The 44,564-nt window shown below is 49.8% G+C and carries 38 protein-coding genes, 5 tRNA genes and 1 pseudogene; 20 read left to right on the top strand and 24 right to left on the bottom strand.

The features are described from left to right. Positions 1–90 precede the first annotated feature (90 nt). From ACW73I_RS18725 to hslV, 15 genes are all read right to left on the bottom strand, one after another. Positions 91–309 carry a hypothetical protein gene (locus ACW73I_RS18725; protein WP_458030959.1) on the bottom strand — a complete coding sequence of 73 codons (219 nt, stop codon included), beginning with the start codon at positions 307–309 and terminating at the stop codon, positions 91–93. Between the two features lie 348 nt (positions 310–657). Continuing rightward, on the bottom strand, positions 658–1,431 hold the full coding sequence (locus tag ACW73I_RS18730; protein ID WP_458030960.1) for a TIGR01458 family HAD-type hydrolase: 774 nt from the start codon (positions 1,429–1,431) through the stop codon (positions 658–660). Between the two features lie 213 nt (positions 1,432–1,644). Further along, positions 1,645–2,661 (bottom strand): choice-of-anchor A family protein, encoded by a 1,017-nt coding sequence (locus ACW73I_RS18735; protein ID WP_458030961.1) that lies wholly within the window; start codon positions 2,659–2,661, stop codon positions 1,645–1,647. A gap of 247 nt (positions 2,662–2,908) precedes the next feature. Next, on the bottom strand, positions 2,909–5,518 hold the full coding sequence (gene alaS / locus ACW73I_RS18740) for an alanine--tRNA ligase (RefSeq protein ID WP_458030996.1): 2,610 nt from the start codon (positions 5,516–5,518) through the stop codon (positions 2,909–2,911). A gap of 43 nt (positions 5,519–5,561) precedes the next feature. Beyond that, on the bottom strand, positions 5,562–6,041 hold the full coding sequence (locus tag ACW73I_RS18745) for a regulatory protein RecX (RefSeq protein ID WP_458030962.1): 480 nt from the start codon (positions 6,039–6,041) through the stop codon (positions 5,562–5,564). After that, complete coding sequence (gene recA, locus ACW73I_RS18750; protein ID WP_458030963.1) at positions 6,016–7,065, bottom strand: recombinase RecA; 1,050 nt, start codon at positions 7,063–7,065, stop codon at positions 6,016–6,018. Before recA ends, ACW73I_RS18745 begins: the two co-directional genes overlap by 26 nt. A 147-nt stretch (positions 7,066–7,212) precedes the next feature. Then, a complete protein-coding gene (rimI, locus tag ACW73I_RS18755; protein WP_458030964.1) occupies positions 7,213–7,767 on the bottom strand; it encodes a ribosomal protein S18-alanine N-acetyltransferase in 555 nt (184 codons plus the stop codon). A gap of 6 nt (positions 7,768–7,773) precedes the next feature. Beyond that, positions 7,774–8,619 (bottom strand): uracil-DNA glycosylase, encoded by an 846-nt coding sequence (locus ACW73I_RS18760; protein ID WP_458030965.1) that lies wholly within the window; start codon positions 8,617–8,619, stop codon positions 7,774–7,776. A gap of 12 nt (positions 8,620–8,631) precedes the next feature. Further along, positions 8,632–10,176 carry a 2-isopropylmalate synthase gene (locus tag ACW73I_RS18765; protein WP_458030966.1) on the bottom strand — a complete coding sequence of 515 codons (1,545 nt, stop codon included), beginning with the start codon at positions 10,174–10,176 and terminating at the stop codon, positions 8,632–8,634. A gap of 226 nt (positions 10,177–10,402) precedes the next feature. Next, positions 10,403–11,971 (bottom strand): ubiquinone biosynthesis regulatory protein kinase UbiB, encoded by a 1,569-nt coding sequence (gene ubiB / locus ACW73I_RS18770; protein ID WP_458030967.1) that lies wholly within the window; start codon positions 11,969–11,971, stop codon positions 10,403–10,405. A gap of 19 nt (positions 11,972–11,990) precedes the next feature. Beyond that, positions 11,991–12,635 carry a ubiquinone biosynthesis accessory factor UbiJ gene (locus ACW73I_RS18775; protein WP_458030968.1) on the bottom strand — a complete coding sequence of 215 codons (645 nt, stop codon included), beginning with the start codon at positions 12,633–12,635 and terminating at the stop codon, positions 11,991–11,993. A gap of 158 nt (positions 12,636–12,793) precedes the next feature. After that, positions 12,794–13,543 carry a bifunctional demethylmenaquinone methyltransferase/2-methoxy-6-polyprenyl-1,4-benzoquinol methylase UbiE gene (gene ubiE / locus ACW73I_RS18780; protein ID WP_458030969.1) on the bottom strand — a complete coding sequence of 250 codons (750 nt, stop codon included), beginning with the start codon at positions 13,541–13,543 and terminating at the stop codon, positions 12,794–12,796. Positions 13,544–13,551: 8 nt separating this feature from the next. Then, positions 13,552–13,941: a gamma-butyrobetaine hydroxylase-like domain-containing protein gene (locus ACW73I_RS18785; protein WP_458030970.1), complete on the bottom strand. Its 390-nt coding sequence runs from the start codon at positions 13,939–13,941 to the stop codon at positions 13,552–13,554. 3 nt (positions 13,942–13,944) lie between these two features. After that, complete coding sequence (gene hslU / locus ACW73I_RS18790; protein ID WP_458030971.1) at positions 13,945–15,264, bottom strand: ATP-dependent protease ATPase subunit HslU; 1,320 nt, start codon at positions 15,262–15,264, stop codon at positions 13,945–13,947. 22 nt (positions 15,265–15,286) lie between these two features. Continuing rightward, positions 15,287–15,853, bottom strand: coding sequence for an ATP-dependent protease subunit HslV (hslV, locus tag ACW73I_RS18795; RefSeq protein ID WP_458030972.1), 567 nt, complete (start codon positions 15,851–15,853; stop codon positions 15,287–15,289). A gap of 151 nt (positions 15,854–16,004) precedes the next feature. Here hslV and ACW73I_RS18800 point away from each other — a divergent pair, with 151 nt between their 5' ends. Continuing rightward, the gene (locus ACW73I_RS18800; protein ID WP_458030973.1) at positions 16,005–16,790 is read left to right on the top strand and encodes an exodeoxyribonuclease III; all 786 of its coding nucleotides are present in this window, start codon (positions 16,005–16,007) and stop codon (positions 16,788–16,790) included. Between the two features lie 57 nt (positions 16,791–16,847). On the opposite strand, the gene ACW73I_RS18805 is transcribed toward ACW73I_RS18800, so the two are convergent. Beyond that, positions 16,848–17,399: a DUF1415 domain-containing protein gene (locus ACW73I_RS18805; protein ID WP_458030974.1), complete on the bottom strand. Its 552-nt coding sequence runs from the start codon at positions 17,397–17,399 to the stop codon at positions 16,848–16,850. A 12-nt stretch (positions 17,400–17,411) separates the two neighbouring features. Here ACW73I_RS18805 and ACW73I_RS18810 point away from each other — a divergent pair, with 12 nt between their 5' ends. Further along, positions 17,412–18,242 carry a thermonuclease family protein gene (locus ACW73I_RS18810; RefSeq protein ID WP_458030975.1) on the top strand — a complete coding sequence of 277 codons (831 nt, stop codon included), beginning with the start codon at positions 17,412–17,414 and terminating at the stop codon, positions 18,240–18,242. A gap of 54 nt (positions 18,243–18,296) precedes the next feature. Here the strand turns inward: ACW73I_RS18810 and ACW73I_RS18815 are convergent, their stop codons facing one another. Next, a complete protein-coding gene (locus ACW73I_RS18815) occupies positions 18,297–19,481 on the bottom strand; it encodes an OmpA family protein (RefSeq protein ID WP_458030976.1) in 1,185 nt (394 codons plus the stop codon). A gap of 155 nt (positions 19,482–19,636) precedes the next feature. Here ACW73I_RS18815 and ACW73I_RS18820 point away from each other — a divergent pair, with 155 nt between their 5' ends. The 6 genes from ACW73I_RS18820 (at position 19,637) to ACW73I_RS18845 (ending at position 24,366) form a co-directional block, all read left to right on the top strand. Beyond that, a complete protein-coding gene (locus tag ACW73I_RS18820) occupies positions 19,637–20,098 on the top strand; it encodes a tetratricopeptide repeat protein (protein WP_458030977.1) in 462 nt (153 codons plus the stop codon). 20 nt (positions 20,099–20,118) lie between these two features. Continuing rightward, positions 20,119–21,513, top strand: coding sequence for a glutamate--tRNA ligase (gltX, locus tag ACW73I_RS18825; RefSeq protein ID WP_458030978.1), 1,395 nt, complete (start codon positions 20,119–20,121; stop codon positions 21,511–21,513). 41 nt (positions 21,514–21,554) lie between these two features. Beyond that, positions 21,555–21,630, top strand: a tRNA-Ala gene (locus ACW73I_RS18830). Positions 21,631–21,656: 26 nt separating this feature from the next. Then, a tRNA-Glu gene (locus ACW73I_RS18835) sits at positions 21,657–21,732 on the top strand. 52 nt (positions 21,733–21,784) lie between these two features. After that, positions 21,785–21,860 (top strand) — tRNA-Glu (locus tag ACW73I_RS18840). A 493-nt stretch (positions 21,861–22,353) separates the two neighbouring features. Continuing rightward, a complete protein-coding gene (locus ACW73I_RS18845; protein WP_458030979.1) occupies positions 22,354–24,366 on the top strand; it encodes an acyltransferase family protein in 2,013 nt (670 codons plus the stop codon). 47 nt (positions 24,367–24,413) lie between these two features. On the opposite strand, the gene ACW73I_RS18850 is transcribed toward ACW73I_RS18845, so the two are convergent. Further along, positions 24,414–25,316, bottom strand: a complete 903-nt coding sequence (locus ACW73I_RS18850) for a cation diffusion facilitator family transporter (protein WP_458030980.1) — start codon at positions 25,314–25,316, stop codon at positions 24,414–24,416. A 242-nt stretch (positions 25,317–25,558) separates the two neighbouring features. Between ACW73I_RS18850 and ACW73I_RS18855 the strand changes: the two genes are divergently transcribed. From ACW73I_RS18855 to ACW73I_RS18875, 5 genes are all read left to right on the top strand, one after another. After that, positions 25,559–29,041: a hypothetical protein gene (locus ACW73I_RS18855; RefSeq protein WP_458030981.1), complete on the top strand. Its 3,483-nt coding sequence runs from the start codon at positions 25,559–25,561 to the stop codon at positions 29,039–29,041. A 29-nt stretch (positions 29,042–29,070) separates the two neighbouring features. Continuing rightward, the gene (locus ACW73I_RS18860) at positions 29,071–29,472 is read left to right on the top strand and encodes a bacteriohemerythrin (protein WP_458030982.1); all 402 of its coding nucleotides are present in this window, start codon (positions 29,071–29,073) and stop codon (positions 29,470–29,472) included. A 111-nt stretch (positions 29,473–29,583) separates the two neighbouring features. Beyond that, the gene (locus ACW73I_RS18865; RefSeq protein ID WP_458030983.1) at positions 29,584–30,174 is read left to right on the top strand and encodes a LemA family protein; all 591 of its coding nucleotides are present in this window, start codon (positions 29,584–29,586) and stop codon (positions 30,172–30,174) included. 1 nt (position 30,175) lies between these two features. Further along, positions 30,176–31,033, top strand: a complete 858-nt coding sequence (locus ACW73I_RS18870) for a TPM domain-containing protein (protein ID WP_458030984.1) — start codon at positions 30,176–30,178, stop codon at positions 31,031–31,033. Beyond that, on the top strand, positions 31,034–31,537 hold the full coding sequence (locus ACW73I_RS18875; RefSeq protein ID WP_458030985.1) for a TPM domain-containing protein: 504 nt from the start codon (positions 31,034–31,036) through the stop codon (positions 31,535–31,537). On the opposite strand, the gene ACW73I_RS18880 is transcribed toward ACW73I_RS18875, so the two are convergent. After that, positions 31,534–33,126 carry a phospholipase D-like domain-containing protein gene (locus tag ACW73I_RS18880; RefSeq protein ID WP_458030986.1) on the bottom strand — a complete coding sequence of 531 codons (1,593 nt, stop codon included), beginning with the start codon at positions 33,124–33,126 and terminating at the stop codon, positions 31,534–31,536. The genes ACW73I_RS18875 and ACW73I_RS18880 overlap by 4 nt on opposite strands. 254 nt (positions 33,127–33,380) lie before the next feature. Here ACW73I_RS18880 and ACW73I_RS18885 point away from each other — a divergent pair, with 254 nt between their 5' ends. Then, entirely contained in the window at positions 33,381–33,641 is a 261-nt protein-coding gene (locus ACW73I_RS18885; RefSeq protein ID WP_458030987.1) for a hypothetical protein, read from the top strand. Between the two features lie 160 nt (positions 33,642–33,801). On the opposite strand, the gene purM is transcribed toward ACW73I_RS18885, so the two are convergent. Beyond that, positions 33,802–34,845, bottom strand: a complete 1,044-nt coding sequence (gene purM, locus ACW73I_RS18890) for a phosphoribosylformylglycinamidine cyclo-ligase (RefSeq protein WP_458030988.1) — start codon at positions 34,843–34,845, stop codon at positions 33,802–33,804. 87 nt (positions 34,846–34,932) lie between these two features. Here purM and ACW73I_RS18895 point away from each other — a divergent pair, with 87 nt between their 5' ends. Then, on the top strand, positions 34,933–35,736 hold the full coding sequence (locus ACW73I_RS18895; RefSeq protein WP_458030989.1) for a DUF2066 domain-containing protein: 804 nt from the start codon (positions 34,933–34,935) through the stop codon (positions 35,734–35,736). Between the two features lie 36 nt (positions 35,737–35,772). Here ACW73I_RS18895 and erpA read toward each other — a convergent pair whose 3' ends face one another. The 4 genes from erpA to ACW73I_RS18915 all read right to left on the bottom strand — a co-directional run bounded on the left by erpA (position 35,773) and on the right by ACW73I_RS18915 (position 42,041). Continuing rightward, a complete protein-coding gene (gene erpA, locus ACW73I_RS18900; RefSeq protein WP_458030990.1) occupies positions 35,773–36,105 on the bottom strand; it encodes an iron-sulfur cluster insertion protein ErpA in 333 nt (110 codons plus the stop codon). Positions 36,106–36,305: 200 nt separating this feature from the next. After that, positions 36,306–39,575 (bottom strand): efflux RND transporter permease subunit, encoded by a 3,270-nt coding sequence (locus ACW73I_RS18905; protein ID WP_458030991.1) that lies wholly within the window; start codon positions 39,573–39,575, stop codon positions 36,306–36,308. Next, on the bottom strand, positions 39,572–40,669 hold the full coding sequence (locus ACW73I_RS18910) for an efflux RND transporter periplasmic adaptor subunit (protein ID WP_458030992.1): 1,098 nt from the start codon (positions 40,667–40,669) through the stop codon (positions 39,572–39,574). Before ACW73I_RS18910 ends, ACW73I_RS18905 begins: the two co-directional genes overlap by 4 nt. Before the next feature lie 19 nt (positions 40,670–40,688). Then, a complete protein-coding gene (locus ACW73I_RS18915; protein ID WP_458030993.1) occupies positions 40,689–42,041 on the bottom strand; it encodes a TolC family protein in 1,353 nt (450 codons plus the stop codon). Between the two features lie 134 nt (positions 42,042–42,175). Here ACW73I_RS18915 and ACW73I_RS18920 point away from each other — a divergent pair, with 134 nt between their 5' ends. The 5 genes and pseudogenes from ACW73I_RS18920 to ACW73I_RS18940 all read left to right on the top strand — a co-directional run. Next, positions 42,176–42,811 (top strand): hypothetical protein, encoded by a 636-nt coding sequence (locus ACW73I_RS18920; protein WP_458030994.1) that lies wholly within the window; start codon positions 42,176–42,178, stop codon positions 42,809–42,811. A gap of 60 nt (positions 42,812–42,871) precedes the next feature. Next, positions 42,872–42,947: transfer RNA gene (locus ACW73I_RS18925), tRNA-Gly, on the top strand. Positions 42,948–42,993: 46 nt separating this feature from the next. Then, positions 42,994–43,067 (top strand) — tRNA-Cys (locus ACW73I_RS18930). 132 nt (positions 43,068–43,199) lie between these two features. After that, a complete protein-coding gene (locus ACW73I_RS18935; RefSeq protein WP_458030995.1) occupies positions 43,200–44,012 on the top strand; it encodes a tyrosine-type recombinase/integrase in 813 nt (270 codons plus the stop codon). An 18-nt stretch (positions 44,013–44,030) separates the two neighbouring features. Further along, positions 44,031–44,564, top strand: a pseudogene (locus ACW73I_RS18940) (helix-turn-helix domain-containing protein); the annotation flags it as partial.

Below are 44,564 nucleotides of genomic sequence, written 5' to 3' on the forward strand. Positions count from 1 at the left end.
CTGCAAACCATGGCCAACCGGGGATATAATCCACTCATCGCTATTCAAATGGCCTTGGCGGGCGATGCTACCGCTAGCGCGCGCGAGTAGTTACACCAGAATTCCCGTAATAACGTCCAACACGCCGCCTTGCATATTGAACGAAAATCCTTGCGCATTTTCAGAAGCTAAACCATCAATACATCCGAATACGCCTACTAATACGACAATAATGCCGATAATTGGCGCCCAAGATGCGTTTACGCCAAACATATAAACATCAGGTGAAACGATGCATAAGGCTGCAATGATTATCCCGGCAACAATCAATGCTCCCCCTTGAATGGTGTACCATCAGGGCTTTGGAGTAAATTGAATTAATTCAGCGGTAATTTTTGACTTCATCATTGTTAATATCCTTCACTCGCTTTTTCCGGGAAATCATGCAAGGCCGTAAGTGCGATTAGCCTAGCGTAATCGCACGAATGTTACGACTATCGTTTCTCCGGTTACGCTTTCACTAATCTACGAAGGCTCTATCGATAAGCACGACCGAATACGATTCGTCCCGCGCCACATTCTGTCGCTCTCATTATTATTGCCCCCCTCTAACGAGAGGCCGGAGAAAAAGTTCTATTCCGCCGTCACAGCCCGATTCAATTCGCGTATTGAGACCAGCTAAATCAAATCGATCAAGTCCGCCACGGAATCGAGTATCCAATCGGGCCGCACCGCCGACGATTTCGCGTACTCTTCCCGGTATTTTCCGGTGCGCACCAATGCGGCTTTCAAGCCGGCCTGCTGCGCGCCGCCCACATCGGAATCGATGTCGTCGCCTATCATCAGCACATCGGACGCGGGCAGTTTTAACTGGTCGACCGCCAAGCGGAAAAAGGCCGGCGAAGGTTTGCCGATGACGACCGCCGGTCTGTCGGTCACATACTCCAGGCCGGCAACGAATGCGCCGATATCCATGCGCAAACCGTCTTCAGTCTGCCAAAACTTGTTTTTATGCAGCGCAATCAGTTGCGAGCCGCCTTTCAGCATCAAGAACGCCTTGTTCAATAGATCGTAATTCCAGGCGTCGCCGATATCGCCGATCACGACCGCATCCGGCTGCGTTTCATCCCGGGGAAAATCCTCAAATTCCTGCTTGATCCTTTCGTCGACCAGCAAGTAACAGGAACGATAAGCTTGTTGCCGCAGATAAGACAGCGCCGCCGACGGCGTGCTGACGATCTCGCCGACCTGAATCGGCAAGCCCATCGCTTGCAGTTTATCGGCTATAGCCGAACGGGTTTGAGTCGTGGTATTCGTGACGTAACGGCACGGAATCTGTTTTTGCTTTAGCCGCGCGATCAGTTTGTCGGCGCAGGCTATCATCCGATCGCCGACGTAAAATACGCCGTCCAGATCGAACAACATCCCGCGGATACCGTTAAAATCAGTCATGGCGTCTCCCGATGCTCAACATCGCTTATTTCTACCGCTAAGCGGACGAGAGTGCAATCCCAACGAAAATCAAGAAAGTCATCGCAAGAAAAAAGAAAACGATTCAGGTCTTGTAATAATGCATGACTACAAGACCTAGCCCCTTTGTACCGTAATCTTTAACCAAACGGAAGATTCCGGCTGACAGGCAGGAAAACGTTTAGAAGATATACGTTACCGTTCCCTTGAAACAATAGACGCACAGCGTTTTTGCCGCATGAGAGGCACAAAAAACAACAATATCCAACCAACGGCAGGCGCGGGTACTTGAGCCGTCAAGAATGGGACATTATGCGCTTCGCCGGTGTATTGGCCAGGCACAAGATTAAGCGAACCTAAAATAAGATTGCCATTGATCTGACCGTTATAGAATTCGGTATTAGCCAAGGGCGCCAGCAAACTGCCTTCGATACCGATCGCATTAAGGTTTAACGTGGTTGCACCGAAAAGATTAAAAATCACCGCCTGGGTAAAAAAGCTATCCTGGCCATTGTCTTTAACTTGCACCCTTTCGCCATTGGCATCTGAACGAAAGAAACCAAAGTTACTCATGCTGACATCGGTGCCGCTGATATTGACCAATGTTTTGGCGTTGTCGGGCACGTCTATCCAAAACGACGTAGTGATGGCTAAGTCGCTAGCGCTTACGGAAAAGACATTGAAATTGGTATCGTACCCGGTTAGCTTGAGATTCCCCCATTCATCCAGACTCGTCTGGCTGCCGTTAGTGCTTAAAGCGCTCCACGCAGAAGACTTCGCGATTAGCTCCTGCGCCACCGAAGTAAAGTCGATCGGATTACCTGCAATGTAACTGCCATTCGGCCGATTGGGATCATCGTCACTGTAAAAACCGGCGGTTTCCGCGATGTTAGCGATTCCACCGCTACGAGCGTTTCCGTTGTAGATACGCGAATTGGTCAAGTTTAGATTTCCACCGGCCACCAAGTCATCCCGGGTTCCAAGCGAGTTAGACAACTTCATGCCGATGGAATAATTGTCCAGGCTTAGGTTCCCACCCACCGCCAAGCGCCCCTCTATATCAGAGTTCGCAGCGGTCATGTCTCCCAGAACAAACACGTTGAACTCGCCAGCCGAACCGAAATCGAGTGCGTAAGAATAAGCATCGCCGCTTGCAAACACCGCGGCAAGCATAAACGTTGCATGTAAGACTAATTTTCGACTTTTATTCATGTGCTTTTCCCTGGACAAGCTGTAATCATCTGCTGACATAGCGAAATTGGGATTCTATCATCACCGTTTTGTTCATCGTAAGCGCACAGAAGGGCAATAAGCAGATAGAGGGCAGGTCTTGCGATAAAGCATGTTATCAAAGCCCCCTTTTGGCCGGCTGCTGATTGTTGAGGACTACGCCGCTATCACCTCAGATTTCGAAGTGATAGCGGTTAAATATGGGAAGTGAGAGAAATCGGTAAAGCGATTAGGCCAGGCGCTGTTTGACCCATTCCGGCACGGCCTGCAAGGCTGCCGCCAAATTGGCCGGATCGTTACCGCCGGCCTGCGCCATGTCCGGACGTCCGCCGCCTTTGCCGCCGACCTGCGTGGCCACGAAGTTGACCAATTCGCCGGCTTTGACTTTATCGGTCGTGTCCTTGGAAACGCTCGCGATCAGGCTGACTTTGTCGCCCGCAACCACCGCCAATACCAATGCCGCCGTTCCGAGTTTGTTTTTTAATTGATCGGCCAAGTCGCGCAAGGCTTTGGGGTCGACGTCGTCAACCTTGACGGCCAGCACCTTGACGCCGTTGACGTCGACGGCCTGCGCGGTCAATTCGTCGCCGGCCGAACTGGCCAGCTTGGCTTTCAGCTTTTCCAGTTCTTTTTCCAGACTGCGGTTTTTTTCCAGCAACTGCTGGACTTTATCCGCGGCTTTGTCGGCCGAGGTTTTCAGCGCGCCGGCAATGCTCTGCAAGGCTTTTTCGCGCTGCTCGACCCATTCCAGCGCGGCCTTGCCGGTCACGGCTTCCAAGCGCCTGACGCCGGCCGCGACGCCGGTTTCGCCTATGATCTTGAACAAGCCGATATCGCCCGCTCGATTGACGTGAGTGCCGCCGCACAGCTCGGTGGAAAAATCGCCTATCTTCAGCACCCGCACTTCGTCGCCGTATTTTTCCCCGAACAAAGCCATCGCCCCGGCTTGCATCGCCTCGTCCTTAGCCATCACTTCGGCCGCGACCGGATTGTTCAAACGAATCTGTTCGTTGACCATGTCCTCTATGGTAGCGATTTCCTCTGCCGTCATCGGCTCGAAATGCGAAAAGTCGAAGCGCAAGCGTTCCGCATTGACCAGAGAACCTTTTTGCGCGACATGCTCGCCCAGCGTCTTGCGTAACGCGGCATGCAATAAATGCGTGGCGGAATGGTTGCGTTCGGTGGCTTTGCGCGCCTCTTCGTCGACACCAACCTCGCAGGCCTGGCCGGTATTGATCGTGCCTTGCACGACCTTACCCTTGTGCAGGAACAGCGTGCCGCCCTGTTTTTGGGTGTCCTGGACCTCGAACACGGCGCCGCCGCACTCGATCACGCCGGTGTCGCCCACTTGGCCGCCGGATTCGGCATAAAACGGGGTTTGGTCCAATATCACGACGCCTTCGTCGCCGGTCTCCAGGCTTTCGACCGACTGGCCTTTTTTGAACAAACCGACGATTTCAACCGAGCCGTTCAAGCTATAGTAGCCTGTGAATTCGGTTTCGCTGTCGTGCTTGATATCTTGATCGTAATCGGCGGCAAAACCGCCGCCGGCGCGGGCGCGGTCGCGCTGGGCGCTCATTTCCACTTCGAAACCGGCATGATCCACGCTTAGGTTATGCTCGCGGGCGAAATCCGCGGTCAGATCGACCGGAAAACCATAGGTGTCGTACAACTGGAACACGACGTCGCCCGGAATCACATGGCCGTCGAGTTTGGCAACACAGGCTTCGAGTATCTTCATCCCTTGTTCCAGCGTCTCGGCAAAGCGCTCTTCCTCTTTCTTGAGCACCCGCTCGACTTGCTCTTGCGCCTTGGTCAGTTCAGGGTAAGCCTCGCCCATTTCGGCCACCAGCGGCGCGACTAATTGGTAAAAGAAAATTTCCCGTATGCCCAAGCGGTAGCCATGTCTGATCGCGCGGCGCACGATACGGCGCAGCACGTAGCCGCGGCCTTCGTTGGACGGCAGCACGCCGTCGGCCACCAAGAATGCGCAAGAGCGGATGTGGTCGGCGATGACGCGAAGCGAACTGTTGTCCAGATTGTCCGTGCCGGCCAATTTCGCGGCCGCTTTCAGCAAACTCCGGAACAGATCGATTTCGTAATTGCTGTGCACGCCTTGCATCACAGCGGCGATGCGCTCCAGGCCCATGCCGGTATCGACCGACGGCGCCGGCAGCGGCGTCAGGTTGCCGTCCTTGTCGCGGTCGTATTGCATGAACACCAGGTTCCAGACTTCGATGTAGCGGTCGCCGTCTTCGTCGGGACTGCCGGGAGGTCCTCCGGCAATATGCTCGCCGTGATCGTAGAAGATTTCGGTGCAAGGTCCGCAAGGACCGACATCGCCCATGGACCAGAAATTGTCTTTGGCGCCGATGCGCGAAAAGCGGGTCGGGTCGACTTTGACCTCTTCCAACCAGATGGCTTCGGCTTCCGAATCTTCGTCGAATACGGTCACCCATAAACGCTCCGCCGGTAAGCCCAACTCCTTGGTCAAAAAATCCCACGCGAAATGAATCGCTTCGCGCTTGAAATAATCGCCGAAGCTGAAATTGCCCAGCATTTCGAAGAAAGTGTGATGGCGCGCGGTATAACCGACGTTCTCCAAATCGTTATGCTTGCCGCCGGCCCGAACGCAACGCTGACTGGTCGCGGCGCGGTTGAAATCGACTTTTTCCCGGCCCAGAAATACGTCTTTGAACTGCACCATGCCGGCGTTGGTGAATAACAGCGTCGGATCGTTACCCGGCACCAGAGAACTGGAAGGGCGGATCGCATGGCCGCGTTGCCGGAAAAACTCCAAAAAGGCGGTCCGTAATTCCGCACTGGTCATTTTTTTCATCATGGATACGTCGGTTATTTTGTAACTAAATTCAGATTGGAATTTACCTAGATATCTTTATATTCGATTCCGCAAACAGGCGTTTTATCATTTCGGCGCTAAATCCGCGTTGCTGCAAAAACCGGGTGCGTTTTAACCATTCATTTTGCGGCACCGACTTATGATCGTCGTATTTTCTATGGTACAGCTCTGTCAACAAAACTTGCCAACCACCTAATTCGTCGGCCTGTTCGTCCAAATCGACGTCGCCTATGCCGCGCTGCTGGAGTTCGTAGCGTATGCGTATCGGGCCGTAGCCAGCGGCGATGCGTTGACGCACATAGCTTTCCGCATAGCGACCGTCGTTTTGCCAATTTTTTTCGGCCAAGCTGGCGACGACCGGCTCTACGTCCTCGTGCCTAAATCCGCGTTGAGCGAGTTTGTCCAGTAACTCTTTTTGGCTGTGCTCGCGCCGCGCCAGCAATCTTAAGCATATCGCTTCGGCCTGCCGCCGCCGCTCAATCGCCGTCGACGAACTCTGCATCCGCATCATTGTGCGCCGGTGCCGAAGTCACGCGCCCGGCGAAGGCTTTTTCGCGAATCGCTTTTTCCAATTCTGTTGCTTTTTCCGGATTGTCCCGCAAAAATTGCTTGGCGTTTTCCTTGCCTTGGCCGATTTTCTCGTCCTTATAGCTGTACCAAGAACCGGATTTTTGCACGAAACCGAACTCGACACCGAGATCGACCAATTCGCCGTAGAAGGATACGCCTTCGCCGTACAAAATCTCGAAATCGGCTTGTTTAAACGGCGGCGCGACCTTGTTTTTGACGATTTTGACCCGGGTTTCGTTGCCGATCACCTCGTCGCCTTTCTTGATCGAACCGATGCGGCGAATGTCCATGCGCACCGAAGAATAGAACTTAAGTGCGTTACCGCCGGTGGTGGTTTCCGGATTGCCGAACATCACGCCGATTTTCATCCGGAGCTGGTTAATGAAAATCACCAAAGTATTGGAACGTTTGATGTTGGCGGTCAGCTTGCGCAAGGCTTGCGACATCAAACGCGCCTGCAGACCCATGTGCGAGTCGCCCATGTCGCCTTCGATTTCGGCTTTCGGCGTCAAAGCCGCGACCGAGTCGATCACGACGATGTCGACCGCGCCGGAACGGACCAGCATATCGGTGATTTCCAGGGCCTGCTCGCCGGTATCCGGTTGCGAGACCAGCAAATCGTCGATATTGACGCCGATTTTTTCGGCATAGACAGGGTCGAGCGCATGCTCCGCATCGACGAAAGCAGCCGTACCGCCCAACTTTTGCATCTGGGCGATGGTTTGTAAGGTTAGCGTGGTTTTACCGGACGATTCCGGCCCGTAGATTTCGATGATACGCCCACGCGGCAAACCGCCGCAGCCCAAGGCGATATCGACGGTCAATGAACCGGTGGATACGACTTCGACATCGCGGGTCGCGGCGACATCGCCCATCCGCATCACAGAACCCTTGCCGAACTGTTTTTCGATTTGCATCAATGCGGCGCCTAACGCTTTTTTCTTGTTCTCATCCATTTCTGTACCCGGAAAATCTGTGATTGGAGAAAAGAGGCATTATCACACAGAACCGCCCGTATAAAACAGCATCATCCGCGCCTATTTATAGGCAAATGAACGAAGCCACGGCGAGCGGGTTATCGCATCGACGCTCTGAACATCGGCCTACAACATCGGCACTAAATCCAGCGCAAACATGATCGCGTCTTCCCTGCCGTCCTTAGCGGGATAATAACCTTTGCGTACGCCGATCTCTCTGAACCCGACTGACCGATACAAGGAAACCGCCCCCACGTTGCTAGGGCGCACCTCCAAAAATAACGTTTCCGCTCTTGGCCGCGCATATTCGATGACGCGCTCCATCATCTTGCGGGCGGCGCCTTGCCGCTGAAAATCCGGGCTGACGCTGATGTTCATGATATGCGCCTCCCCCGCCATAACAGATAAAATGCAATAGCCGACAATCACGTCGTCGGGCACTTCGCAAACCCAGTTAATATAATTCATCGCCCGAAAACAATCCTTGAATACGCCTTCGGACCACGGAAATTGATAATTCATCGCTTCGATTTTCAATACGCTGGGCAGATCGGCATGATCCATCTTGCGCACCCTGATCAAATCTTTGGCCTGAACCGAATCCGGAAATACCTTGGCATAAAACTCGCGGTCGGCGTCGTAAATCACGGAGTCTTTCAGTTTGTGCAACAATTTCCACATAGCTAATTATTGTTGTTTGAGTGATTGATAAAGAGACCATGCAAACTGCAAATCGTCCCAGGCTTTGGCTTTTTCGGTCAATGAACGTAACAGATAAGCCGGGTGGTGCACCACCACCAACGGATATTTTCCAAAACGGTGCTCCACGCCACGCAATTTTGCCAAAGGTTGCTGAGTTTTGAGTAAATTCTGTGCGGCGACACGCCCGACGGCAAGAATGATTTTAGGTTGTACCAGTTCAATTTGCCGCAGTAAAAAATGATTGCAGGCTGCGACTTCTTCGGCCTGCGGGTCGCGGTTGCTAGGCGGCCGGCATTTCAACATATTCGCAATAAATACCTGTTCGCGTTTCAAACCGATCGCTCGCAACATTTCGGTTAATAGTTGACCGGCCCGGCCGACAAAGGGCTCACCCTGTAAATCTTCATTTTGCCCCGGCGCTTCGCCGATCAGCATCCAGTCGGCATGATGATTCCCGACGCCAAACACAGTTTGTGTGCGAGTCTCGCATAGTTTGCAAGCTCGGCAAGCCGCCACTTCCTTTCTTAAATCGGACCATGTCCCTTCGTCGTCGCGGTGGGACCGCGTTTCATCAAACAATGCCGGCGACGAGGAACCCGCAATCTCGTCCGGCACAAAAGCGGAGGACTCACCGGCTTCGTTTAAGGCCGACGGCTGTCCGACCTCAGCCACCAGCCGCCGATCCTGAACTTCGTTATCTTCATCCATTTCGGCGTTTTGAGACAAAGCTTCGCCGCTGAGCAACGGCGGCTTATTGAGGGGTTGATGCCTGGACACCCAAACATCAATTCCCATCGCTTCCAGATACTGCAAGCGTGTCGCGCTATCCATCACAGCCTAGCGTCAGACATCGCCTTTTTGCGGATGCTGCCGTTTATCCGGGCTTTGCAGCTTGTTTACCGCATTGATATAAGCCTTGGCCGACGCAATCACGATGTCGGTATCGGCGCCGGACCCGTTAACGATACGGCCGGCTTTCTCCAAACGCACGGTCACTTCGCCTTGGGCATCGGTACCGGTCGTGATGTTATTGACCGAATACAAGGCCAAGGTCGCACCGGTATTGACCAGACTCTCGATCGCCATTAAGCTGGCGTCCACCGCGCCGCCGCCCTGCGAGGTGCCGGTCAGTTCCTTGCCGTCGAGCCAAATGGTAACCGTCGCGTTCGGCACTTCGCCGGTTTCGGAACAAACCTTCAACGATACCAACTTGATATATTCGTCTTCGGCTTCGAAGCTTTGTTCGGAAATCAAAGCCTGCAAGTCCTCGTCGAAGATATCGTGCTTTTTGTCCGCCAATTGCTTGAAGCGGAAGAACGCATCATTCAATTCGGCTTCGCCGGCAAAATCAACCCCCAGTTCTGCCATACGGGTTTTAAATGCATTACGGCCGGAATGCTTGCCCAACACCATGCGATTGGTCGTCCAGCCTACGTCTTCCGCCAGCATGATTTCGTAGGTTTCGCGGTTTTTCAAGACACCGTCTTGGTGTATGCCCGACTCGTGCGCAAATGCATTCGCTCCGACGATGGCCTTGTTCGGCTGCACCGGGAAACCCGTAATCGACGATACCAGCTTGGAGCAAGTCACGATTTCGCGGGTATCCAAACCGGTGTCGCAGGGAAAGAAATCCTGGCGAGTGCGCACGGCCATCACCACCTCTTCCAGCGAGGCGTTGCCGGCGCGTTCGCCCAAGCCGTTGATCGTACATTCCACTTGCCGCGCACCGTTCATAACCGCCGACAATGAATTGGCCACCGCCAAACCCAGGTCGTTATGGCAATGCACCGAGAAAATAGCCTTGTCCGAGTTCGGAATGCGCTTGATCAAATTGGCAATCGTCGCGCCAAACTGTTGCGGCATGCTGTAACCGACGGTATCCGGAATGTTCAATGTCCGGGCACCGGCATCGATGACCGCTTCCAGAATCCGGCATAAGAAGTCTTCTTCCGAACGGCCGGCGTCTTCCGGCGAAAACTCGACATTGTCGGTATACTGCCGCGCCCGTTTGACGGCCCGCACCGCATACTCGATCACTTGTTCGGGCGTCATATTCAGTTTTTTCTGCATATGGATCGGCGACGTCGCGATGAAAGTATGAATGCGCGAGCTATTAGCACCTTTTAACGCTTCGCCGGCGCGATCGATGTCTTTATCCAAAGCTCTAGCCAAACCGCAAACGGTGCTGTCTTTAATCGAACCCGCCACGGCTTGTACAGCATCGAAGTCCCCTTGACTAGCGGCGGGGAAGCCTGCTTCGATCACGTCGACTTTCATGCGTTCCAACGCTTTGGCGATGCGGACTTTTTCATCGCGCGTCATGGACGCGCCCGGACTTTGTTCGCCGTCACGCAAGGTTGTATCGAAAATAATCAATTTATCTTTCATGAGAACTCCGTCATGAAACGTTCGGCGTGGACGCCGAAGAAACAGAAAAGGGTAATTTATTAAAATATATAAGGATAGATTGCTTGCCCCTCAGGGCAGCAATCTTAAAGACAGGGCGAGCAACAGCCAACCGCCAATCGGCAAATTTTGAAAAGCCAATATTATGGTTGGTGAATGAGTGTTCATGGCACCGCACTATACTGCATTAGTAAAAATGGCTCAAGCGTTAGCCATGCAATAATGGAGATTGCAGTAACACTGCAGCGGTGATCATAGCGGCACTGGTCAGTATTGCCCATAAAGTCCGACGATTATTGCGGCTAAGCTGTTTGCGCAACTGCGCCATCTCCTGATTGTGCCGCAATATCTGTTGCTGCATGTGGGCGTTGCTTTGCAGAGTCTGGAAAATCAAATTCGGTATTTCCGGCAACTGTTCGGTAATCTCCGGAAACTTGCCAAACAGCTCTCTCACCTTTACGGCAGGCCCCACGCGCTCTTTAAACCAGTTCTCTAAAAACGGCTTGGCGGTCTGCCACAAATCCAAATCGGGATAGAGCTGCCGACCTAATCCTTCGATATTCAGCAAGGTTTTCTGCAACAACACCAATTGCGGCTGCACCGCCATGTCGAAACGGCGAGCGGTTTGAAACAAGCGCAACAGCAACAAACCGAAAGAAATATCCTTCAACGGCTTTTCAAAGATCGGTTCGCAAACGCTACGGATCGCGGCTTCGAACTCCTCTACCCGCGTACTCGGCGGAACCCAGCCCGATTCGATGTGCATGCGGGCTACCTTACGGTAATCGTGATTGAAAAAGGCTAAGAAGTTTTCGGCCAAATAGCGTTGGTCCGAGTCGGACAAGCTACCGACAATGCCGAAATCCACCGCTAGATATTTATCGGGCAATTCAACAAAGATATTGCCGGGATGCATGTCCGCATGGAAGAAATTGTCGCGGAACACCTGAGTAAAAAAGATTTCCACACCCCGTTCCGCCAGTTTCTTGAAATCGGCATTGCCGTCGCGTAGTGCCTGAATATCGCCAACCGGAATGCCGTGTATCCGCTCCATCACCAATATTTTGCGGCGAGTCAAAGGCCAATGGATTTCCGGAATATATAACGATTCTGAGCCTTTGAAATTATTCCGGATCGCGCTGGCATTGGCGGCTTCCCGCAATAAGTCGAGCTCATCGAGAATGGTTTTTTCGAACTCCGCTACGACCTCCGTGGCCCGCAAGCGACGGGCATCGCTCCAGAAACGCTCAGCCAACCGAGCTAATTCATATAACAGCCCGACGTCGGAATGAATCTTGTCCGCAACATCGGGCCGCAATACCTTGACAATCACTTTTTCGCCCGTCTTCAGCTTAGCGGTATGCACCTGCGCCACCGATGCGGAAGCCAACGGCCGCGGATCGAATTCGTCAAAAGCGTCTTCAACCGGCTGTCCCAGCTGTTCTTCAATGATGGCTCTTGCGGTATCGGTTGAAAACGGCGGCACCCGGTCTTGTAACTTGACCAGTTCCTCAGCGATGTCGTCCGGTAACAAATCTTTTCGAGTGGATAGCGCTTGGCCGAACTTGACATAAATCGGCCCTAAATCTTCCAGGGTTCGCCGGATTCTGACGCCGCGCGGTTCTCGCGCTTTTCGTAACCAATAACTCGGCGACAGGTACACCAAGTATCGAATCGGTCGAAATAAATGGGTTTTTAAAACAATTTCGTCCAGGCCGTGAGACATCATCACCCAATTGATATGAATGAGGCGCATGAGAGTTTTAGGACGAATCACGATAGATACCTTTGGGCTATTAAGCGGATTTGGTTTCGTTTTTCACGGCGGAAACCAGACGATCGATACGTGCTTCGATGCGATCGACATCCGAACGACAAGCATCGATTTCTTGAAAAATTATTTCGGCTTCGGCTTTAGCGGGTAGATCGCGCGTTTCTTCCTGTAAAAATTCTTCCAAATTCAAACGAAAGCTCGTCAAACTGTGCTCGGTCCAATCGCGACTGCCGCGTAAAACGCCGGCCAATCCGTGCGCGAAACGCTCGCCGGTATATCTTGCCAACTTGGCTTCCAACTTAAAATCCAATTTTTCAAACAGACGTTGGAATTTTTGCGCAAGCAAAGTGTCGCCGGATATCTTGACCTTGCCTTTAAAAAGCGAGCGCATCGGCGTAGCGCTGAAGCCCATCAATCCCAACGCCGATAAGGAACCACATAGGGTTGCATCGGCCTCGCCTTCATAATGTTCGATTAACTGAAGCCGGCCGTAGCCCGGACACAAATATAGAGTCAGATCGAGCGATGTGATATGCACCGCCAGAACTTTACCTGCCATCGGCGTCAGGTAGTCTTCCAGGCGATCATCCAACATCAAATAAGCATTGATCCCGGTTTCCAGGGCTGCTATGAGTAAAGGTTTGATCTGCAGAAAATCATTGGGCATTAGCGAAACTGTTGTTTAAATTGTTTTGGGTAATCGCGGATAGCTCCGTTATCAACATCCGAATAAAAGGCCGTCCGGCCCCGGTCTTGGAAATGGTCATGCTCCGCCGGGTTCAACCCTCCCAAGCGCCATGTCTTCCCTGAGAGCAACAAGGCGGTTTAGAATTTATACCCCCTATGCACCGCGACAATGCCTTGCGTCATGTTGAAATACTCGCAACGCTCAAATCCGGCCTCTTCCATCATGCGCTTCAGATCGTCTTGTCTAGGATGCATGCGAATGGACTCGGCCAAATAGCGGTAGCTGTCTTCGTCCTTCGCAACGACGGCACCAATTTTAGGCAACAATTTAAATGAATAAAAATCGTAAAGCTTTTCGGTGACGGGATCGGTAGGATGCGAAAACTCCAGTACGATCAGCCGTCCACCCGGCTTCAGTACGCGATACATAGAACGCAAGGCGGCATCTTTATCGGTGACATTGCGCAATCCAAAACCGATAGTCACGCAATCGAAGCTATTGTCGGCGAACGGCAGACACTCGGCATTGACCTGAGCATAGCGAATATTACCGGCCAAGCCTCGATTTATCAGGCGATCGCGACCGGTACGCAGCATGGCCGCATTGATGTCGGCCAGCACAATTTGACCCGTTTTACCCACTCTTTTTTCGTACAGCACCGTCAAATCGCCGGTACCGCCGGCCAAGTCCAGCACCCGGTCACCTTCGCGCACATTAGCCAGTTGCACGGCAATACGTTTCCAAATTCGGTGAATACCTAAGGACATCAAGTCGTTCATCAGGTCGTACTGATTGGCAACCGAATCGAAAACGCCGCGCACCAACGCGACTTTCTGGTGTTTGGGAACTTGTTTAAAACCGAAATGGGTAGTGTCTTCGTTGGTCATATGAACTTTTAATTGTGTAAGGGCGATTTACGGCTGATGCCGGCCGCTTTCAGCGTTTCCAAATATTGAGACCACAGCAGCGGAAACTCCGAACCCAGCTTATACAGCAAATCCCAGGAATAGATGCCGCTATCGTGACCGTCGCTAAAGGTCAAGGCAATCGCGTAATTGCCGACCGGACGTACATCGGTGATAGTAACGTCTTCTTTACCGAACTGCAGGGTTTCCTGGCCCGGACCGTGACCGACTGCTTCGGCCGACTGTGTGAAAACCCGTAGATATTCGGCCGGCATTTCGAAAATACTGCCGTCGTCAAAATGAACTTCCAATATCGCCGAAACCTGATGCAGTTTGATTTCGGTGGGCTGATGTCCGCAAGGGCTAATGTTAATGCGCATAAATTACAAAATATAGCGGCTAAGATCTTCGTCGGCAGCCAGCTCGCCGAGATGGGCATCGACATAAGCTGCGTCTATACTGATCGTTTTTTCCACCATATCCGGCGCACTGAAGGAAATCTCCTCCAGCAGTTTTTCCAATATGGTGTGCAAGCGGCGGGCGCCGATATTTTCTACGGTTTCGTTAACTTGCCAACCCAGTTCTGCGATACGCTTGATACCGTCTTCCGAAAACGCGACATTGACGCCTTCAGTTGCCAACAGCGCTTGATATTGCTCGGTTAACGACGCATTGGGCTCGGTTAAGATACGAACGAAGTCATCGGCACTCAGTGCGCTTAATTCGACCCGAATCGGGAAACGGCCTTGTAATTCAGGGATCAAATCCGACGGCTTAGTCAGATGAAAAGCACCCGATGCGATAAACAAAATATGGTCGGTTTTGACCATACCATATTTAGTGGTGACGGTGCTGCCTTCCACCAGCGGCAGCAAATCGCGTTGCACCCCTTCGCGCGACACCTCACCGCCACTGACTTCCTGGCGCTTGCAAATCTTGTCGATCTCGTCCAGAAACACGATACCGTGTTGCTCGACGGCTTCCAATGCTTTTTGTTTGATTTCGTCTTCGTTCACCAATTTGGCCGCTTCTTCTTCCTGCAACAATTTCAGCGCGTCCTTAATCTTCAATTTACGCGTCTTGGTCCGTCCGCTGCTGAGGTTTTGGAACATGCCTTGCAGCTGATTGGTCATTTCCTCCATGCCCGGCGGCGCCATGATTTCCACGCCGACCGACGGCGCGGCGACATCGACTTGAATTTCCTTTTCATCTAAATCGCCTTCGCGCAGTTTTTTACGCATTTTCTGACGGGTGGACTGCTCCGACTCCGATAGCATACCGCCTTCGGCGCTCGGCAAAAGAATGTCCAATACTTTTTCTTCAGCGGCATCGGCAGCGAGATTTTCGACTTTTTCCATCGCCGACATCCGAGTCATTTTGACTGCAGTATCGACCAAGTCTCGAATAATAGATTCGACGTCGCGCCCGACATAACCCACTTCGGTAAACTTAGTCGCTTCTATTTTGATGAAAGGTGCGTTGGCAAGCCTCGCCAGGCGGCGGGCAATCTCGGTTTTACCGACGCCGGTCGGCCCTATCATCAGTATGTTTTTCGGGGTAATTTCCTCGCGCAGTTCCGGTGACACCTGACTGCGGCGCCAGCGGTTACGCAGGGCAATGGCGACGGAACGCTTGGCTTCCGCTTGACCGATGATATGTTTATCTAATTCGCTGACGATTTCTCTGGGTGTCATTTGACTCATAGTATGTTCTTTCTCCGGTCCCTTAGGCGTGGCCTGGCGCTGAAGACTCCGTATCTAATTCCTCGATACGCAGATTATGGTTAGTGTAAATACAAATGTCGGCGGCAATGCCCAAGGACTTCTCGACTATCTCACGAGCACTCAAGTCGGTGTTTTCCAGCAACGCGCGGGCGGCGCTTTGTGCGAACGCACCGCCGGAGCCGATGGCCACGAAATCGCCTTCCGGTTCTATGACGTCGCCGTTACCGGAAATAGTCAATAAGGCTTTTGAATCGGCGATGATTAGCAGGGCTTCAAGCCGGCGTAACGCCCGATCCGTACGCCAGTCTTTAGCCATTTCCACGGCCGCCCGCATCAGATTGCCGCGATGTTTTTCCAGCTTGCCTTCAAAATGTTCAAACAAAGTAAACGCATCGGCGGTAGCTCCGGCAAAGCCGGCGATGACTTTGTCATGATAAAGACGTCTGACTTTGCGGGCGTTACCTTTCATGACGGTATTGCCCAAGGTGACCTGCCCATCACCACCAATGACGACTTTGTCTCCGCGTCTGACCGCCAGAATGGTGGTGCCTCTAAGTTCTATGCTCATCGCTTTAACTGCTAAATTAATCAAAAGATGCCGAATTTTACATGAGCCAGCGGTAAAACCCCAATAAACTGAATTCAAAGAAGCATTTCGCCTCTACATTTTAGATAGAATGGGGGACAGTTCGAACATTGACAAGCCCTGATCAAATCCGATGCGCATAATTTCTGTCAACCTAAACGGCATTCGTTCCGCCGCAAGCAAAGGTTTTTACGATTGGCTGAAACAACAAGACGCCGACGTCATTTGCCTGCAGGAGCTGAAAGCACAGGCTGCCAACATGAGCAACGAAATGCTGCAACCGCAAGGTTATTTTGGCTATTTTCATTATGCTGAAAAAAAAGGATATAGCGGCGTTGGCATTTACAGCAAACGTGCCGCCGACCGGATTATTGAAGGACTGGGACATGACGATATCGATGCAGAAGGCCGTTACTTAGAGGCGCAATTCGGTGAATTCTCAGTTGTTTCCCTCTACCTGCCTTCAGGCTCCAGCGGCGAAGCAAGACAGGCCATGAAATTCAGCGTGATGGAACGGTTCTATCCGCACTTGGCAGAGCTCAAAGCCAGTGGCCGCGAGGTGGTAATCTGCGGAGATTGGAATATCGCTCACCAAAAGGAAGATTTAAAAAATTGGCGCGGCAACCAAAAAAATTCCGGATTTCTACCTGAAGAAAGAGCTTGGTTCGGCCAGGTTTTAAATGAATTAGGCTGGGTGGATGTTTACCGCCGCCTGCATCCCGATACGACGGATGCCTGCTATACTTGGTGGAGTAATCGAGGCCGAGCTTGGGACAAAAATGTGGGTTGGCGCATCGATTACCAAATTGCGACCCCCATGCTCGCGGATACGGCCGGGTCCTGCCGAATTTATAAAGATCAGCGCTTCAGCGATCATGCACCATTGACGGTCGAATATACGATGACTTTGGCTGAGTAAATAGGCAAGCTGAATAAACACTGACTTTACATAACGCCGGTACAAAAACGGCAGCCATCATTTCGAATAGGTAGCAGCCAGCAACGATTGTAATTTTTTCAATCCCAATTCGCGCGTCAACTTGATGTTACGCGCAGGAATATTGTCCGAATCGGGATAATTTTCCAATGCGCGCTCGATGCTGTCTTCGCGGATGATATGCAACATGGGATACGGCGACCGGTTAGTGTAATGAGCCGGATCTTCTTGATCCTCGACTTCCGTTTCAAATCGGTAGTCGGGATGGAAACTGGCCAGTTGGTAAATTCCTTCATAATTTTGAACGATCAAGAGGCGGTCGGCGATTGCCACCATATCCAAATAATCTTCGAAATCGTCAAACATTTCCGGAAAAATCAACAAAGTCGTTTCCGTTTCGGGATTCGCGTCTAAATAAACGCATTCCTCGATCAATATTTGCACGGCATTCTCTAAGTTTTCCGGCCTGGCTACCCGATAACGAATGCTATTTCTTTGATGTTCGCGGCTAGCAAAAGGGCAAATATTATAAGCAATGATAAATGATTTTAACCACGCTCGCGTGGCGCTGATAACCTGTTGATCTGTCATTAGGTAGAAAACATGTTTAACAAAACCACAACTTACACGGCATCTATTTTATTACTAATGCCGGCTATTTTATCGGCCCAAGTTTTTGAATGGTTCGATGATGAAGGGCGGCATCATTATTCCGATCGTAAGCAAGAACATGCCAAGATTTTATCAGTTAATTCAAGCGATTCTTATGTCATTGTGGAAAAAGTCTTCGACGGCGACACGATCTTATTAAAGTCGGGGCAGAAAGTAAGACTTTTAGGCATCAATACGCCCGAAGTAGCCGGCCGAAACAAAGAAGCCGAACCGGGAGGGGAAAAAGCAAAAGCTTGGTTGCAACGGCAATTAGAGCATAAAAAAGTACGGCTCGAGCACGACGTCGAGAAACAAGATAAGTATCGACGCTCGTTAGCCTATGTTTTTTCCGACGACAAACGTCTTATCAACCTCGAATTAGTGCGCGAGGGCTTGGCAACAGTCAACATTTATCCACCGAACCTGAAATATGTTGATGCCCTATTGGCGGCGCAAAATCAAGCCGAACTGGAGAACCTAGGCATATGGCATGATTCCGCCTACGCTAGGAAAGACGTTAAGTCATTGACTAAAAATAACTACAGGGGTTGGAAACGGATCACCGGGCGTATACAGGACTTAAAAAAAACTAAAAAATACAGCTACTTGAAGTTTTCCGGTAAAGCCGGCGTCCGTATCGAAAATGAAAACCTGAATTTATTTCCGCCTCTCGGAAAATATGTCGGGAAAAAAATTGAAGCGCGCGGTTGGCCGATAAAACAAAAAGATCAATTCATTATTCCGGTCCGCCATCCCGGCGAATTAAAAATTTTAGACCGATAACGGTTCACAAAAAAAGGGAGGCTAAGCCTCCCTTTTACATCAGTCGAAACCGAATTATTTGTCGGTACGTTCGAAACCAACGCGGCGGTTAAACGCGCGGCCTTCCTCGGTATCGTTTGACTCAGCCGGTTTAGATTCGCCGTACCCGACCGTTGTCATGCGGCTACCGTCAACGCCTCGGTTGACCAGCGCATTTTTCACCGCTCTAGCTCTACGATCCGATAGGTCCAGGTTATATTCTTCAGTACCCATGCTATCAGTGTGTCCCTGAATCTCGACAGTCAAGCCGGGATTAATTTCCATAACGTGCGATGCGTTTTGCAGCAACGGTTCAAATTCCGGCTTGATGGTATCTTTATCAAAATCGAAGAAGACACCGTGATATGCCCAGCAACCATGCTTGTCGACTTTGGCACCTGTAGGCGTGTCCGGACACTTGTCGTTGCAATTGTTAATGCCATCGTTATCATCGTCAAGTACCGAGCAGTCTTGAACCGGCTGGCCTGCGTTAAAGAAGACATTTTTAACGAATTCGCTCATACCAGCCGGACTGCTGATGGCATTAGCGTCAGTTGTAAAACCGCAGTTAGACGCGTCCGCCACCATTTGCAGACTTTCACGCCCAAGCGCATCTTGCTTTTCATTCCCCACCCATACGGTATAGATGCACAGCCTATCCCCGTATTGCGATTTCAATGTTTCCGCATTAGGTACAGGATTGGTTTCGTCCATACCGTCGCTGAGAACGATCACGGCAATGTTGCCGGAAGCATTGGCCAAATCGGACTTGGCAACACCCAGCGCTTCGGCCAATGGCGTACCGCCGCTTGAACATGTCAAAGAAGTAATTGCGCTTTCAAAGCCACTAGCAGAATATTGTTGTATGGGTTGATTTAACTTTGTTTCGCCCCAATCCGTACAAGGCCCCATACCAAAACTGCGTAAACCTGCAGAAAGAGGGATATTGGGAATGGTGCTATTTAATTTGTTCAGTAGATTTTTTTCCACATCCAATTTAGTTCCACTGTATTCCGCTGAATTTAAATAGGTTTTACCCATGGATGAAGACGAATCATTCAATACGAAAAAACTGTTGGTCTTTTGCACCAGCAGCCCGGATTTAACTTGCGCGTTTAAATCTTCGGCTTGAAAAGGCTGGAAAGTGTTACTCGATTGAGTAGCACAACCAGATAATATTGCGCCGGCCATAAGCGCGGTGAGGGTTAAGGACTTTTGCATTAATTTTCTCCTAATTGTTTTTGTTGTTTCGGTTAGCTACAAAGTTTGTAGGTCAGAGTCTAGCATTAAACAACATTTTTTTTAATATAGCTTTTTAGGTATTCAACTTCGCACCATGAAATAATATTACTCGTTTAATGGCGAGGAGCGCAGCAATGAATGTAATAGCTCGATTTATTGGCTTAGTTTTGATATTTTTACCAGTTAACCCTTTATGGGCGCTGGACACCGAAGCGATCAAACAAATGGCGGAGCAGAATAGCCCGCTGGCGCAAGCGAAGTTAGCATCTCTTTACCTGCTTGGGAGAGAAGGGATCGAAAAAGACGAAAAACTGGCCGCGATGTGGATGCAAAAAGCCGCAGACCAAGGTTTGGTCGATGCACAGGTTGTGATGGGCGCTTTATATGACCGGGGTATCGGGGTTGATGCCGACCGTAACAAAGCAACACAGTGGTATGAAAAAGCTGCTACGCAAGGCCATGGCACGTCTTTAGCGATCTTGGGCAAAAATCAAGCAGCAAAAGGAAGCGTGCAGTTTAACTACCAAGGCATGCGTTTGAATGCGTCGAAGTCGATTCCTAACGAATATGCCAAAAAATTTTTAACCACTAAGTAATCAACAGATCTTTAACAGTAATGAGTATTAGAACCCGATTTGCGCCAAGCCCCACCGGTTATTTACATGTAGGAGGCGCCAGAACGGCCTTGTTTTCATGGCTATACGCCCGTAAACACGGCGGAAAATTTGTCCTTAGGATCGAAGATACCGACCTAGAGCGCTCTACTCAGGAATCGGTAAACGCAATATTGGAAGGGATGACCTGGCTGGGCCTGGAATATGACGAAGGTCCTTTTTATCAAACCCACCGTTTCGACCGCTACAAAGAGGTCATTCAGCAATTACTCGACCAGGGCGACGCCTATTATTGCTACTGTAGCCGCGAAGAATTGGAATCGATGCGCGAGCAACAGATAGCCAACAAACAAAAGCCGCGTTATAACGGTAAATGTCGGAATGGGGCGAACGGAGACGGTGAACGCGTTATCCGCTTCAAAAATCCCGAACACGGTGAAGTCGTTATCGATGATTTGATCAAAGGCCGCATCGTGATCGCGAATAAAGAACTGGACGATTTGATCATCGCACGCTCAGACGGCACGCCTACCTATAATTTGACCGTGGTGGTCGATGATATGGATATGGGAATTACGCACGTCATTCGCGGCGACGACCATGTCAACAACACGCCGCGTCAAATCAATATCCTGAAAGCGTTGGGAGCCCAATTACCCAGTTACGCCCATGTACCGATGATTCTTGGCTCGGATGGCGCGCGTCTGTCTAAACGGCACGGTGCGGTCAGCGTGATGCAATATCGAAACGATGGTTATTTACCGGAAGCTTTGCTGAATTATTTGGTACGTCTCGGATGGTCTTATGGCGACAAAGAGTTGTTCAGCATCGACGAAATGATTCAGTTGTTCGATATGGACAAAGTCAACGTTTCAGCATCGACATTTAATCCCGAAAAACTGCTGTGGCTGAATCACCAATACATTATGAACAGCGATCCGGCTCACGTTGCACATCATTTAAGTTGGCATCTTGGCGAACGTGGGATCGATCCGACCACGGGCCCCGCATTGGCTGACGTTGTCAAAGCCCAGCGCGAACGCTGCAAAACGCTGGTCGATATGGCCGACCAAAGTTTGTATTTCTATCGTGACTTTGAAAGCTACGACGAAAAAGCCGCCAACAAAAACTTTAAAGCCGGCGTTGAAGAGGTCCTACAGCACTTGTGGAGCCGATTTGATGAACTTGCGGAGTGGAAAACAGAAGCTTTACATCAGGTGGTATTGAATAGTTCGGAGCAACTGCAGTTGAATCTAGGCAAAGTCGCTCAACCCTTGCGGGTGGCTTTATGCGGCACGGGCGTCTCGCCTGCAATTGACGTGACGCTGTCTCTCTTGGGCAAGGATAAAACGCTCGACAGAATTGCACGCGCGATCGAGTTTATAAAAAATAACTAGACAAGCTAATTATTGCCTGTATAATGCGCGGTCTCAACTATGGGGCCATAGCTCAGCTGGGAGAGCGCTTGCATGGCATGCAAGAGGTCAGCGGTTCGATCCCGCTTGGCTCCACCAATGTGGTTGATTGTTTTAATGTCTGGGTCCCCATCGTCTAGTGGCCTAGGACACCGCCCTTTCACGGCGGTAACCGGGGTTCGAACCCCCGTGGGGACGCCACCATTACTAAACAGACATTAAGCACTTAATTGCATTACGTTAAACAGTCCATGTCCCCATCGTCTAGTGGCCTAGGACACCGCCCTTTCACGGCGGTAACCGGGGTTCGAACCCCCGTGGGGACGCCATTCGTATTATTTTGGACTCCGTTTCAAACGCCAACCATCTGAAAAACCGAACCCCCGAAACCGGCAAGAAGGATAATAATCAGTCTCGTCATCGGAGTCATTTTGGTTTAACGACAATTCCAGCCATTTTTGATCGCGGCCAATAAGCGATCCGGAATCGATATTTTGTTTGGATATCTTCCCATTGACGATGCTGAACTATTCCTGATTTTCTGCCCGTGACTAGCGCTAGGCCATGTACCGACCCGCCGGAATAGAATCTAATCGCTGCCAAGCCGATCGTCCCATTACTCACACTTCGGCTATACCGACCAAACCACGCAGCTTGTAGCGGTTATTTACTTAAAACAAATCGATCAGCGCCATCGTTCGACCAAGCCTACTTACTATTCGGTCTTTGCTGATTTCCAGGTCGAATTGCGGTTTTTAAACTACTATTAAGACTTTCTTAAAAAAACGGCTCATCCGCGGCTTTCGCCTAGCTAACGATCCAATGACACACAACAAAAAACTTTCATATCGGCCCGATATTCAGGGTATTCGTGCAATAAGCATTATTCTTGTTGTATTGAATCATGCTGGACTTCAGTTTCTTCCTGGGGGATTTGTAGGGGTAGATGTATTTTTTGTTTTATCGGGATATTTAATTACAGGCCTATTGGTTCGAGAGCATAACGAAAATAATAAAATCAATATGCTTGATTTTTATGCCAGAAGATTAAAACGACTATTCCCTGCTCTCTTTATCATGCTGGTGACGGTTGTTGTGTGCAGTTCATTATTGCTTTCGGATTTTCAATTAACGCAACAAGCCGCATCTGTAAATTTTGCTACTACTTGGAGTAGTAATTTATTTTTTTCGTTTACCACAATCGAATATTTTGCAGAGCTAAAAAATAAAGATTTATTTTTACACACTTGGTCGCTAGGTGTGGAGGAACAATTCTATTTGATTTGGCCCATACTGATAGTACTCTCGTTTTTATTTTGCAATAAAATAGATTCCACCGGCCGATGGGAATTACAGTTTATTGGCATTCTTGTGTTTTTATTCTTATTTAGCTTTGGATTATCTCAATATTGGAAAGTATATAATCCTATTTTTTCTTTTTATATGATGCCATCCAGAATCTGGCAATTCGCACTGGGGGCACTTTGTTATATTTGGCTTGAAAAAAATAGACACCGCTTCGAATCATGGCAGCCACTATATTTGCCATCATTTTGGAAAAATAGTGCCGGTTTGATTGGAATAGGTTTAATCATAGGAAGCGCTGCTTTTTTTCATTCAAGTATGACCTACCCTGGAGCTTGGGCCTTACTGCCTTCGATAGGAGCTCTATTATTAATTTCAGCTAGATATGTAAATCAAAGTAATGTTATCAGTCGAACACTAACACATCCTTCATTAGTTTGGATTGGAGATCGTTCTTATTCTTGGTATTTATGGCACTGGCCGGTTTTGATGATTGGTTCATCGATCGGCATCGCTTCAGGACTAGATAAAGTTACAGGATTGGTTACTTTTTCCTTTTTGATGGCAGTGTTCAGTTATCGTTATATTGAACTGCCTTTTTGGAAAGGCCGATTTAGTAATGCTAAACCGAGGTTGGTCATATTAACGTCGCTTCTTGCAATGCTTCTATTGGTTTTTGGATTTCAAAATTACTTAAAATCCGCTCGCAATAAAAGTGAAACGCAAGCAGCATCGTTTGTTAATAAAGCTCGTGCTGATTTGCCTATCATTTATAGCATGGGATGCGACGCTTGGTATGCCAATTCAAATGTTCAACCTTGTTTATTTGGAGATAATAATCATACAAAAACAGTGGCACTAATTGGAGATAGTGTCTTGGCACAATGGTTTTCACTTTTGCCGCAAATATTTAGATATCCAGAATGGCGTACTATTGTATTAACTAAGTCGGCATGTCCCATGGTTGATGAGGACTTTTTCTACACTCGCATAGGCAAGGTTTATACAATATGTGCCCAGTGGCGTGATGCGAGCCTGGAGTATCTAAACTCACTTCGGCCGGATATTATTATTGCAGGCAATGCGGCTACTTATGATTTCTCGGAAAACCAGTGGATCGCCGGCTCTAAACGAGTCTTTTCTCGATTAAGCCAAATGTCCAAAAACGTGATTATATTGCCTGGCACCTATGCGCTGTCATTCGATGGGCCGAGCTGCCTAGAACAAAACTTATCGTCTATATTAGGCATAGAAAAAAGAGATCCTCAAATATGTGCGGAACCGATCTCGAACGCTGAACAAATAAACAGAGTCGTCGGCTATTTGAATCGAGCTACCGACGGCCTGCCGAATGTTAAGCTGCTCAATCTTAATGATTTAGAATGTCCGGACACGCAGTGCTCTGCCTTAAATGCAAATGATTTGGTTGTGTTTCGGGACTCGCAGCATCTTACCGATACGTTTGTACGTGCACAGGTACCTTTTGTGCGGTCGCGTATAGAACGATTGGGAATTGAAGTGTCACCTTAAGCGAGGTTAATTCCCAAGCAAATAATTCGTATCCCGAAAAATCAAATTCAATCGGCGCTATCGATCTCAAAAAATATCCATTTCACTTGCTTATGCGCAGCTTTGATTTGCTGTTCCATGGAATTAATTGCGTCCACTGCTTCGGATACCGTCAAGTGTGGTTGTAATTCTGCTTTAATCGCGATCATGACTTGTTGGCCGTGATTGATAGCCCAAATATTGAGTACATTTAATACGACTGATTGTTGCAGAAGATAATCCGATACGGCATCACGGATTTCCATGTTGGCTTCGCCCAGTAACAAAGAATGAACCTCGCGCCCTATGAGCCATGCGACCATCACCAGCAAGATGCCAATGAGAATCGAGCCGACAGCGTCATAAACGGCGTTTCCGGTTAATAAAGTTAAACCGAGCATCAATGCGGCAATAATCAGCCCCGCCAAAGCGGCCAAATCTTCACCAACCACCACCATTAGCTCACTAGAGTGGGTTCCTTTAAACCATTGCCACAAGTTCCGCCCGCCTTTTTCATCTTGCAATACGTTCAGCGCGCCTTTTAATGAAAAGACTTCCATTGCAAGCGCAATCAGCAATATCAACATGGCGATCCCTGCATTTTCCACGGAATGGAGTTCGCCAAGGCGCAACCAGCCTTCGTAAATCGAGAATAAGCCGCCGACCGAAAACAAAGTAATGGCCACCATCATTGACCAAATATAGGATTCCCGCCCAAACCCCATCGGGTGCTTTACGGTGGCTAATTGAGACGAACGTCTCATACCGATGTACAAAAGCACTTGGTTACCGCAGTCGGCAAACGAATGAATCGATTCAGCGAGTAACGAGCCTGAACCCGTCCAAATAGCAGCACCGGTTTTGGTGATGGCAATACCTAAATTGGCGACAAAAGCGTAAGCAATGGCTTTGATTGAGTTATCGTGCGACATGGGATTTTCCGGTTAAGAGTGAGCTAACATTTTCACATTCCATTTAATTCTACATTCGGAAGATCGAGTCCGAACATATAAAAACTACAGATCGATACGTCATCGCCTTTATAAAGCGGGTTAGAACCGGATTATCGAAACCGGGATCCGTTTTGAAGCGGCATTGGCCATATCTATACTGCGATAACAGGCCACTTTGCTATATCATGAGACTGTCAAGCAACTAACGTTTTGGGGGCAATATGGACAAGCTAAGAGCACTGGGTTTAGGTGCAGAGCATTTAGATCAAAACAGCGTCAGGCAACAATTGCATCTTTATATCAACCTAAAATTGGCATCCTGCGGCCAGCCGACTTGCATCGATCCGGAATCGGCCGCGTTCATGGATACCGCTCAGGATTTGCTAAATAGTTATCTAGAAAAAAACCGGCAATTGGCCGGCTCGTCCCTTTACCCTTCCGATCGCCGTATTCAAACTTTTTTAGATCGTTATTTAGCCGATCTTGGCTTGGATAACATTCCAGCCTTACCGACAATGACCTTCGAGTTAGATCGCCACGGCGTCGCCCGTGAGTTATCCATACCCTTAGGAGCAAACGAATTCGTCTCGGAGATCGTATCAAGCTACCGCGTCAAACAAGGCGTTTTGCACAACCCCACCAGCGACCGGCGCACGACGGAAGGATCGTTTCACATCGCCGAAGGCGGTCTCCCCGTCCCAGGGGATAAGAAACAAGTTCCGAAGCTAACCTTCGCGAAAATGCTTGGGCAAGCGCTAAATCCGCCGCCAGACCTGCTGCTTGTGCCATTTACAGCCAAGCAAGAACATCCCGCCCATATGTTTGCCTCGCTGTTGCTGCGTCCGATTGTTTGCCCTGAAATTCCAGGCATCGAACCGGAAAAATCCATGGAAATTCGCTTTTTTGCACCAGGTAATTTGGTCAGTAATCTGGACTTCGTCGAGAGCATATTCGGCAACGGCGGAAATCCCGCTTTACCTGAATGCGATGCCGCGCTTGATATCGATCACTGGACCGGCCACAGCGGCTGTGTCATTCTAGCACCGCATCTGACCAAATTAACCAAGAAGGCAGTCGGTTTGCCTCACTGGAACGATGCCACCGAGCGTCAACGCGCCGACGGCATGTGTTGGCAACAAGAGGACGAGCTGTATAACAACGGCCAAGCGTTTAAACTGACCGCACGCGATACAACGGGGGTAATCGTCACACTCCTGGCCGATAATTATTTCGGCTATTGCAAAAAAGAAATCAAAACTCAGATTAGCTATGCCGCCAATTTATTCGGCCTGGCCGAAGAGGAGCATGCAGGCGGCGCTTTGGCATTCAGGCGTTTCAATCATGGCGATGAATTCGGCGTCAGCAATCGCACACGCGAACCCGGCTACGATTTTGACGAAATGGCATACCGCTACGGTGCTATTATGGAAATCCAACCCGAAGGTTACGCTATCGACAAGCATTTTCCGGAAATCGTCTATGTGCCTCAAGACTTACGGATGAATTTGAATACCCAAAAAATCACCTGGGTCAGAAACGGCCAAAGTCATAGTATTCGTCTCAAGCCTGACAAAATTTATATTCAACCCAACGGTTATAAAATCGAAATGCGTAAACACCCGGGCGCTCCGTCCTGGCGTTTAGTCGGCACTGTGGCCGAAGGCACCTTCTGTCATAAACCTTGCACCGTTTCAGGCGGCGGCAAGTCAGAAATCTCCAAGTCCATCGAAGATGCAGTCATTTATGGCCCATTGTTCGTCGATGATCTGCAACGCGATCTAGATCTGGTGCAAGCCATCTTCGATAAGGATTACAGCAAAGGCCGCTTTTTGCCTGGACACGAATACGAAGACCACGCGCCAAGCCGTACCGTACTGAGCGAAGAACGCAGTCTGGGATCGGTCATTAAATTGTTGACGCCGTCGCCGCATCATACGCCTGAATTCAACGCCTGGTTAAAGTCTATCCCGCCCAGTATTTTAGCCTTGGTATTTTTAATCAAGCGCTTCTATCGCAGTGAATGGGGCGATCGCTGGCGTGATCACCTGTCGGTCGACATCATCGATGGCGCCCCGGGACATGAATTGAAACTAGGGCATCGCAAAATCGTAGCGACCTATTTGCGGGTTGGCTTTGATCAAGAAGGCGGCTGGCGCACGTTCAAGGTCAGGCAGGATTATCTGGCCTGCGAAAAAGTGCAGATGGAAGACGACATTAGCGCGTCGGTAGTCGTGCCCACAAACGCCATAAAACCTTGGCTGACCAAATCCGATACTCATCCCCACAGCGTCAAATTGGTAACCAACTGCGAATATCGCTTATTCCAACGCCCAGACGATGCCATTATTCCCGGCTACGACAAACAAACCGAAGCGAATATGTCGGAACCCGGCAACTTCATGGCCAATTTCGAACCGCTGGATCACGCCAGATTGTCCGATGTCGTCGAAGATGTAATGACGTTTTCCAAGTTTACCGAGCCGATGCGCCGTCTGCTGGAGGCCGCCTACCAACAGCATGACCCTTATGTCGTGTCATCCGCTCATTTCCGTATAGTGAACGGCAAACCTTCAAAAAATCCGCGCTATCTTGAAACGCGTGTCGACTTGGTCAACCCCCTGCGCAAATACGTGGCTGAAATAGGTGCGCGCCTACATCGGAAAATTCCGTTAAACGAACCTCTGTGTCATGCAGTCGATGCGGTATTGACCGGGCGGCGCAATAATCCGCCCGATGGCCTCATCCGTTCGTTGGCTGTCTATAACCCAATCCATTACCAAGAATTACCGGAATTGTTCATGGATTTCGTCTGCTCCTTGACGGGTAAGTCGCCTTCAACTACAGGAGCCGGTAGCGAGGGCGCATTAACCAAAGGACCTTTTAACGCGCTACGTCCGACAGCAGACCTCAATAACGCACTGGTGTCGTTCATATTGACGGGTTACCCCGGTTTTTCCAGTTCGGCGGGCTATATCGGCCCGAATGTACGAATCGATCACGATATTAGCCTGTTGATTCCCGAGATCTGGGCCCGGCTGTCACCAACGGAGCGGGAGCCGGCATATTTGCTGCAACATGGTTTTCTGGAACCGCTAAACGACTTTGAGCACAACGGGCGCATCGTATTAGCCAGTCGCCTGGGCTATCGCATCACGAGTCATTTCGTACACGGATTGATGGGTAAAATTTTCGATAATCCTTACGCCGTATTTACCGACGAGATTTTGCAGCCGGAATTGCAAGACTTAGACGTATTCGTGGACGGCGTACATAATATCGTCGAAACCCAACAACGCGTGGCCCAACAATATCTCGACGATGGCAGCATCGAAGACGCCTGTCCGCCGCTTTACGCGCTGTTACATATCATGGCTAACGGCCATTACCAAGGAATGGATGCCCATCATCCTCAGATTCGGGCTATGTTTACTCGCGATTATTTGCTAAAAAGCGATTGGTATCATGAGCGGTTAACGATTAAACAACAAAGGGATATTGCCTTATGGCAACGCCATGTCGATTGCCTCGACAGCTTGTTACGTGACAACCGCCATGCAATGCGCGTCGCAGATTTGAATTTGCAACAGCAATATGAAAAGGCTAAGCAAAAATTGAACAAAATGAAAAGCTCGGAATACTTGGAATCATTGGTCGGCACTTTGGGGGCCGATCCTATTGGGTCCTATCGATCCGTTCGACCGTAGTGTTATCTTGAAGCATCCGAGGCAGATTTATGGCTATCGATATTCCTTGGGAAAAAAAATTTGAAACTGGAAATCTCAGAATCGACCGCGAACATCGTATTTTTTTGGATTTAATTCGGAATGTCGCTGAAGCCCTGGACCGACAAGAACCTAAGGATTGGTGTATGCGATTATTGCGAGAAGTGGAAAAGTTCATCGATTTTCATTTTTTCAGTGAAGAGAATCTGATGTTAAGAGTCGGTTATCCGGACTATGTCGAGCATCAACAAAAGCACGCCGAGTTGCTGGTGAGTCTGCAGGAAAGGATGCAGGCTTATTCTGATGACAGGATCAACCTGGAAGCAATCGTGGTGTTCTTATTCGACTGGTTTGTGATGCACACCTCGCAATTCGATAAAAAACTGGGAAAATTTTTGACTGCGAAAACATAGGCAGTTGCTGCCATGCTAAAAAAATGAACACCATTGCGCCATGGCGTTCATTTCGTTTGGTCGCATGTGTATTATGCTAATTTCATTTTCCAGGCACTGATGGGGCCGTTCATGCATAAGCGTATAAGCATCATTGTTTTGTTTTTGACATTCACTCTGTCCGGCTGCGGTTATAACACCTTTCAGACCCAGGACGAGCAAATCAACGCATCCTGGGCCGAAGTCCTCAATCAGTATCAGCGCCGCGCCGACCTCGTACCCAACTTGGTTAACACGGTAAAAGGCTATGCCGGGCATGAAAAAGAAGTATTGGAGGCAGTGACGGCTTCGCGTGCGAAAGTAGGCGGCATCCAAGTCACACCCGAACTCATTAACGATGAACGGACTTTTGCCAAATTCCAAGCCGCGCAGGGTGAATTGACTTCCGCATTATCCCGCCTCTTGGTGGTGGCTGAAAACTACCCCCAGCTAAAGGCCGATGCCAATTTTCGTGACTTGCAAGCGCAGTTGGAAGGGACCGAAAACCGGATCACCGTGGCACGGAACCGCTATATTGCAGCAGTCAAAGAATACAACATCACGGTACGCTCCTTCCCCAGCAATCTAACCGCAATGGTGTTCGGCTACCATACCAAGCCCTCGTTCAGCGTCGAAAACGAAAAAGCCATCTCCACGGCGCCGACCGTCGATTTCGGAAACTAACATGATTGCCAAAATCCGCTCATGGCCGCGCATGACGGCGGCTTTGATCATCGCTTTCGTTTGGCAAATTGCGGCATGTGCCGAAGTACCGATACCGGCACTTGAACGCCACGTGACCGATTTGACCAACACTTTGACACCTCAGCAGCAAGCAAGCCTGGAAAGCCGCTTGGCGACGTTCGAGCACGAAAAAGGCAGCCAGATTGCTGTGTTGATCGTACCGACCACACAGCCTGAAACCATAGAACAATATTCCATACGAGTGGTTGATCGGTGGCGTTTGGGTCGCGAGAACGTCGATGACGGCGTGCTGATGCTGATCGCTAAAAACGATCGAATTACGCGCATCGAAGTCGGCTATGGCTTGGAAGGCGCAATTCCGGATGCATTGGCTAAACGCATCATTGACGACGTTATGATTCCTTATTTTCGCAAAGGCGATTTTGCCGCCGGAATCGATGCGGGCGTCGATCGGCTGATTGGCTTAATTCGCGGAGAACCGTTACCCGAACTCAAAACAAGAGACACAAAGGCTGGAAGTCTGGAACAATATCTCGTGCCGTTATTGTTTGCTGCGCTTATCACGGGTGGCCTGTTCCGTATATTACTCGGTAAGTTTTTTGGCGGTCTAGTCAACAGCGGTTTCGTAGCATTTACGGTTTGGCTATTAGGCGGCGGCTTGATTTTTGCCGTTTTTTTAGGCTTCGTAGCTTTCCTAATTGCCCAAGGCAATAATCCCCGAGGATTTCATCGTGGATACGGCGGCGGATTCGGAGGGAACGGATTTTCCGGCGGCAGCGGTGGATTTTCGGGAGGTGGCGGCGGCTTCGGTGGCGGCGGCGCGTCAGGAAGGTGGTAAATGCGAATCGTCAGAATATTTAGGCACCTTTTTAGGCCACCCTGGCTTATTCGGCAGGCCTTTCCCAAACGGAGCCTGAAGGCCATAGAATCAGCAATCGCCGAGAGCGAGCGATCGCACCTGGGCGAACTGCGCTTTGTCGTCGAAAACGCGTTAGAGTTTGGCGATTTATCGCGAGGCGTCACGGCGAGGGAACAAGCGATCGAAATTTTTTCACGGTGTCGGGTCTGGGACACCGAGCATAATTCAGGCGTCTTGATTTATCTGCTTTTGGCCGACCGCGATATCGAAATCATCGCCGACCGCGGCATCAACGCCAAAGTAAGCGCAACAGAATGGGAAGCCATATGCCGCGACATGGAAAGCCGTTTCCGGAACGGCGAATTCGAAAGCGGTGTTATAGAGGGCATTAATGCTATCACTAAGCTTCTTCAGCGACACTTTCCGGCTTGCGATGCCGCCAACCCTAACGAACTTGGCAACGCCCCTATCCTATTGCCCTAATAAAAAACTCTGAATGAACGCTGTATTTGATCGAATTCGTACAAATACGGTTTTGCCACGTTATGATTTGCCGCCACTACAATCAAATCGTGAGAAAACACGGATGTGTTATACCAATTGAAGCTGCCGTCGATGACGATATAATCGTCTATGATGCAATACTTCGAATGTATGGGCGAATACGGCACAGGGAGATCGTCCTGACCGTAAACCAAACCGGTCGGAATACCCGCCCATTTCAAGCGTTGCACGGCCGGCAGCAAAGGACGGTTCAATTCTTCGTGCATAGGCCGCTCGACGCCTACCCTACCTTGCCGCGCCAAGTGGCCGTTGAATAAAAGATGTACATAGACCCCACGCTCTTTAGCTTGAATCAATGCATTGACGACGCTGTCTTGATGATCGCCAAGCAAGTCGCCGATTAAAAACAGGCAGACTTTGATCGAATGCCGAGCGCGGTGAATCTCGCCTAAAATCGCATGATGCGGTTTATAAATCATGCCATTGGCCATGGTATGCCGGCCAAAGGTATACAGCAAATTGAAAGGGCTCAACGGGTCAACCCCGTATTTTTGGATCACGCCGCCGCGCTGACTTTGAAAAATATTATCCAACAATCGGCAAACTCCCTTGGAATGGAAGGTCATACCCGATTCCCAGTTGGCCCACCACCGGTCAAACGTAATATTAAATGAACCCAGAATGGCATCTTCATCATTAAAAATGATGAATTTGGTATGCATGTCCGGCTCGACTTCGATCAAGTGATGTTTGGTCGTACAAAACACGCCAATCAATTCGATACCTGAGCGTTTCAGGTTGGCGTAAGAATGACTGTTGGTTAGTGTCATTTTTCGCCAATCAACCACGCATTGGACCCACACGCCCTGATGACTAGCATGTATCAAATGATTGGCAAAGTCGTTGTCGTCTATGCAATCGACGCTAACTTTGATCGTGCATAAACGGTTAGGATTATCGCGTTTGACCATGATCACTTTATCGATGTGATCGTGAATAAAACGCTTAGGATGGTAAGGATGATATTGCTGACCCTTAGTAAATTTCGGAATTAGATTTAACGACTCAAAATGATGGTTGTACCAGTCTACGTCCGCCTGCAACTCCCCTGCATTTAACTCGTAGGTACGATAATTGTTGGGAGTGGAGTGTTCATCGGTAAGCGCACGCTGCTGATGGTGACCATCCTGCAACTGATACCAATCCATAAAGATGTATTCGTTACGCGACGGTATTGAATGCTCGCCGAGATGGACTATAAACGAAAACTTAATGCAATTGATTTTACCGAAATGGCTGGACAACGGCAGAACAAAAAAATCGCGCGTTGCTCGCTTATGTCTATCCCACTGGATATCGAAAGGTTCCGTATCGACAATATAGGTTTCACTGACGCCGTTACGATAAACCTTCATAATGACTTTCAAGTTGGCAGACACGCCATGAAACATATCGAACTCAATCCTGCCCCAACGCAAGTTGAAGGTTTCTTTAAAGTCATTGACACGCTGAAAATATCCGCCCAGCTTGCCAAACACTGGTTTTGCATAATGTTCCGCTATTTGCATATCGTTGTCCGGAATGAAACAAATGAGAGAATTATGCACCAAATGGCGCTCAGAATCAGGATCCGAATTTGAAAACAACGCGTTTTATAATTTGTCAAATGCGTATAAAAAAGACTGATAAAACTTTTATTGATATTTATCATTCTCTTGGTAATTTATAGATGTTATTTTGTTAAATAACCGGTCTACATTTTTTTACCTCGACTTGGCGATGGAGTTGCCAACCGTTGATCGAAAGAAAAGAGGAGGACGCTATGAATAAGATAACCCCCCACCTATTGAGAGACTTGGACGCTACTCTGCCTCCCGGCACTGAATGCTATTTGTGCGCATCGGTTCGTAGAGCACTGAGCAAATACCGCAAAGGCAAACAATCAGTAACCTTCATCGGCACAGAAAAAGCCAGTTCACTACTGGCACAAAAACTCGGCCGCGGATTAAAGCGCTTTTTAATTAAAGACATCCGTAAACTGATGCCCAGTCAACGAGCTTGTAACCCGGAAAAGCTGGCTTAAACAAAGCTTTCAGACATCTTTTTCCATCGCTATATTCAGACGAATACAGACGGCATGCGATCCCCCTGATTCAAGGGGGACATTTTCAACCCGTTATCACACGCAGCACTTAGCCACTGAGGCTCGGCTGCATCGCTTGCCACACCAAACGCCAAAATGGTTAAACGTAATGCACGCGTTTGGGCCCGTCCATAGGAACAATTTCGCCAATACTAAAGGCTGATTCACCTTGCTGAGTTAAACCGGATAACGTTGCGGCCTCATCCGACGCGTCCACGCAGACGATCATGCCGATACCACAATTAAAGGTGACCAGCATATCCGCCAAATCGACATTGCCGCGTTGTTGAAGCCAAACGAAAATTTCAGGCATTTGCCAGGACGATAAATCGATTTTGGCGCTCAAACCCTGCGGCAGAACGCGCGGCAAATTCTCGGTGATGCCGCCTCCGGTGATATGGGCCATCGCATGCACTTCCACCTGTTTCATCAAATCCAACAACGGCTTGACGTAAATACGGGTCGGAGTCAGTAAAGTCTCGCCCAGCGGTTTGCCATTCACCTTGTCGGTTAGCGCAAGGCTGCTCCGATCGACAATTTTTCGAATCAGTGAATAACCATTGGAATGCGGCCCGGAAGACGCGATACCGATCAATTTATCGCCAACCTTGACTTTGCTGCCATCAATAATCTTATCTTTTTCAACGATGCCGACGCAAAATCCGGCTAGATCGTAATCGTCGTCCTTATACATACCCGGCATTTCGGCTGTTTCCCCACCGACCAGCGCGGCTCCGGCAAGTTCGCAACCATGACCTATGCCTTCGACAACGGCCGCAGCGGTATCAACGCAAAGTTTACCGGTCGCGAAATAGTCTAGGAAAAACAACGGCTCCGCGCCCTGCACGACGATATCGTTAACGCACATCGCCACTAAATCGATACCTATTGTGTCGTGCCGATTCAAATCCAGCGCTAGTTTCAACTTCGTCCCGACGCCATCGGTACCCGAAACCAGTACCGGGCTCTTGTATCGGTCCAAAGGAAGCTCAAATAGCGATCCGAAGCCGCCGAGCCCGGCCATTACGCCGGCATTTCGGGTTTTAGCCGCGATAGGTTTAATGCGTTCGACTAAAGCATTGCCTGCTTCGATATCCACACCCGCACTCTTATAGTCCAGGCGATCTTGCTGTTCTGCGCTCAATGGTAGCCTCTTACTAAAGTTAAGATCGAAATGACCGATATTGTACTATATTCCAAATTCATACACCGTTAGGGGCGTTTTTCGACAATGATTTTTACCCAGGTCAAACTAAGCTTTTGGCTAACACTGATACTAGCGGTTTTGCCTTTCAGAGCATCGGTCGCGATTGAGGTAAAAGGGCTTTATGAAATCGAATTGGTTGCCAACAGCCAATCCGCATCCGACCGGGAACTAGCGATTAGACAAGCCCTCTACGGCGTATTGAGCCGGATTTTAGTGGCTGACGATATTGCCGAAATTCCGGCGGTTCAACAAGTGTTACGAGGAGCGGAACATTACGTCAAACAATTTCAGTATTCGTTAATCGCGGCCGACGAGCATTCTAATAGCGATGCACGCTTGATTCGGGTTGAGTTCGACCAGGATCAGTTGCTCGAAGCGATGCGTAAAAGCAATGTCGGCATTTGGAGCGAAATCAGGCCCGAAACCTTGGTTTGGCTGGTCGTGGACGAAGACGGAAACCGCCAGTTTTATAATCCCGATACGATGTCCGACCTGGACAATGCGTTATCTTTAGCTTCTAAAGTCAAGGGGCTGCCCATTATATTTCCAATGCTTGATCTACAAGAACAACAGCGTATTTCGGTAAGCGACGTATTGAGCGCCGATTCCAGAAATCTACTCAGCGTTTCCGCCCGGTACGACGTTCCGGCCGTCATGGCCGGCAGTATTGTTAGAAAAGCTAAATGTTGGCAGGGAGAGTGGGCGCTCTATTTCGATGGTAAAATCAATCAATGGCATAACGAATGTTTGCCATTAAGAGCGCTGATAATTGAAGGGATGCAGGGCGCCTACCAAATATTATCCCATTATTACGGCGTGAAGCCTTAGACGACTCCCGTACGAATCGGCTTTACATGCTCTAAATCAAGCGGAAAACGACGAACCGCACCCGCAAGTAGTGGCTGCATTCGGGTTACGAATCACAAACTGAGCGCCGGACAAGTCTTCCTTATAATCAATCTCCGCGCCATTAAGGTATTGAATGCTCATCGAGTCTATCAGCACCGTCACGCCGCCCTTTTCGACCAAGGTGTCGTCGTCGTTTACTTCTTCGTCAAACGTAAAGCCATATTGAAAACCGGAACAACCGCCTCCCGTGATATAAACACGAAGCTTCAGATTATCGTTGCCTTCTTCTTTAATTAGACCAGCGACTTTATTCGCTGCGCTATCGGTAAAAACAATAGGATCTGCCATAAGAACCACTATAAGTCATTGAAAATTATTAATCGGATTTTACCTAGCATTTTACTCAAGATTTAGCAACTTGGCTATTACCCATTTATAAAGATACCTTGTCGAAAAAATGGTGCGGCACCTTCGGTATGTCGGAAGTGTGCGCAGCAAACTATCTGATATGTTTGAATACAGTCCGCCCCGCAGTGGACGAGAAGCTTTCATTGCTCGGCTTCAACCACTTTAGGCATATCCCGATTAATTAAGAAATAAACGACCGGAATCACCACTAGCGAAAACAAGGTCGAGGCGATGATGCCGAAGATGAAGCTCCAGGCCAAGCCGGAGAAGATGGGATCCAGCACAATCATCACCGAACCCAGTACCGCGGAGGCTGCCGTCAAAAAGATCGGGTTCAGCCTTGTGGCACCGGCTTCGACGATCGCATCGGCTAGGCTGATATCCGGATTGCCGCGGTAAATGTTTTCAATGAAGTCGATCAGGATGATGGAGTTACGCACCACGATGCCGGCCAGTGCAATCATGCCGATCATCGCCGTTGCGGTAAAGAACACCGGGTCGGCGTACTGACCCACATCCGACGAAAACAGGTTGATGAACCAAAAGCCAGGCATGATGCCGATCACGGTCAACGGGATCGCGATCATCATGATCAGCGGCACGCCCAAGGAGCCGGTCTGGCCGACCAACAGAATATAAATCATCACCATCGCCGCGGCAAAGGCCAGACCCAAATCTCGGAATACGTCGACGGTAATTTTCCATTCGCCTTCGCCCGCCATTTCGGCACTGTAGCCGTCAGGCAAAGGTTGTTCTTCCAGTTTATCGCCCAAATCCCACACGGCTTCGACCGGACTACGTCCTGCCATTTCCGCCAGTACATAGGACACCGGCCGCAGGTTTTTGTGGTAAATAGCTTGATCGCGTTGTTTATGCTGGAAATAACCCAATTCGCTCAAACGCACCATATCCCCGTTGGCCGATTTAACCGATAAGGCCAATAAATCGGATTCGGATGAACGGTTTGCCCTGGGCAATTGCACTTGAATCATCAAGGGTTGCCGCTCGCTGGCAATATGCAGGGTGCCGGCCATGCCGCCCGCTACCGCCAATTGCAAACTACCGGCTACCTGTTGATTGGTGATTCCTAATAACGCAGCTTTGTCCTGGTCCAAAATATAATGTAATCTATCCTGCGGTGCCTCGACATAATCGTCGACATCGACCACGCCTTCGACCGTTTCCAGCTCGGCCCTGACTCGATTGGAAACCTGAATGAGGTCGTTGTACGCCGCTTCCGGCGGACCGTAGATTTCGGCCACCACGCTGGACAAAACAGGCGGACCTGGCGGCATTTCGACGATTTTAATGTTAGCGCCGTATTGCTTGCCGATACGCTCGATTTCCGGCCTCATCCTTAGCGCAATCGCATGCGATTGCTGCTCGCGCATGGTCTTGTCCACCAATACTATACGAATATCTCCGACATAAGCCCCTTGACGCAGATAGTAGTGCCGAACCATACCGTTGAAATCCATCGGCGAGGCCAAGCCAACGTAGCTCTGATAGTTGCTGACTTCGTTGACGGTAGACAAATAACGGCCTAATGCCGCCGCCACTTCGTCCGTGGTTTCTAACGACGATCCGCGCGGCATATCAATCACCAGTTGCAGCTCGTTTTTATTATCGAATGGCAACAATTTCAACGGCACCACACGAGTAACGGCCATCAAGGTCGACAACACGAACGCAATAAACACGACCAACAAAAACCACAAAGCCTTGGATTTATTGGCTAATAGCGGAGCTAGTATCGCTTGATACACCCTAAAGCCTAAGGTGCGTTTCAAATCGAAACTTTCACCGTGATGCTTGCCGTAATCGCCTTTCAGCAAGCGATAGCTGGCCCAAGGCGTAACGGTAAAGGCGATCAGCAAGGACATCAGCATCGCGATCGGCACATTGAAAGCCATCGGCGCCATATAAGGCCCCATCATGCCGGTGATGAAAAACATCGGCACAAAAGACATGATCACCGCAAAGGTAGCCAGGATGGTCGGTGGACGAATTTCATCGACCGCCGTCAGCAAGGCCTGCAAAGGCGGCTCTTTACGCATTTTATAATGTCGGTGGATATTCTCGACATCGACGATGGGGTCGTCGACCAATAGACCCAGCGACAAAATCAAAGCGAACAGCGTGACGCGGTTGATCGTGTAACCGAAGATCAGGTCCAACATCAAGGTCACGGCGAAGGTCATCGGCACTGCCAGCGATACTATCAAGGATTCCTTGAAACCCAATGACAGTGCCAGCAACACGATGATGGTCAAAATCGCGATGGTCAAATGCATAACCAATTCGTTCACCTTGTGATTGGCCGTTTCGCCATAATCGCGTGTAACGGTGACCAATACATCATCCGGAATCAAGGTGCCGTGTAATTGCTCGGTCATTTCCAGCACTTGTTCGGCCACGCCGACCGCGTTACTGCCGCGGCGTTTGGCAATCGCGATCGTCGCCATTTGCCGCTCTTCGCCGGCTTCCGGTAAAAGCCCATCGGCTTGACCGACGGTTTTCATTTCGGCTACGCCCGGCCCGAAGCCGATACGGGTATAATAATCGGTGTCGCGCGGGCCGTCGATGATCTCGGCCACGTCGCGTAGATAGACTAGGCGGCCATCGACTTTTTTCAGGACGGTTGCCCCAATCTGCTCCGCGGTTTGGTATTGAGGACCGCCTTCCAGCAGGATTTCCTTATTGTCTTGATTTAGGCTTCCGGCCTGCAAGTTAAAGTTGCTTTGTGCCAAAGCTTGCCGGATTTCCAGCAGGCTCACCCGACTGGCTTGTAGTTTGGCCGGATCGGGATGTAACGAGATTTGCCGAGGCGCGGCGCCAACCACCCAACTTTTACCGACATCGTTGATCGAGCGCAGCCGTTCGATCAATTCTTCCGCAATACGGCGTATCGCCATGATATCTTCATGCGCCTTCGGCATCGACAGCGTTAACAGCAAAATCGGCACGTCATCGATCTCGACCGGTTTGACCACCCAGCCGGTCACACCGGGCGGAATGATATCCAGATTGGCATCCAGCTTGTCGCGAGTCTTGATTAGGCTGTCCTCGATACTCTCTCCCACTTCATAGCGCACGGTCACAACGGATTGGCCCGGACGGGAAATCGAATAGACGTATTCCACGCCCTGAATCTGCTTCAACAATACCTCTAACGGCGTCGTCACGCGTTTCTCCACTTCCTCGCTGCTGGCGCCCGGATAATCCACGAACACATCCATCACCGGCACGATGATCTGCGGATCTTCCTCCCGCGGGGTAAGTATCAATGCCGCGGCTCCGGCCAATAAGGAAATCAGCAGGAACAGCAAAGACAGATGCGAGGTCGTAAATAATCTAACGATCGCAACAGTCAGGCTATCTCGTTTAACGCCTTGATAATCCTGATTCATTGAGTCAACCCAGTGCTGCGGAGGATGATTTCACCGTCGTGCAAACCGGACAATACCTCGACTTGCTCGCCATGCTGCTTGCCGGTACGGATATGGCGGGTATGCACGCGCTGTCCTTCGACAACCTTTACAGCCTGCAATTGGCCGTAATGTATAACCGCTGTTGCCGGGATCAAAATGACTTGACGCCGAGCATGACAGCTCAGCTCCAACCAACCGAACTGGCCATGCTGCAAACCCGCGGCCGGCGGCAGATCAACTTTTATCAGACGGGTATGAGTTTGCGGATCGATATCGGGCGCGATTTCATCGACCATAGCGTCGAAAGACTCATGCAATGCATCAACACGTACTTTAACCGGCGTCTTTAAATCGACCTGTTCGAAACAATGGCTGGCGATTGCCGATTCGAAGCGCAGGTCGTTTGGGTTATACATTAAGACCACAGGATCGCCCGGCATGGCCATATCGCCAGGCTCTTTCAGACGCTCGCTGATGACACCGTCAAAGGGCGCCTGCAACAGGTTTTCACCCAACATGACCTTAGCCTGCTGCGCCGAGCTGGCCGCTTGGCTAACCATGGCTCGCGCCGATTTGGCCTGTGCGAGCACCGCGTCGTAATTTTGTTTGGTCGCCGCCTCTTTTCTGAATAAGTCTATCGTGCGCTTTTCATCGGCATTCGCTTGCGCCGCTTGCGCTTTGGCGGCAACCAACGCTGCCGAGGCGGCGTTGTACGCGGCCAGTAAATCCCGGTCGTCTAATTTGGCTAATACTTGACCTTTTTTGACTTTATCGCCGGCGTATACCCGTACTTCCATCACCCGGGCGTTTAATTTAGGCGCAATTTTAGCGACGGTTCGAGACCTGACCGTCCCCTGCCACGACACGGCATCAGCCGCAGTCTGAGCAGTCACTTGCACGGTTTGCGCCCCCGCCGGTAAATTTTGTCCCGTACTTTCAACAGTGCCGGGCTCGACTTTGTCCGGCCCTCCCAGAAATCCTAAAGAAAACAAAATGATGAGCAACAAGCTGCCGATGGCCACCGACGGCATCAACCATTTATTTGACGAAAGCACTGAATTATTTTCTGACATAAGGTCTGATCCTGTGGACTTAATTCCAAAAGCCTGTAGCGAGCTTTAATTCCGCGTCCGCGCGTAGGGCATCATAACGTGCTGAAATATCACGTGTCTTAGCCTGATCGCGAGCCACTTCCGCTTCGATATACCGTGTCACGGTGACTACCCCGGCATGACGCTGCTCATTGACTAAACGCAAGGCTTCCTCCGCCGCTTCAACCGCGGTTGATGTGACCTGTTCCCGACTCAAGGCTTCAAGCAGCCTTAGCCGAGCTACTTTGACTTGACTTTCGACTTGTAATCGCATTTTTCGTGCGGCTTCGCGCGCAGCCGTTAATTCGTGTTCGGCTTTTTTGATCTTTTCTTGTGTTGCAAATCCGGAAAAGACATCGACTTCCACAATGACTCCGGCCGTCACATTATCCCGACTCGTGCTGTACGCCAGATTTGGACTATTAGAGCCGTATGCAACAAACGCATCCGCCTTTGGTAGATGTGCGGCTTCGGCTTCGTTTAGCCGTTGTTCCGCAATCGCGACGCGTTTTTCCGCCGCTTTTAATTCCGGATGCTGACTCAACGCCTGGTCCAATAAAGTATCAAACTCCGCCGGACTAAGCGGTAACGCTTGATCAACATTCTCAAGGACGACGAAATCTTGTCCGCTCGGCAAACCCAACAACGTTTTTAACATTGTTTTCGCCATTTCTATCGCATTGGCCGCTCGAATTTGAACATCCTTGGCCTCAGCCAATTGCACTTCTAACGATAGGACATCCGATTTCAGCAAGGTACCCTCGTCGAATCGGGCCTTACTCTGGTTCAGTTCGCTTTGCACCGCTTCGATCGATCGTAAGCTTAATTCATGAGCATCCTTCGCGGCCAAGTAGCCGTAAAAGGCACCCGTCACATTGTTGATCAAATGATGACGCGTTGCGGTCTTTTCCAATTCTGAGGTTTCGACACCCAGTTCAGCGGCCTGCTTTCGATAATAGTCCTGCCCCCCTCGAAACAAGGAATATAGGGCGGAAACTTCAGGGCGATAGTCATCGACGCCGCCGGGATGATTAAAGGCTTGGTTGGGATTCGGAACCGTCAAATCCAGCCGGCGTTGAGAAATAATCATCGAAAAAGCCCGGGCAGGATTATCGCTATGTAAATAGGATAAACTGGCTTTGACTTGCGGATAAAAACTAGCCAATGATTCGCCTAACTGCGCATCGGCCTGCTCTAAACGAGCCTGCATAATGGCCATATCCGGATTGTTCTCTAACGCATAATCAATTGCTTCTTGCAAGCTAAAGGTACCGGAATTGATATCCGCCACTGCGCCACCGCAACCGGCCGACAACAGCATAATAATCATAAGCTGTTTTAAATGAGTCCGCATAAGAGCACCAAACACCTGTATTTAAGAGTTTCCTAATATTCTAGCCTATCTCAATTCCCCTCGGCAATTTTTTGCTTTCATAATAACTGTAGCTTGCTTATAAAAACACGAACCGAACGAGAACAACAAAATCAATGCTTGAAATGTTCTATCAGCATGGTAACTTTACCGTTCTTGGCACATTTCTTAAACATAATAATAACTATGAGAGGACAATTCGCATGAGCATTGACGAAAACACAAACGAATCAGAAAACCAAAACAATACCGAGGAATCCGCCAGTTCCGAGTCTTTAGCGCCGGCAACCGAGGCAAGCTCTTCGGCAAAAAATGCTGCCGGCAATTTTCTTTCCACATTACTAGCACTTAAAGAATCCAATCCAAAAGTTTTTTTTGGCGGTATCGGCGCGGTTGTAGTGGTTTTACTGATTGTGATTATGTCCGGCGGTTCCGATAAAAAATTACCTGTATACCAGGCTAAAGCGCTTGTTCCAGGCCAAAGTTATGCCTTGAAAAACCCCAATTCCTATGACCCGAGTGCCACGGTACGCCTGGTTTCGGTTCCGGGATCAATGGCGGCTTACGACGATACTGAAGAAGCGGATCGTGAAGGCGGATGCAAACACATGCCGCAAAACACGCCTGTGAAATTGATTCAAACTCAAAATGATAGCACCGACAGAGATATGGTCTGGGCCGAAGTCGAGATGACCGGCAGCGGTGAATGCCAAGGGAAAAGAGGTTGGACTTCTTCTGTTAATCTACAATAATTTTCAATGAAATCTTGACACAGTAATATTTCGATTTATAATGGTCGGATCGAAAACAAAGCGGGAATAGCTCAGTTGGTAGAGCACAACCTTGCCAAGGTTGGGGTCGCGAGTTCGAGTCTCGTTTCCCGCTCCAAACTCAAAAAAGCCGCGTGATTTCGCGGCTTTTTTATTTAAGATTTGGCTGCGTAGCAAAGTGGTTATGCAGCGGCCTGCAAAGCCGTATACACCGGTTCGATTCCGGTCGCAGCCTCCATAAGTTGATTCAAACAGATTCAATAGAGTTCAGAAACCCGCAAGCTGTAAGGCTTAGCGGGTTTTTTATTGTTCAATGAAGTTCAACGGGGTTCGTTGCAATCCGGTGGCAACCGGGAGTAACAGACACAGCATGCAGAACCGCCCGCAAAAGCGACAAAGCCAAAGACGGCAGGCTTTCAAGCTGTTCGACGAAAAAGGCCTATTCCTACTCGTTAAGCCCACTTCGAGCGGCTGGGGCAAATGGTGGCGATTCAAATATCGCTTCGACGGCAAAGAAAAACTGCTCTCCATCGGAACCTATCCGGAAGTCGGCTTGGCACAAGCCAGAGAGAAACGAGACGAAGCCAGAAAATTGGTTGCCGCGATGATTGACCCCGGAGAAAACCGGAAAGCGGTAAAGGAAGCCCGGGCCGAAAGCACGGCAAACAGCTTCGAAGTGATTGCTAGGGAATGGAGACACAAAAAAGTAGAAACCTGGGGAAACAAAAATAATCGGCCCAAGCGCATGCTTGAGAGAAACGTATTCCCATGGCTGGGCAATAAACCGATTGCCGACATATTGCCAAAAGACATACTGGCATGCCTTCGCCGAGTCGAAGACAGAGGCACCATAGAAACCGCCCACCGAACATTGCAAATCTGCGGACAGGTATTCCGTTATGCCGTTGCAACTGCCCGTGTAGACCGAGATATCACCCAAGACCTAAAAGGTGCCCTACCCCCAGCCAAAGCCGAACACTTTGCCGCCATCACGGAACTGAACGAAGTAGCCGAACTCTTGCGAGCAATCGACAGTTACCAAGGATCATCAGTCTGCGCCTTAAAACTAGCGCCGCTAGTCTTCGTACGTCCCGGCGAACTGCGTCCGATGCAATGGCAAGATATCAACCAGGAAACTGCCGAATGGCGTTATCTAGTACTTAATTGCGTTATTAAGCGCTAATAATGTAATGTTGGAGGAATGTCACGAGTAGCCCCAAAAATTGAGTGTTCCGCGGAAGTGCGGGCGGAGTTAGAGCGACGTGCGGCAAGCCGTACGGAAGAAGCGCGAGTGGTCGAGCGAGCGAGGATGATTCTGGGCTGTCTGGATGGGGCGCAAATCCAAGAGGTTGCAGCGAAATGTCAAACCCGAGCCAACACGGTTATCAAGTGGCGAAATCGTTTCCTGACTCAGGGGCTTTTAGGGTTGTTGGACGAACCTCGACCCGGCGCACCGAGAATTTCCGACAGCGTGTCTTGGCAATTCTTGAGCTGCCACCGCCAAAGGGACAAGCCGTCTGGGATGGTCCCGTTGTGGCTAAGGCCCTGGATAGTTCGGTTTACGCCGTTTGGCGCGTGCTCCGTAAGGAAGGGATTTGTCTGCAACGACAACGATCCTGGTGCGTCAGTACTGACAAAGAATTTGCGGTCAAGGCGGCGGATATTGTCGGCTTATATTTGAGCCCACCCGAGAATGCCTTGGTCATCAGTGTCGACGAGAAACCCAGCATCCAAG

The organism is Methylomonas sp. MgM2, from assembly GCF_054172045.1.

Excerpts from the sequence above, each read along its gene's own strand:
- ACW73I_RS18730 (WP_458030960.1), bottom strand. The coding sequence starts at position 1,431 with ATGACTGATTTTAACGGTATCCGCGGGATGTTGTTCGATCTGGACGGC.
- ACW73I_RS18735 (WP_458030961.1), bottom strand. The coding sequence starts at position 2,661 with ATGAATAAAAGTCGAAAATTAGTCTTACATGCAACGTTTATGCTTGCC.
- alaS (WP_458030996.1), bottom strand. The coding sequence starts at position 5,518 with ATGAAAAAAATGACCAGTGCGGAATTACGGACCGCCTTTTTGGAGTTT.
- ACW73I_RS18745 (WP_458030962.1), bottom strand. The coding sequence starts at position 6,041 with ATGCAGAGTTCGTCGACGGCGATTGAGCGGCGGCGGCAGGCCGAAGCG.
- recA (WP_458030963.1), bottom strand. The coding sequence starts at position 7,065 with ATGGATGAGAACAAGAAAAAAGCGTTAGGCGCCGCATTGATGCAAATC.
- rimI (WP_458030964.1), bottom strand. The coding sequence starts at position 7,767 with ATGTGGAAATTGTTGCACAAACTGAAAGACTCCGTGATTTACGACGCC.
- ACW73I_RS18760 (WP_458030965.1), bottom strand. The coding sequence starts at position 8,619 with ATGGATAGCGCGACACGCTTGCAGTATCTGGAAGCGATGGGAATTGAT.
- ACW73I_RS18765 (WP_458030966.1), bottom strand. The coding sequence starts at position 10,176 with ATGAAAGATAAATTGATTATTTTCGATACAACCTTGCGTGACGGCGAA.
- ACW73I_RS18775 (WP_458030968.1), bottom strand. The coding sequence starts at position 12,635 with ATGCCCAATGATTTTCTGCAGATCAAACCTTTACTCATAGCAGCCCTG.
- ubiE (WP_458030969.1), bottom strand. The coding sequence starts at position 13,543 with ATGACCAACGAAGACACTACCCATTTCGGTTTTAAACAAGTTCCCAAA.
- ACW73I_RS18785 (WP_458030970.1), bottom strand. The coding sequence starts at position 13,941 with ATGCGCATTAACATTAGCCCTTGCGGACATCAGCCCACCGAAATCAAA.
- hslU (WP_458030971.1), bottom strand. The coding sequence starts at position 15,264 with ATGAGTCAAATGACACCCAGAGAAATCGTCAGCGAATTAGATAAACAT.
- hslV (WP_458030972.1), bottom strand. The coding sequence starts at position 15,853 with ATGAGCATAGAACTTAGAGGCACCACCATTCTGGCGGTCAGACGCGGA.
- ACW73I_RS18800 (WP_458030973.1), top strand. The coding sequence starts at position 16,005 with ATGCGCATAATTTCTGTCAACCTAAACGGCATTCGTTCCGCCGCAAGC.
- ACW73I_RS18805 (WP_458030974.1), bottom strand. The coding sequence starts at position 17,399 with ATGACAGATCAACAGGTTATCAGCGCCACGCGAGCGTGGTTAAAATCA.
- ACW73I_RS18810 (WP_458030975.1), top strand. The coding sequence starts at position 17,412 with ATGTTTAACAAAACCACAACTTACACGGCATCTATTTTATTACTAATG.
- ACW73I_RS18815 (WP_458030976.1), bottom strand. The coding sequence starts at position 19,481 with ATGCAAAAGTCCTTAACCCTCACCGCGCTTATGGCCGGCGCAATATTA.
- ACW73I_RS18820 (WP_458030977.1), top strand. The coding sequence starts at position 19,637 with ATGAATGTAATAGCTCGATTTATTGGCTTAGTTTTGATATTTTTACCA.
- gltX (WP_458030978.1), top strand. The coding sequence starts at position 20,119 with ATGAGTATTAGAACCCGATTTGCGCCAAGCCCCACCGGTTATTTACAT.
- ACW73I_RS18845 (WP_458030979.1), top strand. The coding sequence starts at position 22,354 with ATGACACACAACAAAAAACTTTCATATCGGCCCGATATTCAGGGTATT.
- ACW73I_RS18850 (WP_458030980.1), bottom strand. The coding sequence starts at position 25,316 with ATGTCGCACGATAACTCAATCAAAGCCATTGCTTACGCTTTTGTCGCC.
- ACW73I_RS18855 (WP_458030981.1), top strand. The coding sequence starts at position 25,559 with ATGGACAAGCTAAGAGCACTGGGTTTAGGTGCAGAGCATTTAGATCAA.
- ACW73I_RS18860 (WP_458030982.1), top strand. The coding sequence starts at position 29,071 with ATGGCTATCGATATTCCTTGGGAAAAAAAATTTGAAACTGGAAATCTC.
- ACW73I_RS18865 (WP_458030983.1), top strand. The coding sequence starts at position 29,584 with ATGCATAAGCGTATAAGCATCATTGTTTTGTTTTTGACATTCACTCTG.
- ACW73I_RS18870 (WP_458030984.1), top strand. The coding sequence starts at position 30,176 with ATGATTGCCAAAATCCGCTCATGGCCGCGCATGACGGCGGCTTTGATC.
- ACW73I_RS18875 (WP_458030985.1), top strand. The coding sequence starts at position 31,034 with ATGCGAATCGTCAGAATATTTAGGCACCTTTTTAGGCCACCCTGGCTT.
- ACW73I_RS18880 (WP_458030986.1), bottom strand. The coding sequence starts at position 33,126 with ATGCAAATAGCGGAACATTATGCAAAACCAGTGTTTGGCAAGCTGGGC.
- ACW73I_RS18885 (WP_458030987.1), top strand. The coding sequence starts at position 33,381 with ATGAATAAGATAACCCCCCACCTATTGAGAGACTTGGACGCTACTCTG.
- ACW73I_RS18895 (WP_458030989.1), top strand. The coding sequence starts at position 34,933 with ATGATTTTTACCCAGGTCAAACTAAGCTTTTGGCTAACACTGATACTA.
- erpA (WP_458030990.1), bottom strand. The coding sequence starts at position 36,105 with ATGGCAGATCCTATTGTTTTTACCGATAGCGCAGCGAATAAAGTCGCT.
- ACW73I_RS18905 (WP_458030991.1), bottom strand. The coding sequence starts at position 39,575 with ATGAATCAGGATTATCAAGGCGTTAAACGAGATAGCCTGACTGTTGCG.
- ACW73I_RS18910 (WP_458030992.1), bottom strand. The coding sequence starts at position 40,669 with ATGTCAGAAAATAATTCAGTGCTTTCGTCAAATAAATGGTTGATGCCG.
- ACW73I_RS18915 (WP_458030993.1), bottom strand. The coding sequence starts at position 42,041 with ATGCGGACTCATTTAAAACAGCTTATGATTATTATGCTGTTGTCGGCC.
- ACW73I_RS18920 (WP_458030994.1), top strand. The coding sequence starts at position 42,176 with ATGCTTGAAATGTTCTATCAGCATGGTAACTTTACCGTTCTTGGCACA.
- ACW73I_RS18935 (WP_458030995.1), top strand. The coding sequence starts at position 43,200 with ATGCAGAACCGCCCGCAAAAGCGACAAAGCCAAAGACGGCAGGCTTTC.